Source organism: Maribacter corallii, assembly GCF_047345415.1.
Taxonomy (GTDB): Bacteria; Bacteroidota; Bacteroidia; order Flavobacteriales; family Flavobacteriaceae; genus Maribacter_C.
Window position 1 is genome coordinate 806,237 of record NZ_JBLFEP010000002.1, and the last position, 57,671, is coordinate 863,907.

Consider the following 57,671-nt stretch of genomic DNA (forward strand, 5'->3'; position numbering starts at 1 on the left):
CACCGATAAACTTCTTGTAGCTACGGTAAACACGACATTATGGTTATATTACGGGTAAAATAGAAATAAACACACTTGTGTGTTTATTGTATTGTTACCCAACATTTTGAATGAACATTTTTAATAGAAAGACAAAGCAGAAACATATTCAACAGTTTGAGTATAATATTGCCGAACTATTAAAGTCTGAATTACCCCAATTGAAAAAGGCACTAGATATGTCAAAAATTGAGGGAATTTATTTTGCGCATAAACCAAAAGGAATCTCCATTATACATAGTTATTCTGAAAAAGATTTTGCAGAAATCAATCGAAATGGTAAGTCAAGTTTTGTTTTAAATGGTATTTCCGTTTGGAATAAAGAATTAAAAAGTTTTGAAGCAATTTCATTAAGCTACCTAAACAATACTATTTCTTGGTTTGCAGTTCAGAACCCAGAACGTTTTCATAAAACATTCGATTTGAGCCAACTTAAAAAAGGGCAAATCAAACTGGAGCAAAAAGAAATCAAGAATTCCGATAAAGAAAAAGTTGAAAAACTTCTAAAGTCTTTATCTAAGGGACAACTTGGACTTCTGGAATTGGAACATACTTTTGAAATGGAGCTTGATGAAAAACCGTTTTATCCGATTTTGAATATGGAGGACGGAAACTATATTGCAGTGGACACCAAAGCAAAGATATATCGCCTAAACCACGACCATGAAGAGGAGGTTAGGTTAATAGCAAAAAACCCTACAGACTTCTTTGAAATATACAATGGACAGAAAAGTGAATTGGAAAAAATCATGTATGAGTAAAAAAATGTTTTAAAGCGGCCCATAAATGGACTATTCACTCAAATGCGGTTGTGTCGATGGACTTAGCAATATTTCGGAGAATTTAACTCGGCCGAAAAAAACGTTGGGTAACAAAACCTAAACGTAATGCGGACTTTTGGGCAAAACCGAAAGGTCTATGTATTTTTACTAAGTCGCTAAATCTTATGGATTTAGCTTTGGACAAGAAAAAATAAAACTAAACAATAAGCTTTAGCTTCGTGCTCAGACGGAAACGAATAGTTTCCTTACTTCCGCACTACGCTTAGCCGAACCGTTGTGCTTAATTTCAGAAAATGGGAAAAATTACCACAAGCAAATTAATGAGTTGAACTTTTGATAATAGAAATAGAGAAGATAATTATGAAAGAAATACTTGAAGAATATGCTTTGATTGCTGAAATCATATCAGCCCTTGCTGTTATCATTTCATTGATTTTTGTTGGATTACAAATAAGGAGTAATACAAAAGCAACACAAGCCTCAACTTTCCATGAGATTGCGGCCCTAGATATTCATATACTTCTAAGTTTAGGTGCTTCAAAAGAAGCATCAAGAATAGTTTCAACTTTCCGAATGAATCCGGATGTCTTAACCGAAGAAGAACATAATCATGGTTTTCACTTATTTGCTGCGGAAATAAGGCACGTTGAGAATCTATTTTTGCAGAACGAAAACAAAATGTTGAGTAAAAAAAATTGGGAATCGAGAAAATCATTAGTAGATGGAATGGTACTAACTCCTGGCTTTGGAGCACTTTTAGAAAGTCCGAATAAACAATTTTTTGACGGCTCTTTTATTCACTACGCAGAAAATTTAAGAAAAGAGCAGTTAAAAAAGGATGGCGATTTTGAAAATAAAAACTAAGCACAACAATGGCTATAAGTAATTGCTCGTTCTCGCCTACTTTGGAAATTCCTGCGAAATTTCCAACTTGGTGTGTACTTGCAAAGTTAAGTGATAAACCACGCAACTACTCATAGCCGAGACCGGTGGCAATAATTTAAATAGCATTTACAGAATAATGGGCATTTTAGACATATTTAAATCCGACAAGTCGAGTCCAAAAACCGCCCTGAAAAGAAAAAAGGAAACGGAAAAATTCCTAAAATCAATCAATGTTCCCATTATTGAACATCTTCCCATGATTGAAGAAGAACATGAAGTGCGCATTAGAAAAGCAAATGAAGTTGCAGAACGCATTCTGATATTAACATATTTGAATTATGTTTCAGAGGAACCCGAATCCAAAACCGAAGTAATTGACTTTATAAAAGATAGTGGACTTTGGGACAAAGTCTCTCCCGACGAAAAAAAACTTTTCGAAAGTGAAGAATTGACTAAGCAAGAACATATTAACATCTCTTGGCGGTCAGAAGCAATTTGGGTCTTACTTTGGGTAATAAACAAAGTGGATAAGATTAAACTTCCACTCGAAGAAGTGCAGATTATGGATATAGTTTCTAGACTTCCCGAGTTCATGTCGGACCCAATGGACTTCACAAATAATGCAATAAATAGAACCACATCGGAGATTCTGGACTTTTCGGACTTGACTTATCGAATACATTGGGCAACTCGAAATTCTGAATTGAATAACGAAAAATCCGTGGATTTTAATCCAAGTATTGTAATGGAAAGACACTATGCAATAAACTGGGTTACATATTATGCTGAGGAATGGGACGAAATAACAACAGACACATAAAAACTGGTGCCAACAAAGCCTACAATTCATTGCCTTCGGATTTCCTAAACGGAAATCACGCGCAAAAAGCTATCTTTAGGTTCGGCTGCCCCGATAGCTATCGGGGTTCGGACGAATCACAGCAACGAACCTTAGCCCAACCGTTGGCCATAATTATAGAATGCGACCTAGAAGTCTAAGAATATTTCAAAAAAGAAAAGGGATTTATATTTCACCAGAAAAATTGGTCGTCATTTTTTGGACAGGATTGGTATTTTTAATGGCTTATTTAAAGCAATCTCACGGATATGATTTTAATGGTTGGGACACTACTCTATTAATTCTATGGCTAGTTTATGTAATCGGACTTATGATTAGCACCTTCTTCCGTCATGAACGAGAAATAGGAAAATATTGTGGTAAATTGACCTTTTGGGAAGACAGAATACAAGTGGACGAGGAAAATTATAACCTATCTCAAATATCAAAATTGGACTTTAACCAAGCATATGATATTAGGGGAATGTTTGTTAATTCTATGCTGGAATTCACTCCACACCTGTCCAATGGATTAAACAACGTAGTGACTCTGGAACTGAAAAATGGACAAAAAATAAAGTGCAATTTTTTACAAACCGAATCAGAAAGGCTGAGCCATTTTAAAGAAGTACTGACTCACTATCATAAAAATGGAATTCTTGGATGGTTACCACTTATTGATATACTGGGAATTAAGGATTATAATAAAATTCAGGACTTTAAAAAAGAAATAACTATGGCCAACAATACCTATAGCAAATAGGGCATAAAGTGCTATGTTTAATGGCTTGGGCTCATCTACTAAGTCCGCCAAATCTTTTGGATTTACTCATGTGATTTCTATTTTTAATAAGGAATTCGTGATAACGCTGCGCTAAGTTGGCAATTAAAATGAAAAAAATAATTACAAAACAAAAAGCTCTGGCTAGCAGACCAGACGGAAACGAAAAGTTTCCTTGCCCCCGTACTACGGCTTAGCCCAACCGTTAGAGTTCATTATAAATTAAACAATGTTCGACAAGATTAGCCCTATTATCCATTCTGTTTCACCTGTTTCAAGTAATTCAATTGAAAAAATAAAGAATTTAGTCGAATACACTAACATAAAAAAAGGAGAGCCAATAACCACCGTTGGGCAAAAGAATAATCTGGAGTATTTTATGATTGATGGTGTCTGCAAAAGTTTTCTAAACACACCCGAAGGAGAAAGTGTGACGATTTCTATTTTCATGGCTAATTCGATAATATCACCAAGTACTACAAGAAATCAAAATGGTAAATCCGTAATTAATATACAAGCTTTAACAGATGTTGAGATCGCAGCTTTCAATGCTTCAGAGTTTGAAAAATTAATGATTGAAGATCTAGAAATTCGAGATTTTGGAAATTCTGTCTTAAGAATTGAACTTATGGCGAAGGTCCAGAAAGAAATAGCTTTAGCTTCACTTAAAGGAAAAGAACGGTTACTTCTATTAAGAAAGAATTACCCGAATATCGAAAACCTCATACCACATTCCGATATTGCTTCATATTTAGGAATAACTACTATTTCTTTAAGTAGATTAAGAACACAATCTTAACGCTTATCATTTGTTAATGGAATCGCCATATGAATTGGCAACCTTTGTTTTCTAATCAAAACAATAATTATGTCAATTCTAAATTCATTCCTTCTAAAAACCTCCTCAGTAAAGACATTATGTATCTCATTTGTAGCAAGTCACTTTGTCTTGCTGATTATGATGATATATACTTTTCCGGTAATCAATAATCAAATTGGGGCTAAGGCATTTGACCTCCTACCTTTTGGGTATTCGGTTTCTGAAGCAAAATCAATTGTGAGCAACTTGAATAATCCAAGTGCTGACCTTTACCTTTTTCCACAATTAACTTTGTTAGATCTACTCTACCCTTTTCTACTGGCTTTGTTCTTAAGTAGTCTATTATTTCGGCTTATTAAAATAACGGAGTCAAAAAGGAAATTCGCATCGATGTTCTTGATTATTCCATTTCTGGCGATGATATCCGATTATTCAGAAAACATATGTATTATATTAATGATCTCAAAATCAATTGAGATATCTGAAACGATCGTAATTTTATCGAGTACATTTACCGTTTTAAAAGGAGTCCTAACTTCAATTTCATGGGTAACCATCTTGGTATATGCTACGAAATGGTTTAGGTTGAAAATTCTATACAGAAATAAAAAACGAGCTCTAACAAAACCTAAACCGCATTAAAACGCAGTTTAGCCAAACCCTTGGCAACAATCTCGTCTTTACCAAAAAGGTTATATTTATATCATTATCAGTCCTTAGCAAATCATGGCAATTAATACTCCATATGACAAATTCTTAGTAGTAGCAATTGTATGTTGCTTTCTATCCGTTCTAACGACCCTTGGCATTCACTCCAATCTATTTGATTTAGGGGAGTTGAGTTTCGATGATCGGATAAGACTCTTTGAAAATTCAAAATACATTGCGAATAGATTCTGGATAATTATACACTGCTTATTTGTATTAATAGCCATGTTGGGTTTCTTATTGATACAGTTTAAAAAGAGTCGAGGATTTACAATTTTAGGTTTTGTATTCTTCGCTGTATTTTCATTTACTGAAATCTTTCGGCAGATGTTCGTTTTCTTCTACATGAACAATCTACGTAGATCCTACCTTGAAACTGATAGTGAAGCCATGCGCGAGATAATACAAGTTAGTATGGATCATGCAGGCTTAATTGGCTATGCTCTTTTTGGCTTGTTCATTGTGGCATTTGCATTGGGAAACATATGTTATGGAATCAGTCTACTTGGCAACAATAAGATTGATCGTATACTCGCTTACCTCTTGTTAATTTGGGGATTTGGTAACTTACTTGCCTTTGGAAACGAATTTTGGACATCTGAATCAGTAGGGCATTTTGTCGAATACTTTAGTATCATTTATCAACCGATAATGAGAGCATTAGTAGGTTTGTGGATGTTGCATAAATTTAAGCGAATTACTGTCAGCGATGGAGCAGGCAACAATACGTATAGCGCATAGTTCTACCGTTACCTGCAAGCTTAAAATACTTAGGCATGAAAAAACTACTTCTAACGCTAACCGTCTTTATTTTATTTCCAAAGGAAATTGTCGCTTGTGATTGTGTGTATAAAAGTCTTGTAGAATACCAAGAGCGCGAGATTAAAAAATCCGAATGTATATTCATTGGGAAAATTACTGAGATTAACGATGATTCTACTTATAAAATTACGGTTGTGGAATCACTTGACGGAGGGGATTTACAAGGGAATGTATATCTCGGACTAAATTTGAGATATTGTGAACCCTATGTAGATAAAGTCGGGACTTGGCTTGTCTATGGGAGAATGGAAGATGGATTTTTAAAAATGAACATTTGTGGTATCAGTAGGTCTTTTGAGAATCCATCTGCACCGCCATCTGGTTCTACGGAGTCTCTTGAATTCCAAAAGAAACTCGAATTGGAAAAGGAACCGAATCAAGAACCATTTTTAATATGGGGCAAACTCGCTAGATTGGATTTGGCAAATGAAATCTACGCTTTGAGAAAACGGCGTGACTTCAATGGGAAAGCCAGCAAATAACGCAACCTAGTAAACAACATGGGCTTCGAGCTTTCCTGCCCACCGGCAGGATTGAAAATTAACATATATGGACCCGTAACTGATGGTCATACGAGACCGTAGCGGTCAATTTGAAAAATGTACGGTCTACTAAAGCAAATATCAGAGAAAGCAATCAAATTAGCTGATTTTGAGTTTACTCAAGAACAGACTGAAAATAATTGGCTAGGAGGTATGCCAACTTCGGAGGCTGAAATAAAACTGACCGAAAAACGACTCGGAATTGACTTCCCAACTGATTTTAAAAAGTTCTTATCAATCGCTAATGGATTTTCTGCACCAAATGATATCGAACCGACTTTTGAGACCGTTGACAAGATTGACTATTTAAAGAATTTGGACAGTTTCATAATCGAGGCTTACAGTATTGACGGAATTGAAAATATTGGAAAAGAATTAGAAAAAAGCATCGTTGTTGGCGGAATACATGAAGAGCAATACTTTTTATTAATTCCATCGGAATTATCAAATGGAAAATGGAAATACTGGAAGTTTGCAAATTGGTACCCTGGAGAAGAAGAGCACGAAAGTTTAGAAAGTTACTTCAACAAAGTTTTGAGCTATTTAAATGAAACGATTGAATCGGAAAAAACTAACCACAATAATACCTCCTATGAAAAGCCCTAGTCCAGTTTCCTAAGGATCATACATCGGTGCTTTTTAAGATAGTACTTACACCAAATTCATATAGAAAAAAGAAAAACCCATTTTTGAATACCTTCAAAAATGGGTTTTTTATGAGAATCGATATGCAAACAGGTAACATACCTGTGCATATGGTCAACTTACATCATGCCTGGCATGCCGCCGCCACCCATTGGTGGGCCTGCCGCAGGAGCATCTTCTTTGATATCCGTTAGGGCACATTCCGTAGTCAAGATCATTCCTGCTACCGAAGCGGCATTTTCCAAAGCGACACGGGTCACTTTCTTAGGATCGATAATACCGGCCTTCAACATCTCAACGTATTTTTCCGATTTGGCATCATAACCGAAATCTCCTTTACCGTCCATGATTTTGGCGACTACTACAGATCCCTCACCTCCTGCATTGGAAACGATAGTGCGTAAAGGTGATTCAATAGCTCTGGCTACAATTTGAACTCCGGTTTCCTCATCGGCATTTTCAGCATCGACTTTAGAAAGAACCGATTTTGCTCTAACCAGGGCAACACCTCCACCGGCAACAATACCTTCTTCTACAGCAGCTCTAGTGGCATGAAGGGCATCATCGACTCGGTCTTTTTTCTCTTTCATTTCAACTTCGGAAGCAGCACCGACATAAAGTACGGCAACACCACCTGCCAATTTGGCCAAGCGTTCTTGAAGTTTTTCACGATCGTAATCCGATGTGGTCGTTTCAATCTGTGATTTGATTTGGCTTACACGGGCTTTGATGTGTTTTTGAACTCCTCCTCCGTTTACGATAGTAGTATTGTCTTTGTCGATGGAGATTTTCTCACAGGTACCCAACATGTCCAAGGAAGCATTTTCCAAAGAGAATCCTCTTTCCTCGGAGATGACCGTACCACCGGTCAAGATAGCGATATCTTCGAGCATCGCTTTTCTTCGGTCACCAAAACCGGGTGCCTTTACCGCAGCGATTTTCAATGAACCTCTCAGCTTGTTCACTACCAAAGTAGCCAAAGCCTCACCATCCACATCTTCCGCGATGATCAAAAGCGGCTTTCCTGACTGGGCTACAGGCTCCAATACAGGTAATAGGTCTTTCATGGCCGAAATCTTCTTGTCGAACAATAAGATGTACGGGCTCTCTAAGTCGGCGGTCATTTTTTCTGAATCCGTCACGAAATAAGGAGAAAGATATCCTCTATCGAACTGCATTCCTTCTACGACATCAACATAGGTATCGGTTCCTTTGGCTTCTTCAACGGTGATGACCCCTTCTTTGCCAACTTTTTCAAACGCCTGTGAGATCAATTCGCCGATAGCGTCATCGTTATTCGATGAAATTGAAGCGACTTGTTTGATTTTTTCAGAGGAGTCACCTACTTTCTTCGATTGTTTCGCCAAGTTCTCAACAATGGCATCTACCGCCTTGTCGATTCCTCTTTTGAGATCCATAGGATTGGCACCGGCTGCGACATTTTTCAATCCTTCTTTAACGATAGATTGGGCCAAAACCGTTGCGGTAGTCGTACCGTCACCGGCCAGGTCATTGGTTTTAGAAGCTACTTCTTTCACCATTTGGGCGCCCATATTTTCAAGGGCATCCGCCAATTCGATTTCCTTTGCCACGGTAACCCCATCTTTGGTTACTTGAGGAGCTCCGAATGATTTACTGATAATTACATTTCTACCCTTTGGACCTAGGGTTACTTTGACCGCATTGGCCAAGGCGTCAACACCTCTTCTTAGGCCATCGCGAGCATCGATGTCAAATTTTATATCTTTTGCCATAATGATTTTGTTTTAAAATTTTAAATCCCAACCGATTCAGCTTTTCTTTGAAGAAATCAAAACAAGAGCAGTGAATTTTTGGAATATTGATTTTGGTTTTTGGAATCTTATTTATTAGATAATCGCAAGGATATCACTTTCACGCATCATCAAATAGTCGGTACCCTCTAGTTTTAATTCGGTGCCCGCATATTTTCCATAAAGGACCGTGTTACCCACTTTTACGGTAACGGCGTCATCTTTGGTTCCGGGGCCGACGGCAACAACTTTGCCTTTTTGTGGTTTTTCCTTTGCAGTGTCTGGAATGTATATACCAGATGCGGTTTTAGTCTCAGCGGCCATGGGCTCGATAAGAACTCTATCTGCCAATGGTTTAATGCTAACTTTAGCCATAGTATTCAGTTTTAAATTGATTTAAATGTTTTCGACTCTTCTCAAGACAGAAATTATGCCATTATAGGCAAACTGACATTTTGTGAAAATAAAAATGCCAGCTTGTCATTTAAGCTGGCATTTTTAATATCATATTTACTTTTTCTTAAAGCGTATCGTTAGTAGCGCCATCATTTGCAGGCTCCGGTACTATTTCAGGGGTGGTTTCCGGAATGGCCTCAGGTACTACTTCCTCAACACCATCACTATCTAAAAGTTTCGAATCAGTGCCATTGAAATTGCCTTTTAACGCAATATTTGAAGCAAGGATCAGTACAACGAGCATGATTCCTAAGGTCCATGTGCTCTTATCCAAAAAGTCGCCAGTCTTTTTAACGCCTCCTACTACTTGGCTTCCGCCGCCTCCAAAGGAAGAAGAAAGTCCACCGCCTTTTGGATTTTGTACCATGATGACCAACATCAGTAAAAAACAGACGATGATAATCAAAATCAAGAATATCGTAAATGTGCTCATTGCTTTCTAGCTATTTTCCTGTTGTATTTTCTGTACCGCTTTAATTCGGTCTGCAAAGAAACCACTTTTTTCCGGATATTTCAAACTTAAAATCTTGTATGCCTGTATGGCCTTTTTGTACTTTTTCTGTTCTAAATAAACCTTTGCCAAAGTTTCCGTCATCAGCTCCTTTTTATCGATTTTGGCGGACTCCTGTATGCTTTTGGAAGTCTGGACCTTTTCACTGGGAACTATTTTAGGGTTGTTGGCAATGAATCTATCGATGAGGTCGAATTTCTTCTTTTTCAACACGTCTTTTTCAAACTCGAACTCTTGGTCTTCCAGCGCTAATTCTTGCTTTGGGATTTTGGCAGTCTTTTTTTCATGTTCTCCTCTATCGATTGTTTTTTTCGCTGTCAATTGAAGCCATTCACCAAAGGAAAATTTTTCATTTTTTGTAAAGGTGAGCGGTTCTCCCAATTCTAAGGTAGCCCGTTCTTTTTCGGCTTCAATATCTCGATCGATCTTTGGGTCTTTTGAAGTGAACAATTTCGGATTTAGTATGGCATCCGCATCCGTCACATTCTGTGGCAACGGTTTGTCTTCCGAAGTTTGAATAATCGTTTTATCCGCTTTAGGCGCGGTCACGATTTCTTCGGACATTACCTCGGTTTCCGTCACCGCCATTGATTTACCTGAAATGGTATCGGCAATCGAGTTTTGCAAAAAGTCTTCCGACGTAATGAACTCAAAGAGAATATCGCGGTCCGTAGTATAGGCAGCGGTAATTTTGAGGGCGTTATTGTACTTGAAACTGTTCAGATTCTTTAACCCTTTTAAGTGAATCGCTCTGGCCGCCTGAAAATAGGGGTATTCCGTCAAGACTTCTTCTAGCTGTTGTGTCTGCTGCGCAGAAACCACTTTCTTGGGTTCTTGTAAAAGATGTGTAAAATCTTGAACGTTCATGTGTTTTTTCAGTAATTCTGAATTCTGAATTTTGAATTCAGAATTTATATATTGTTTTTCACTTTGTTTTACCAATCCGCCAGTGAGGCATTAAAAATATCTTGGGTGATACGTTCAAAGATAATCTCGTGGGCCTCGGACTTGACGGCCGACAATTGTGAATTGGCCGGGTAGTCAAAAAAGAACGAGAAACGTTGATCGAAATCCTTTGAGCCATCTTCAATGGTGTTGTTGGTAAATCGGACTTTCACCGCGATGGAAAGCCTGTTTTGCGCGGCAGTTTGTTGTGCCGTCGCCGTCATCGGTGAAATGCGATACTCTACTATTTCGCCTTCATATACTAGGTCGCCACTGTTACTGATCAGATCAAGACTGCTCTGGTTCAATATTCTGTCTTGCAGTGCAAGGGTAAAATCACGGTCCATGCCCGGTTCAAATATAGAGCCTGGACTTTGAGACGCGTAGTTCTGAAAGTAATTCACTTGAAAGGTCGTAGCCGTTCCCGGATTTCCACCAGTAAAGTTGTATACCCCACACCCCTGAAATGTCAGTATGAATATAACACACAGAAAACTCTTAATTATAAATCTCATTTTTTAGTTTCTAACATCTAACATCTAACATCTAACATCTAACATCTAACATCTAACAACAACTATAAATCGTACTGTTTGATTTTTCGATACAGCGTTCGCTCGGAGATGCCCAATTCACTAGCTGCCGCTTTTCGTTTTCCTCTGTTGCGTTCTAGTGATTTCTTGATCAATTCGATCTCCTTCTCCTGTAAAGATAGGGTTTCTTCCTCTTCGATTTCTTCGGCAAAATGATATTTGTCTTCTTGAAAAGACTGGGTCACAGGCTGTTCTGCATGAGGTTCGGGAAGGTGCAATACCTCTACAGGTGCCCCATTATCTTCCGTGATGTCCTGATTCTCATTACCGTATATTTTTTGGATAAGGTTCTGGTTCTCCTCTTGAACCTTTTCGGTGTCGTTGTTTTTCAACAGTTCAAGGGTGAGTTTTTTCAGGTCGTGTAAATCCCCTTTCATATCAAACAAGACCTTGTACAAGATTTCCCGTTCCGTACTGAAATCCCCCTCTTTTTTAGGGGAACCGACCACTGCCGGTAAATTGGTATTGCCCGCATTGGGCAAATAGCCATGCAAGGTGGTCGCTGAAATCGTACGCCCTTCTTCGAGTACCGAAACCTGCTCGGCAATATTCCTCAATTGGCGTATGTTACCCGGCCATCGATATTTCAGTAGCATTTGAATGGCATCATCCATCAAGCGTATGGTGGGCATTTTATACTTCCGACCAAAATCGGAGGCGAATTTTCGGAAAAGCAGGTGAATGTCGTCTTTTCGTTCCCGCAAGGGAGGGATATTGATTTCCACGGTGCTCAGTCGATAATAAAGATCTTCGCGAAACTTCTCTTTTTTAATGGCTTCGAACATATTCACATTGGTTGCGGCAACAATGCGAACATCCGTTTTTTGTACTTGGGAAGACCCAACTTTCAAAAATTCCCCATTTTCAAGTACCCTAAGCAAACGTACCTGGGTGGTTAACGGAAGCTCTCCTACTTCATCCAAAAAAATGGTGCCGCCATCGGCAACCTCAAAATAACCGCTCCTTGTTTGGGTAGCTCCGGTAAACGCACCTTTTTCATGACCGAAAAGCTCACTATCAATGGTGCCTTCAGGAATAGCCCCACAGTTTACCGCGATGTATTTGGCATGTTTTCTATGGGAAAGGGAGTGAATGATTTTTGGAATGGATTCTTTACCGACACCACTTTCACCGGTTACCAAAACCGAAATATCGGTGGGGGCCACTTGAATCGCTTTTTCAATGGCCCTGTTGAGTTTCACATCGTTTCCGATGATTTCAAAGCGCTGTTTTATAGATTGTATATTCTCCATTTGATATCATTTTCTTCAATGACGGGTCAAATCACCCATCATATTGTCGTAGGGTGGTCTTAGTTTTCGCTATACCCTACCGCTTCGCCAATAAGTGTGGCCGAGGTACAACTGTCCATTCGTACCATAACGAAATCGCCCACTTTATAATCTTCCTTTGGAAAAACGGCCACGGTGTTCTGTGAATTACGTCCCATGAAATGGGCGTCCGATTTTTTGGAAAGTCCCTCGATCAAGACTTCCTGCACCTGCCCAAGGTGTTGTTCCGTTTTTTCTTGACAGTGTTGCCTTTGTAGAGCGATGATTTCCGAGAGGCGCCTTTTTTTCGTTTCCTGAGGTACATCGTCTTCCAATTTTCTTGCGGCCATAGTGCCTGGTCGTTCCGAATAGGCGAACATAAAACCATAATCGTACTTGACATATGTCATTAAGGACAAGGTGTCTTGGTGGTCTTCTTCGGTCTCGGTCGGAAAGCCGGTAATCATATCTTGACTGATGGCAATATCTGGAATGATTCTTTTGATATTGTCAATCAGTTCAAAGTATTCTTCACGGGTATGGAGACGATTCATTTCCTTAAGAATTCGATTGCTTCCACTTTGAACCGGAAGATGCACGTAGTTGCATATGTTGGTATACTTGGCCATGGTGTGAATAACATCGAGGGTCATGTCTTGCGGATTGGACGTAGAAAACCGTATACGCATCTTTGGCTGTGCCAACGCAACTTGCTCTAGTAAATTCGCAAAATTTACCGCCGTCGCTTTTTGCATGTCCGAGGCTTTGGTATAGTCTTTCTTCAATCCCCCGCCATACCACAGATAGCTATCCACGTTCTGTCCGAGCAGGGTAATCTCTCGGTAGCCTTTGGTCCATAGATCATTGACCTCTTCGATTATCGATTGTGGATCTCTACTTCGTTCACGGCCCCTGGTAAAAGGTACCACACAGAAGGTGCACATATTGTCGCAGCCACGGGTAATCGAAACAAAGGCAGTAACCCCGTTTGAATTCAACCGTACCGGGGCAACATCACCGTAGGTTTCTTCCTTGGATAAGATCACGTTTACGGCGTTCTTTCCCTCATCGATTTCCTGAACGAGATTGGGGAGGTCTTTATAGGCATCGGGTCCGACGACCATATCCACGATTTTTTCCTCTTCGAGCAATTTGCTTTTAAGCCGTTCGGCCATGCAGCCCAATACGCCGACTTTCATATGGGGGCGATTTTGTTTCACGGCATTGAATTTCTCGAGTCGTTTCCGTACCGTTAGCTCCGCTTTTTCGCGTATGGAACAGGTATTCACCAAAACCAAATCCGCTTCCTCAAGGTGTTGTGTCGTGTTAAAACCTTCCTTGGCCAATATGGAAGCGACGATTTCACTATCCGAAAAGTTCATCTGGCAACCATAACTCTCGATGTAGAGGTTACGCGTGTTCGTCTCTTTCTTTGCGACATGCACTGCGGTGCCTTGAAGTGTTTCATCAATTATTTTTTCCATAGAAAGGCCATCTTTATACCCCAAAAGGGTTTGCAAAGATAGGGCAAATTCCTATTTTATGACAAATTGACAGTAAAATTTAATACTATTTTATAGGTCGGTATCCCCCTGAAATGGGGTATTTTTGAGCTAAATTTAGTCTATGGAATTCAAAGAAGTAGAAGAGAAGATAGCAGAGCGCCCAGTTCTCGATTTCGGAAGCATTTTTAGCAACTCCCTTGAGCTTTTCAAAAAAGTTTGGGTACAGGGTTTTGTAATTCTCTTGTTGACCTTTGTTTGTATCATTCCTTTATATATACTCGTATATCTTCCTTTTGTGGCCATGGGTATTTGGAATCCGGAAATGTTCCAAGAGCAAGAGCCCAATGCCGTTATGGTGTTGACGTTTCTTTGCGTACTACCTGTTTTGCTAATCGGTATGGCGACCTTGACCCTAGGTTTAATGGCCGCTTTTTTACGCATTTGTAGGTCAAAGGATTTGAATTTGGAAGAGAGCGATGACTATTTCTACTTCTTCAAAAATGGAAGACTGCGCAAGTTAGTGGTGTTGGGCGCAATGTACTTGGGAATTTCGTTATTGGGCTTGCTCGTCTGTGGGGTTGGGATCCTATATCTCGTAGTGCCACTTTCGTTGGTGCCGGCTTTTGTAGCCTTCGATGAGGAATGTTCGCCAAAGGAGATCATGAAAGCCAGCTTTCAGTTGGGCAATAAGAATTGGTTGGTGATTTTCGGGTTGATTATTATCATGGGATTGTTGGCCGAACTTGGCTTTATTCTATGTTTTGTAGGCGTTTTTTTTACTGCGATGTTGGCGAAAATACCAATCTATTATATCTATAAGGACGGGGTCGGTTTTGAAAACGATGACGAACGATACCTTGAAAATTGATAGGACTTTAACGTATGATCACGCAACGTTTTGATCATACTACTATCTGTTGTACACAACCCAATTAATAAATAACAGATGAAAAAGCTAGTGCTACTGCTGATGGTCATCTCATTGGCCTCAGTCTCCTGCGAGAAAAACGATGAAAGCGAGTACGCCGACTATCTGGTGGCTACACCGGTTATGATGAACCTCACGGAATTCAGAAATAGCGTGGATGTTTTACCTCCCCGACCTATTGATGAATCAGGAAAGATTTATGCCTACAAGGATTACATTTTTGTAAACGACAAGTATCGGGGCGTACATGTTATAGATAATTCGGATCCCGAAAACCCGCAAAAAATTTCATTCATAGAAATCGCCGGTAATGTTGACATCTCCATTAAGGATGATATTCTATATGCGGATAGTATTATGGACCTGATGATTTTCGACATCTCTGACATCTCCAATATTACGATAGTAAAGCGCCTCGAAAATGTCTTACAGCAATACTTGAACTGGCCGGTCGAAGCTGATATTTTTGATTGGCAGGCAAGTAGTACAGGTGTTGATATGATTCAAGTAGGTTGGGATACCCGTACCGAACGCATGTTGATTTCCGAGTACGAGGAGAGGTTCGGAAACCCTATGGTCGATGTAGCTTTTGATATGGTGGCCACAGCGGAATCTGGAAATACAGGACAGGGAGGCTCATTAGCGCGATTCAAGATTGTCGGTGATTTTCTCTATGCGGTCGACAGCCATAACATCAACGTTTTTGAAATTTCCGATTTGCAAAATCCCTTGGATTTGGAAGACGTGTATGCCGGATTCGACATCGAAACGATTTTCAGTCGAGGTGAACACCTTTTTCTTGGCAGTATGCGGGGGATGTACATTTATGATATTTCCTCACCCGACAAGCCTCAGTTTGTCTCCGAATTTCAACATGGTACGGCCTGTGATCCGGTTGTGGTCGATGGAGATTATGCCTATGTCACACTTCGGGGCGGCAATGGTTGCGGAGCAACGGAAAGCGGTCTGTTCATCGTTGATATCTCTAACATTTCAAGCCCTGAATTAAAGATCTCCTATCCCATGGATGGACCCTATGGTTTGGGAATCAAAGGTGAAAAATTGTTCGTTTGCGATGGCACATCAGGATTAAAGGTATACGACAAAACCGATGTGGAAAATCTGGTTGCCTTGGATCATTTCAAGGACATTACTACTTTTGATGTCATTCCTTTGGAAGAAACCCTTTTAATGGTCGGTGATGAGACGCTATATCAATATGAATACCTTTCTGAGAATATTCGGTTGTTGAGTACGTTACAGTTGAATTGAGATACTAAAAATGCCAATGCTATGAAAAAGAATTCAGGGGTATTCAGTAGGTTGATTTTATGTCTTGTTCTAATTTCAACAGGATGTGATAGTGACATGGACTCTGCATTGAATCAAAGCGACCTTGACGGGATGCTCAATGAGATTGTTGCCTTATCCGTGAGTTTAAATTGTGAAAATGCCAGTGAATGGCATTTTACGGAAATAGGGGATAAGCCTTGCGGAGGTCCGGCCGGATATATTGCTTATTCAACGCAGATTGACACCGCGGCTTTTTTAGACAAGGTAGAAACCTATACCACGGCTCACGAGAAATACAATCGGGAAAATGGAATAATATCTGACTGCGCTATCGACCCAGGGGCTCTCGGAGTGAAATGTCAAGAAGGGAAACCGGTTCTAATTTATAATGCATGCGAATTGATTCCTGATTCGGGGCCCTGTGAGGCCGCCATGCCCAGATACTATTTTGACCAGGAGGAACAAAAATGCAAAGAGTTTCTTTGGGGTGGCTGTGAGGGCACAGTACCCTTTGATACGCTTGAGGCCTGTCAAGTGTGTGAACAATAAATCTGATTTTTGGACTAGAAACAAAAAAACACCCTTGACCATGAGCAAGGGTGTTTTTTTAGTATAGATTTTAAGGGAACTATTCCGTTGAAATCATCTTGATCTTATTTTCGGTAACCTCCCCGTTTATTTTGGAAATGTATTCCTTCATTAAACTGTTCAGAGCGTTCATTTCAACATCCAGCTCTTTTTTGATTTGTACAAAGAACTCCTTTGACTGATTCGTAGGGGGGTAGTCGCCGCGTTGCGAGTCTGCCAACAAAAAGGCCAATCGGTTATTGATCCGTATACCATAGTTCAATGGGTCTTGCCTGCTTTGGTTTTTGGTCATGTGAACGTTGTTCTCGATGACTTCCAATTTGGTTCTGAATTCGGTAATCAATTCTTGTAAGGAGCCGTTTTCCCCAGACTTTCCGCTGACATACTCCAAATCCTTTTTTACTGTTCTGATATCGGAGATGGCCTGATTGGCCCTGCTTACCTGGTCTCTTACCTCAATTAGAAAATCGAATTGGTTTTTGAAATCACCTTGGCTATTCGGTAATCTAGGGTCTTTCACCACGGTGAACTCCTGTTCTTGTGATGTGCCGTTATAGGTCAGGCGTACCTTGTACGCTCCGGGTACTGCTTTTGGTCCCATATTGGGAGAAGAATACAAGACCATACCATCGAAGGACGTGAACCCGGGGTAGCGCATATTCCAAACGAACCGATTGCCACCCGATTTCACTTGTAACTTTTTCGCTGTGCTAGGGTCGTTTTTACTTTTTTTGGCTGCAGTGGAATAGCGTTGTATAAGTGTACCGTCCGACTCCAAGATATCAAGGTGCACCGTATCGGTTTCCTTTTGCTGCGCAATGAAGTAATTGATGATCGCCCCATCCGGGTGATTGGTTCCCTCCAAATCAGGGTTGGCCTTGCCCCAGCCCGATTGTTGCATTCGATAAGCCTTGTCCGGTTTGTAGAGAAAGGCGTTCTTGGTTTTCAATTCCGATGACAACTGATGCAAGGGGGTAAGGTCATCGATGATCCAGAAACTTCTTCCGTGGGTCGCTGCGATGAGGTCATTGTCGCGAACTTCCAAATCGCGTATCGCCGTAATGGGCAGGTTCAGCTGAAAAGGTTGCCAATGGGCACCATCATCGAAGGAAACATACATGCCCCATTCGGTTCCGGCATACAAAAGACCTTCGCGTACCTTATCTGTTCGTACCACCCTGGTGTAGTGATTGCCCTTGATGCCTGTTGTGATCAAGGTCCATGTTTTACCATAATCGGTAGTCTTATATAAATAAGGAGTATAATCGCCGAACTTGTATGACGTTGCGGCTACGTAAGCCGTTCCCTTTTTGAAAGGGCTGGGATCGATGCTGTTGATCATATTCAACTTTGGTGACATGCTCGACGGAGGTGTGATGTTTTCCCAATTGGCGCCATTGTCCTTGCTGATCTGTATCAGTCCGTCATCGGTACCAATCCAAATCACACCTTTTTCCTGAGGGGATTCATTGATAACAAAAATGTTGGAATAGAATTCCGCCCCCGTATTGTCTTGGGTAATCGGTCCACCAGAAGACCTGATGGTTTCCGGTAGGGCTCGGGTCAAGTCGGGTGAAATGGTTTTCCAGCTTTGACCTTCGTTCGTGGTGACATGAAGAAAGTTTGACCCCGCATATAAGGTATTGGGGTCATGAATACTGAACTTCACCGGAAAGTTCCAGTTAAATCGATACTTCATAACTTCAACTCCTGATCCGGCGGGATTATCGGGCCAAACGTTTACCGATCGGGTTTGACCAACGGCATGGTCTTTTCGCATCATATATCCCTTGAAGGTTCCTCCGTAGACAACGTCATTATTTTTGGGGTCTGGTGCCAAATGCGCACTTTCGCCACCTGACGTATCTTCCCAATCACTTTCCGTAATCGATCTGCCTGAAGTTCGGTGATAGATACGCACGGTACTGTTGTCTTGTTGCGCTCCATAAATACGATAGGGAAATTCATTATCGGTTGAAACACGATAAAATTGTGCCGTGGGTTGATTGTGGTACGTCGTCCAATTATTTCCTCCGTCATTCGATACTTGAGCTCCTCCGTCATCTGCGATAACCATTCGGTTGTTGTTCTTCGGGTCGATCCAAAGATCATGATGGTCGCCATGGGGTGCGTTTTTTAAAGTGAAGGTTTTACCTCCATCAGTAGAAACCCCATAGCTCACGTTCATAACGTACACCTTATCCACATTTTGGGGGTCTGCGGTAATGCGACTGTAGTACCATGCCCTTTGACGAAGTGCCCGGTTCTCATTTATTTTCTCCCAGGTTTTCCCGGAATCATCCGAGCGATATACACCCCCCTCTTCCGCTTCTATAATCGTCCATATGCGGTTTGAGTTCACCGGTGATATCGCAATTCCGACGATGCCCCATGGACCATCGGGAAGCCCAGGTAAATCCGAGATATCCGTCCAGGTATCCCCTCCGTCGGTACTTTTAAAAAGTTTACTATCAGGTCCACCGCTATCCATTCGATACCCATTTCGTTTCATTTGCCAGGTCGCGGCATAAAGTATTCTGGGGTTATTGGGGTCTAAAATCAAATCACCTGCCCCGGCTTTATCGCTTTCGTATAGAATTTTTTCCCAAGTGCTGCCTCCATCCTTCGAACGGAATACCCCGCGAGTCTCATTGGGCTTCCATAAATTTCCGATCGCAGCGACATAAACAAGGTTGGGGTCTTTTGGATGTATTCTGATTCTAGAAATATGTTCTGAACCCTGCAGTCCGATGAACTTCCAAGTCTCACCGGCATCCGTGCTTTTCCAAACACCGTTGCCTGATGAAACATTACCGCGTAGGGTCTGTTCGCCCTCTCCCACGTAAATGACGTTGGGGTCTGATTCGGAAACCGCTACGGCCCCTATAGAACCACCAAAGTAACCATCCGAAATACATTTCCATGTTCCTCCGGCATCTTCGGTTTTCCAAACACCTCCGCCTGCGGTGCCCATATAATATAGGTTGGGGTCGTCAATGACCCCGGTAGCCGTTCCGGCACGACCACCCCTGAAAGGACCGACCAATCGCCATTCCATTCCATCATAAAGCGATTCGTCAAAAGTCAAGCCTTGTGCTTTCTTGTTTTTTCGCTGTGATTGAACGTGCTGAAGGGGGTATATGAACAATAGTATAAAGGGAAGTAGCCATTTCGTTTTCATGTAGAATCGTTTGTGTCTGGTTAAGAAAAAGGTAGGGTCGTTTATCAAACATACCTTCTGAGATGTACCTAAAAATAAGTAAAAAAAATAGAGAACGATGAAGAAGTAACGGCAATCTATTTTGGGTCGTTCGCTTTTGGTTTGTGACGTGTTCTAAGCGTACTATATAATAAGGTGTACTAGAAAATTAAAAAAATCGACTACTTTTGTTTCTTCAAAAACCAATTGATGGCTAAGAACCTAGTAATAGTAGAGTCGCCCGCAAAGGCTAAGACGATAGAGAAATTTTTAGGAAAGGATTACAAGGTGGAGTCTAGTTTTGGGCACATCGCGGATCTTCCCTCAAAGGAGTTAGGTGTCGATGTAGACAATGACTTCGCCCCCAAATATATTGTAGACGGTGATAAGAAAGCTTTGGTCAAGAAATTGAAAGACCTTGCCAAAAAGGCTGAAATGATATGGTTGGCCAGTGATGAAGACCGAGAGGGAGAAGCGATATCTTGGCACTTGGCCGAAACGCTCGGGTTGGAAAAAGATAAGACCAAGCGCATCGTTTTCAACTCCATTACAAAATCTGCCATTCAGAAGGCTATTGAAAACCCAAGGGAGATCAACTATAATCTAGTCAATGCGCAACAGGCTAGAAGGGTATTAGATCGACTGGTCGGATATCAATTATCACCTGTACTTTGGAAAAAGATCAAACCCGGACTTTCGGCCGGACGTGTGCAATCGGTCGCCGTGCGATTGATTGTTGAGCGCGAACGCGATATTGAAGCCTTCACACCACAGGCCTCCTTTAAGGTTTCGGCACAGTTCAAGACCGCAGAGGGAAGTGTGTTTACCGCTAAATTGAACAAGACCTTTCCGTCGAAGTCGGCGGCCCAAACCTTTTTGGACCAAAATATCGGGGCTGACTTTTCAGTAGGAAGTTTAGACAAGAAGCCAGCAAAAAAGTCGCCTTCAGCACCTTTTACGACCTCTACCTTACAACAAGAGGCATCGCGTAAATTGTACTTCTCTGTTGGGAGAACCATGCAAGTAGCCCAACGCTTGTATGAGGCAGGTTTGATTACTTATATGAGAACCGATAGCGTCAACTTGTCTTCCGAGGCAATAAATGCGGCAAAGGATGCAATTGTTTCGAACTATGGTGAGGCCTACAGCAACGTTCGAAATTTCAAGGGCAAATCAAAAGGAGCCCAAGAGGCGCACGAAGCGATACGCCCGACCGACATGACAAGACAATCGCCATCTTTGGAACGGGATCAGGCCAAGCTGTACGAGTTGATCTGGAAACGCACCATTGCTTCACAAATGAGTGATGCCCAATTGGAAAGGACCAACGTGAAGATCAATAGCAGTGGTCATGGGGAAGAGTTCACCGCTAACGGAGAGGTCATCAAATTCGATGGTTTTCTAAAGGTGTATATGGAAGGATTGGATGATGAGGATAAGGGGGAAGAGCAAGAAGGTGTGCTGCCCGCAATGAAGGTCGGTGATACTTTGCTGAACAATTTTATTACAGCTACAGAGCGATTCTCTCGACCACCCTATCGTTTTACGGAAGCCTCATTGGTGAAGAAATTAGAGGAACTTGGTATTGGAAGGCCATCTACCTACGCCCCTACAATATCGACCATATTAAATAGGGGGTATGTTGAAAAAGGAACCATTGAGGGTACTGAACGCAAGTATACCCAATTGGTTTTAGAAGGTGGTGCGGTAACGGTAAAAGACCTTTCCGAGATGGTAGGTTCGGATAAGGGAAAAATGGTACCTACTGATATTGGCATGATTGTCAATGACTTTTTGGTAAGTAATTTCGAGAACATACTCGACTATAATTTTACGGCCAAGGTCGAAGAGGATTTTGATGAAATCGCCGACGGCAACGAAGATTGGCAAAAGGTGATGAAAGACTTTTATAACGATTTTCACCCCACTGTTCTCGATGTGGAAGAGAATGCGGATCGTGCCAGTGGCGAACGAATTCTAGGCGAAGATCCAAAGACCGGAAAACGGGTATCCGTTCGATTGGGCAGATTTGGTCCAATGGTGCAAATCGGAACGGTCGATGATGAGGAAAAACCGGTTTTTGCTAGCTTGTTGCCTGACCAATCATTGAATACCATTACGTTCGAAGAGGCGATGGACCTATTTAAACTTCCCCGAAAATTGGGTGTTTATAAAGGTGAGGAAGTGTTGGCCAACGTCGGTAGATTTGGCCCGTACGTCAAGTTCGGAGCGAAATTCGTTTCAATGGATAAGGGGGAAAGCGCTATGGAAATCGAGATGGATCGTGCCATTGAATTGATTGATGCAAAAGAAAAGGCCGATGCACCTATAGCTCAGTACGAGGGTAAAGATGTGACCAAAGGAAAGGGTCGTTTTGGGCCTTTTATCAAATGGGACGGCATGTTCATCAACATTAATAAAAAGTACGATTTCGATAACCTGTCCAAATCCGATATTGAAGAATTAATCGAGACAAAAAAGCAAAAGGAAATCGACAAGTTGATTCAGGAATGGCCTGAAGAAGGCATACGAATCGAGAAGGCTCGATGGGGCAGGCATAACATTCTAAAGGGTAAAATAAAGGTGGAATTGGCCAAAACGGTCGATGCTACCAAGATTTCCCTGGAAGAAGCAAAATCCTTGATTGAAAAGAAGGCCCCAAAGAAAAAAGCAAAAGCGAAGGCAAAACCCAAAGCAAAAAAGAAGTAATCGGTACGATCTGAAAGCGGTAAATTACCCGGCACCGAATACGAACCCCTGAATAAAACGTACCGACCCAATGGCATTTGATTTTTTGGTCCCTGTGGAAGATAAAGTATTGGCGCATTGCGAATTGCTTCCCAATCAATCTTTAGGAAAAAATATCCATAAGCATACGGTAAGAGACGGGCTGCCGGTATTGGCCATCGCCTCCATAGCCATCATCGGGGTAAAGGAATCCAGAAACGCTTATGAGAAGAAGATGGAAAAACTCGATGTTTCGGGTATTCGTCTTCAACTGTATAAACTCTTGATGGGTAACTGGAACTCCACTATCGTTGATATGGGAGATATTGAAGAAGGTGATACCGTAGAAGATACCTACTTTATAGTCAAGGAGATTGTTGCAGGGCTCCTCGAAGAAAACATTATCCCTATTATATTGGGGGCGACCCAAGATATCACCTATCCGGCGTATCGCGCCTTTGATGGCATCAAAGATATGATCAATCTCGTGGCCATTGATAGTCGTTTTGACTTCGGTATGGATGACGAATTGATTTCTTCCAATTCGTATATGAGCAAGATCATAACCGACAAGCCGAATAATCTTTTTAATTTCTCCAATATCGGGTATCAGAGCTATTTCAATGCCCAAGAGGAAATCGATTTAATGGAGCGTCTCTTCTTCGATGCTTACAGACTTGGAGACCTGATAGGCGATATCAAGCTCGCCGAACCGGTTTTGCGAAATGCCCATATGGTCAGTCTTGACGCTCGATCGATCAAAGCCAGTGAGGTGGGGTATTCTGAAAGTTTTTCCCCAAACGGCTTCAGCGGTCGGGAAATCTGCGCGATAGCCCGCTATGCGGGTATAAGTGAGAATGTGCAAGTATTCGGACTCTATGAAATGGAGAATTCGGCACAAGCCAATCAACTTATGGCCCATATTGTATGGTACTTCATAGAAGGTACGAACTTTAGGACCAAAGAGTCTCCCTATCGCAATAGTGACGACTTTACCAAGTATACCGTTCCCTCGGAAACCGAACAATTGACCTTCTATAAAAGCCACTTCACTCATCGATGGTGGGTAGAGGTGCCATCTATTCTACATTCAAATACTAAATCGGAATCAACTTCGTTATTACCGTGCACTGAAAAGGACTATTTGGACGCATGCGATCAGAACATTCCCGAACGGTGGTTTAAAGCTTATAAAAAAGGCTTTAATTAATCAAAAGTATTTTTAAAGTATAATTGCTCTCGATACAATAATTTGCTCAAAACATAGTTTTAGAGTGTAGAATAAACAATTGAGTTTGCAGTTTATAACCATAATCGAAATTTAACCTAAAGTATGAAGAAGCTATTGTTATCATCTATAGCATTTGTTTTTTTGCTCACAAGTTGTGGATCGAAAACAAAAGGAGAGCTAGTCGGGGCCCAAGGAAAAAAGTGGTACCCTGAAAAGCCTTACGGTATGGAACTAATTCCCAGAGGTTCCTTTATCATGGGTAAGGCCGAAGAAGACCAGGCTAAAGTTCTCAACGCCCCTACAAAGACAGTTACCGTACGTTCCTTCTACATGGATGACACGGAAATTACCAATAGTGAATACCGTCAATTTGTCGAATGGGTACAAGATTCCATTGTAAGAACGCGTTTAGCCATTCTTGCGGATGAATTGGGATTAGGACCTGAAGATGGAGGAATTGGTGACTTCGCATTCCAAGATGCCGATACCACCAAAGCGTCGGTCTATGACAAATACATGTTGGATAATTATGCAGGGATGGGTGAGACCGGTTTCGAAGGTCGTGCACTGAACAAAGACGAAGACTTGGTTTGGGATACTTCAGAATATCCAGATGAGTACTATACGGAGGTTATGGATTCATTGTACATTCCTGAAGAGGAATCATACAACGGCCAACGTACCGTTGATGTAACAAAATTGAAATACAAGTATAGCTGGATGGATATCGAAGCTGCTGCCCGATCTAGAAACGGTAGAAGAAAAGATTTTATCCGTCAGGAAGAATTGGAAATCTATCCGGATACCACGGTTTGGATCCGAGATTTCGAATACTCGTACAACGAGCCTATGCACAACGATTATTTCTGGCATGATGCGTATAGCGATTACCCGGTTGTCGGAATCTCTTGGAAGCAAGCGCAGGCGTTTTGTAACTGGAGAACGAAATTTAAGAACGATGACCAAAAGAGTCGCGGAAGACAATTCGTAAATAAATTCAGATTGCCAACGGAAGCGGAATGGGAATATGCTGCGAGAGGTGGCATCGAAGGAGGAACTTACCCTTGGGGTGGCCCTTATGTGATCAGTGACACAGGATGTTTCATGGCCAACTTCAAACCGCAACGTGGAGACTATGCTGCCGATGCAGCCTTGTATACAGTGGAAGCGAAGTCTTATGAGCCGAACGATTTCAACTTGTACAACATGGCAGGTAATGTTTCGGAATGGACAAACTCAAGTTACGATCCAAGTTCATACGATTATGTATCTACCATGAACCCGAACGGGGGCGATGGTGCGAATTCCAGAAAAGTGATCCGAGGAGGGTCTTGGAAAGATGTCGCCTACTTCCTTCAAGTTAGTACACGAGACTATGAATACGCTGATTCGGCACGTAGTTATGTAGGTTTTAGAACCGTACAGGACTATATGGGCGAAGAAGATTCAACACAATAAAAAAAACAAAATAAAATACACCGAATTGGGTATTGCATTTCGTAGATGTTCTATCTAATTTTAGAAAGCTTAAATACATTCCCGAACATTCGGGGTCCAAATACAAAATCCAAATACATCCGGGTAACGACGGATCAAACGTTAAACCAAATACTTATTATTAACATTAAATTTTAAATTAACTTTTATTATGGCACAGTCAAAATCAACAAAGAAACTATTCAACATGGCCTACGGCCTTGGAGCATCGGTAGTAATTATTGGTGCATTATTTAAAATCCTTCACTGGGAGTTCGGACCACTAAATGGTGGTATTCTTCTTGCGATAGGTCTTATTACGGAAGCGCTTATTTTCGCTATTAGTGCATTTGAACCGGTAGATGACGAATACGATTGGTCTTTGGTATACCCAGAGCTTTCCGGAGGTGCATCTCAAGGTAGAAGCAATGAACTTGCGGAGATCAAAGAAACTGAAGCTTCCTTATCTGCTAAATTAGACGACCTACTTAAAGAAGCCGGTGTTGACGCAAGTCTTATGGAAAGCTTGGGTGACAGTATCAGAAACTTTGAAGGTGCTGCTAAAGGTATCGCCCCTACAGTTGATGCTATGGAATCTACTAAGAAGTATTCTGATGAAATGGTTCAGGCTGCCGCTCAAATGGAGTCTTTGAACAGCTTATATAAAGTACAGTTAGAGAGTGCTAGCAAACAAGCTTCTGTCAATGAAGAAGTTGTTCAGAATGCAAGTGCTTTGAAAGACCAAATGGAGTCTTTGGCTACCAACCTTTCTTCATTGAACGGTGTATACGGTGGTATGTTAACTGCAATGAATAGAAACTAATTAGAACTTTAGTTAAATAACCCCAAATCAAATATTAATTAAAATCTAATTAGAAAACATGGCAGGAGGAAAAGCAACACCACGTCAGAAGATGATCAACCTTATGTATTTGATCTTCATCGCGATGTTGGCCTTAAATATGAGTAAAGAAGTTCTAGCTGCATTCGGTTTGATGAATGTTAAGATGGAAACTTCTAACGCAAAGACTACCGCAAGCAACGATTTGTTTTTGGAAAGTCTTGGAACCAAAGCTTCTGAAGATGCAGCCAAGTACGATAAACTGTACAAAGATGCACAGCAGATAAAAGCAATGTCTCAAGAGTACTATGACTACCTACAGTCACTTAAAGATGGTATGCTTGAAGGCGTTGAAGACCCTACGGATTATACAGTAATGGATAAATCGGATTTTTTGGATGGAAAGTTCTTCCAAGGAGACAATTTGACTCCTGAAGGTGAGGATTTCTTGAAGAGAATCAACGATTACCGTGACGGTGTAATCGCAATTTTACCAGCTTCCATGAAGGAAGTAAAAGAGAATGTGCAAGCACGTTTTCAAACGGGAGATGAGAACGGTAAGGAAACAAACCGTAGCGGTGAAAAAGTTGATTGGATCAACTATCACTATGAGCGTTTTCCATTAGTAGCTTCTTTGACAAAATTGACCGCCTTACAGGCCGATATCAAGTCTACTGAAGAAGATGCTTTGAAATCGATGTTGGCCGGTGAATTGACCGAGCAGGTTTCTTTGAAGAACTTTGCGACATCACTTTCAGCTTCTAAATCCGCTTTCTATAGTGGAGAGAAGTATGATGGAAAGATCATCATCAGTAAAACCGATAACTCTTCTACTCCTGTAAGAGCTGAATTGACTCTTGATGGTAGAAAGATGACCGCAGGTAAAGATTATAAACTTGAAGCCGGTGGTATCAAGTTATTGATCGGTGCAGGTGCACCTGGTGACCATGAAGTTGCTGGTAACATGTACTTCAAGCAAGACGGTGAGGAAATCGAAGTTCCTGTGAAGAATTCCTTCGCGACAATTTCGAAGCCGAATGCCGCTTTGATCGCTGCTGATAAAATGAATGTAGTGTATCGTGGTGTTTCTAACCCGATGTCTATTTCTATCCCTGGTATTCCTAATAACAAGGTTAGCGCTTCAGCTACTGGTTTGAAGAAAAGACAGGGTAGTAACTATATTATGAACCCAGGTAAAGGTAGAACGGTTACGATTACCGCTTCAGGTACTTTGCCAGATGGTCAGCGCGTATCTTCTAAATCTGAATTCAGAATTAAGGATATTCCAAGACCTTCAGGTTCTATCAGTAAGCAAACAGGTAGTTTGAAATTACCTCGTAAAAATGTTGAGATCGCCACAGTTGGCGCTATGTTGGAAGACTTTGATTTTGACTTGAATCTGAAAGTTGGTGGATTCAAATTTAAAGTGCCAGGTCAACCTACAGTTAGCGTTAACGGCAATAAATTGAACGGTCAAGCAAAATCAGCTTTGAAAAGAGCGAAGCGCGGTGATGCAGTTCAGATCTTCGATATCAATGCGTATATCACGAATAACAAAAGCTACAAATTGAAAAAGGTATCTCCGGTTGTTGTGGAGATAACAAATTAATAACTATAAAATTTCCGGGTTGGCTTGCAAAGTCGGCCCGGTTACTTTTAAATGATTGGAAAAATGAATTGGAAGAATGTTTTAATAATCGGAGCGGTTAGTTTACTACCTGCTTCTATGTTGGCTCAAGCGAACATTTTAAATGCCAAAAAGCCAGAAGAGATCGGTGTGAAAACCGAAGCTCAGAAGGCGTTGGATAACGATGCTCCCCTAGAGTATGGTTATGTCGATGATCGTGATATCTTATGGTCAAAGACCGTTTGGGAAGTGGTTGACCTTGATGAACGTGTAAACTTTCCATTGTACTATCCTACCGATACTATTGATATAGGTTCTGATAGAAGATCATTGTACGATGTTTTGATTAAGAACATCAGAAATGGCAAGCTAGAAGACGTTTATGTTGATTCGTACTTTACGGAAAAGAGAAAGTTTGCAGACTTAAGTTCGACACTGCGCAAAGTGGATACCTTGGAATATGGGTATGAACAAATCAATGCAGGTGAAGCATTGTCTCCTGAATATGTGATGGAGCGAGAGCTTTCCGCAGCGGATATCGAGGAGTACCGCATCAAAGGTATCTGGTACTTTGACAAGCGCCAGGGTGAGCTGAAGTACAGACTTCTGGGTATTGCACCTGTCGCCCCTGATGTGAACTTCATCGATGATGAGTCAATGGACCCGGCTGATGCCAAAGTTGAGCTTTTCTGGGTTTGGTACCCTAGTGCGCGACAGATGTTGCACGACGCGAAGGTATTTAATCAACGCAATTCCGCTCAACCGATCTCTTTTGACATGCTGTTGAACGCGAGACGTTTTAATGGTGTTATCTACAGAGAAGACAATGTTCACGGTGACCGAAAGGTAAACGATTACATTGCCGATAATGCCTTGTTTCAATTATTGGAGGCCAAGAGAATAAAAGAGGTTATCCGAGATAGGGAACAAGATATGTGGGCCTATTAAGCCTTAACGATTAACATTCCAATTCAAGATATTGAGCCGCATCATAAGATGCGGCTCTTTCTATTATACGTGGTTTTATGAACCGTAGGTCCTCTATCAAAAAGGGCGCTGTATTGAATATTACCCTAGTGTTCTTCTCAAGTCGTACGAACGAAGTAGTACCTTTGTGCTATGGTAGACTACCTCGTAATCGGTCTTGGCCTTGCCGGAATATCCTTTTGTGAACAACTCGAAGATCACGGCAAGACCTTTCACGTGATCTCGGATGATTCGCAAACTTCCTCTTCGGTCGCTGGTGGATTATACAATCCTGTTATTCTTAAGAGGTTCACCTTGGCGTGGAAAGCAAATGAACAACTTGAACTGGCGTTGCCATTTTACGCAAAGCTAGAAAGGAAACTTGGAATCTCGCTGGATCATCGTCTTGAAGTAGTTCGGAGATTCGGTTCTGCCGAAGAACAGAACCTGTGGTTCGAGGCGATGGATAAACCCTTTTTGGGCACGTTCTTATCGCCCGAGGTCCATTCGAATACAAATGTTCATATTGAGGCGCCCCACGGCTTCGGTACCGTGTTTAAGACCGGTAGAATAGCAACGGACCAATTGCTTCTAAGTTATTCGCAGTACCTAAAGGAAAAAGAAAAATTGACCTCCGAGTCGTTCAACTACGATCTTTTGCAGATCAAGAACGAGTCGATTTCCTATAAATCGATAACAGCGCGAAATATCGTTTTTGCCGAAGGTTTTGGTTTAAAAGGAAACCCCTATTTCAACTACCTGCCTTTACACGGAAATAAGGGCGAGTATGTCATTATCAAGGCGCCCGAATTGAAGGAGCGAAAGGCGATTAAATCGAGTATTTTCTGTATTCCGTTGGGAAATGACTTGTATAAGGTCGGCGCGAATTATGATCGCAATGATCTTACCAACAGCCCCACTGAACAAACCAAAGAAGCGCTTTTGAAAAAGCTGGAGCGATTCATTACCTGTGACTACAAAGTAATAGATCAAGTCGCGGGGGTGCGGCCTACCGTAGTAGATAGAAGACCCCTTGTAGGAAGACACCCCACTGAGCCTAATCTGTACGTGCTGAATGGTTTTGGTTCACGGGGCATATTGATTGCCCCATACGTAGCACCGCAATTGTATCGAAATATCGAACATCAAATTCCCTTGGAAGCCGAAATCGATTGTGCTCGCTTTGAAAGAAAATGGTTTAAGAGGTAGTTCCGGCCGCTTCCTTATCGTAACTGAAAAAGAAGTTGATCCAGATATTTCGCGATAGACGAATGATGACCGGCATGAATACGATCATAGTGGTTACAATGGCTATAAAGGTCGTAATCAAACTAGAACCTAGTAAAAGTCTTGCAATGACAAAGGCAGCTACCGCAAACGCAATTCCAACCGCATAGCTGACATACATCGCACCGTAGAAAAAAGAAGGTTCTATTTTATATTTAGTGTCACAGTTCGAGCAACGTTCGTTCATTTTGAAAAGATGGCCTGGCTTATATGGGTTGTTGGCCACATACATAGACTCTTGATGGCATTTGGGGCAACTTCCTGTTAAAATACTGTAGAGTTTGTTTCCTTTTTTTAACATTTGCAAAGCTTTGTTCAAAAGTACTGATTCAAGCCGTTTTTTAATGTAACAATCGTCACAAAGAATGCTAAATATCCATAATCTTTCCGTCTCATTTGGTGGGGAATATCTGTTTGAGGAAATATCGTTTCGATTGAACGGTGGAGACCGTGTGGGTCTCATTGGAAAAAATGGAGCGGGCAAATCGACCCTCCTAAAATTGCTTTCAAAAGATATGCCACTGGATTCGGGAACCATTGCCATAGAGAAGGATGTGAAAATCGGCTTTCTTCGTCAAGATATTGATTTTGAACAGGGGAGAACGGTCTTGGAAGAAGCATACCAAGCCTTTGTGGAAATCAAGGCACTTGAATTGCAACTTGATGAAATCAACACCCAATTGGCCGAACGTACCGATTACGAAAGTGAAGGGTATAATCAATTGATGATAGACCTCAGTGATGTGACGCACCACTATGAAATTTTGGGCGGATATAATTATCAAGGGGAGACCGAAAAGATTCTTCAGGGCCTTGGATTTAGGAGAAACGACTTTGAGAAAAAGACCGATACTTTTTCCGGTGGTTGGAGAATGCGTATTGAATTGGCGAAGCTACTGTTGCAAAATAACGATGTACTGCTGTTGGATGAACCGACCAATCACTTGGATATTGAATCGATTATTTGGCTTGAGCAATTTCTTCGTAATTATTCCGGGGCGGTGGTCATTGTTTCGCATGATAAAATGTTCTTGGACAATGTGACCAATCGTACCATTGAAATATCCCTAGGGCGTATTTATGATTACAACAAGCCGTATTCGAAATATTTGGTTTTGCGAAACGAGATCAAGCAGCAACAATTGAACGCCCAAAAGAATCAAGAAAAAGAAATACAACAAGCGGAACGGTTGATCGAGAAGTTCAGGGCAAAGTCGACCAAGGCATCTATGGCGCAGTCACTCATCAAGAAGTTGGATCGAATCGAGCGCATTGAAGTCGATCAAGACGATACGAGCGTGATGAGTGTTCGGTTTCCTATTTCCGTTACGCCGGGTAAGGTCATCGCGGAAATCGAAGGACTATCAAAGAATTATGGGGATAATCATGTTTTGAACAACATCAACCTCCTGATTGAACGGGATAGCAAAACAGCCTTTGTGGGGCAAAATGGACAAGGCAAATCCACACTGGCCAAGATTTTAGTAAAAGAGCTGGATTATGAAGGGCATTTTAAATTGGGGCATAATGTACAACTGGGGTATTTCGCTCAGAATCAAGCGGAATATCTAGAGGGTTCAAAAACGGTATTGGATACGATGATCGATGCGGCCAACGAAAAGAACAGAAGCAAGGTTCGGGATATTTTGGGTTCTTTTCTATTTCGGGGAGATGAAGTAGATAAGTACGTCAAAGTACTTTCAGGGGGTGAACGTAACCGCTTGGCACTGGCGAAGATGTTGTTGCAACCCTTTAACGTGTTGGTTATGGATGAGCCTACGAACCACTTGGATATAAAATCAAAGCACGTTTTGAAACAGGCCCTTCAAAATTTTGAGGGAACCCTGATTCTTGTTTCCCATGATAGGGACTTTCTTCAAGGCCTTACCAACAAGGTGTATGAATTCAAGGACCGAAAGATAAAAGAATATCTTGGTGATATTGATTTCTACCTGGATCAGCGAAAGGCTGAAGACTTTAGGGGAATTGAAAAAAAGACCGAATCCAAGGCCATCAATGAAAAGGCTGAAAAGAAACCCAATAGTTTTGAGGAGCAGAAGAAACAGAAGTCTTTGAAAAACAAATTGGGAACAATTGAAGGCGATATCGCATCCTTGGAAAAGGAAATCGCTGAAATTGACCACCAGCTTCTCATGGATTATGATGCGACTATTGCAGCGCCAGACTTTTTCGATACGTATCAGAAAAAGAAAAAGAAATTGGAGGAACAAATGAAAAAATGGGAGCAATTGAGTATTGAACTGGATAATATTCAATAATAATCGCCACGATGTAGATTATTTTTTACAACACTTTTCCTGTATTTCACAACAAATCAAGCCCAATTTGGCATAATTCATCGATACTATTTGCAATATATACTAAAAAACTCGTTTATTTGTAAGGTAATTCTTATAAAATAATGAATTAGTACATAAATAGATGAACAAACTGGTGTACATAGGCATAGTGTTGACAGCGTTGAATATTGTCTCTGGAAAAGTACCGGCAATAGAAAAGCAGGCGCTCATCGACTTATATCACAATACGCAGGGCGAATACTGGAAGACTACCTGGGATTTATCGAAAAACGTTTCCGACTGGAGCGGTATTGAATTGGAAAACGAGAGGGTAGTCACTATAAGTTTAATGAACAATAACCTCTCTGGTGAAATCCCTAGTTCGATAGGAAATTTGAAAAATCTGAGAGTTCTCAATCTCGCTTTCAATGCTATTGGTGGAACTTTACCAGAAGCCATTGTCGAATTGAAAGGCTTGATGGTATTGCGACTTGCTAAGAATAGGTTGGTCGGCAGCATTCCCGAAAACATAGGACTTTTACAAAACCTCGTCGTCTTTGACCTTTTTAGCAATGGCATTAGCGGCGAAATTCCAGAAGAGATAAGCGATTTACGGAAATTAAAGGTGATATCCCTTTCGAACAATAAAATTACAGGAGTGATACCTGATGCTTTAGGTACCCTTAAATCCCTTGAACGCATAGAATTGGGAGATAATAGGATTACCGGAGCTGTACCTAAAGCGCTGGGTAAACTATCGAAACTGAACATGCTCGTATTGTCGCACAATGAGTTAACGGGCAGGTTTCCCATGGAAGTATTCACAATAGCGAGCTTACGAGTGGTACAGCTGCAGAACAATAACTTTGATAAAAACCATTTAAGAAAGAATATCCCGGCTAAAATGGATCTCGCACTGTTCGAATTTGACGATATCCGTGACGGAATCGATAAAAAAGGGCTGTACGGACCCTATTCGGATCGAAAGGTTCGTATGGCCGATACCAAATTCGCTGAAGACCATAATTAATAGTAGGGATATGAAAGTTGAAGAAATGAAAAAATAAAACTGGTGTTGGCCAAAGATTAGCCAAATGGGGCATTTAAGGCTGAGTTTGGCCAATTAACCAGATTTTGAAAAGATCCTAAACTTAAGGTGTCGCTTTTCATTTGTTTTGATCAGCTTCAACAAGTAAGGTGAACGACCCTTGGTCTCATCGAAAGCAATACCAAGAAATGTTGATGATTAATTCAGAAAGTGTTTAACGTAAAGGAAGTAGTAATTCTTTTTTCTAGTTAGTAGTTTGGTTTTGGGGGGTGCGAGAGTGCCCCTCATTGGGTTTTAGGAAGTTGAAGTAAATTTCTTCAAAATTTTATCAGAAAAGGGGAAATTGTTCGTTAGAAGAATACAATTTCTATGAGAAGAACCCAAACCAAGGGGCAAAAGTTGAGATTTTATAATGATTAAAAACCGACCGATCTTATAGACAAATGCCATTAGCATGAATCGTATATCCCGTAATCTCGCGATTTCTATTGCCTTTCTCCTCGTTATGAAGGTTGAAGCCCAAATCAGTAAAAAAGAAAGATCGGCCCTAGTAGATCTATTTGAGGCTACCAATGGAGCGGAATGGACCAATTCTTGGAATCTAGATGCGCCAGTTAAGGAATGGTACGGCGTGTATGTCGAAAATAACCAAGTAGTTCACCTTAAACTTTCTAAAAATAATTTACAGGGAGATTTGCCCTTCACATTAAAAAAATTACAACATTTAGAAGTGCTCGATCTTTCGTTTAATAAAATTACGGGCTTGTTGCCAAGAACGCTTGCCGAATTAGGGGACTTGCGGATCTTAAAATTGGAAATGAATACGATTAAAGGTGACCTCTCTTGGGACTTTTCGAACTGGTCGAAACTCGAGGAATTGAATCTTTTCAATAATTTTCTAGATGGATCGATACCCCAAACCGTTGGCTTGGCAAAAAATCTTCGCATTTTGAACCTTTCAAGTAATAATTTGAGCGGTACATTACCCAAATCAATTGAAAAGCTTACCCAGCTTGAAATCTTAGGCCTTATGGGAAATCGGTTCGAAGGGGAAATTAATATCGATTTTTCGAACATGGACGGCTTGTTTGAGTTGGTACTTTCGCATAACGCATTCGAGGGTCCATTGCCCAATAGTATACAAGGGTTGTTGAAACTGAAATTTGTTCAACTACAGGGTAATAAATTTGAAACCTTCAGGGGGCTCGAAAACATCCGTAGCAAAGAATTAATTGCCTTTGATAGCGACAATGATCTTTTGGATCGTAAGTATTCGAATACGTCGTTGAGCAGATCTCGAATGGCGGACACCAAATTCGAAGAAGAAAAGCACTGATGGCTTTTTGATTTTACCGTGCAAAAAGAAGTCTCCCCAGGCTTAGTCCATCACCTTTATTTTCCCGCCAAAGATTTTGTCTCGTTTTAAGTCTTTCGGATTGCCATAAACATAAATCGAGCCACCCGCCCTTACCTTGGCTTCCATTTTGTCAGTAGCATGAACTCTTGCGGTTCCTCCGGCATTTACCGTAACCTTCGTTTCCGTCGTACTTAAGTCCTCATTCCACACTTTTCCTCCGGCATTGGCCACTACTTCTTGTTTTCTCACTTTTCCGGTCAGCGTGATTGCCGCTCCCGAGGTTGATTTTACATAGAGGTCCTCTATGTCTACTTTGAGCGTTATTTTGCCCCCTTCCTGCGCTGCCAACTTGACCTCTGTTCCTAAAATCGTATCGTCTGAGGTGATTTCCGCATTTTCGTTGGCATCGATAAGTGTGAATGGTTCGGTATGATACACTGTAGCGGTTACGTCACCTCCGTCCATCTGGTTTTCAAAATCCATCTTGATTTTTAGAAGCCCACTTTTGACCGAAACGTTGACATCATCTTGGTCATCTCCGGTAATGACCACTTTATTTTCATTGCTCTTGATCAAAACGGTACGAATGCGATCAAAGGCCTTGATTTCCGTAAAAGATTTCAATTCCACCACAATTTCTCGCTGCGCGTGGCCGACGTAGTTCATTAGGATTAAAGCGAATAAGGAAAAATAGATTTTCATGACGTTCTCCAATTTTGGTTTTCTGCGATTTACAATGAAGTATTTCAAATTTAGGATAATTTGTGATAAGTTTCTACTGTAACGAATTCCTTTGAATATCAAGGGACATCGTTGATGAATTATTTAATACATTTAAGGAAAATCTACTCCGATGTACATCGATTACGCAAAAATATTTCGGTCAACGTTTCTTTTAATGGCCCCATTGTTTTTTTTTCAGAGCTGTAAATCGACAGTCAAAGTTTCTGAAAAAAAGGAGATGAGTAAAGATGGGGAGGTCGATGCGCAAGTCTCTTCGGATGCCGGAAAAAGTGAAGTGTATGTTCAAACCGTTCCGGGAACGGAATTGACCTTTGAAATGATATCCTTACCAGAGGGTACTTTTCTAATGGGCAGCCCAACTTCGGAATCGAACAGAAAGGAAGATGAAGGCCCACAACGTGAAGTTGAACTAGACGCTTTCTATATGGCCAAATACGAACTTACCTGGGAGTTGTTCGAATTATTTTTTAAACAGAACAAGGAGCTCTTCGTAAAATTGGACGATGAAAAGGTGGTGAAGATAGATGCAATTACAAGGCCTAGTCCTCCATACGAAGACCCTTCCTATGGTATGGGGAAAGACGGTTACCCTGCTGTGAGTATGTCAACCTATTCGGCCCTTGTTTTCTGTAAGTGGCTCAGTACGGTTACCGGAAAATTCTATCGACTGCCAACGGAAGCGGAATGGGAATATGCGGCAAGAGCCGGAAGTACGGCAAGTTATAGTTTTGGTGAAGACGCAAGCCTGTTGGACGACTATGCGGTCTATCGTAAAAACTCCAACAATGCCTATGCCCAGGTCGGTACTAAAAAACCGAATGCCTGGGGATTATACGACATGCACGGTAATGCAGCGGAATGGACTATGGATGAATATAAAGAAGACGCCTACGAAACCCTGGGGAGCGAAAATCCGTGGGCTACACCCATGGTCATCCATCCTAGAGTTTATAGAGGAGGTTCTTGGGATGATGAAGCCGATAAACTACGTTCTGCCGCAAGAACCGGTTCGACCACGAAGCTCCAAAAAAGAGATCCACAGATACCGAAGAGTTTTTGGTGGTTTACCGATTCCAACTACGTAGGTTTTCGTTTGGTGAGTCCTGCAGAGCAACCGTCACCCGAAGCACAAAAAAAATTCTGGCAAACCGTGTTGGATGAATAGGATAGCTACCGTAAATGTCTATAGATGAAAGAGAATAAGAGAAGGACTTTTATTAAAAACTCTTCAAAGACTTTGGCGGCAAGCGTGGTCTTTGGTCACCTGCCTTCTTTGTCAAGTACCGATAATCTAGGTCAAAGAAGCCTTAAATTGGGTCTGGTGGGCTGTGGAGGACGTGGCTCGGGTGCGGCTTTTCAGGCGTTGACAGCATCAAAGGCTGTTCAATTAGTGGCTATGGGTGATGTTTTCAAGCATGAGCTGGATAAGAGCTTGCAGCTGATCTCAAAAGAGTTTTCGAACCAAGTAGATGTTCCGGGGAATCGGCAATTTCTAGGATTGGAAGCGTACAAGAATGTGATCGATGCTTGTGATGCCGTAATTCTTGCAACGCCACCAGGGTTTCGACCTGAACATTTCGAGTATGCCATTGCGGCAGGAACACATGTCTTTATGGAAAAGCCTCTGGCAGTTGATGTGCCAGGGTATAGAAAGGTGATTAAAGTTGGCAAAAATGCTACGGAGAAAAAGTTGAATGTGGTCGTGGGTCTTCAGTCCCGATTTGAAATCGGACTTAATGAGATGGTCAATAAGATCCATGCAGGTGAAATCGGGGATATTCTTTCTATGGATGTATATTATAATGTTGGGAAGGCGACCGTTCACCCAAGACGACCCGATCAAACTGAACTGGAATATCAGATCAGTAACTGGCATTATTTCAATTGGTTGTGGGGCGGTCAATTGGCAGGTCAGGCGATACATCAGATCGATGTGATAAATTGGATAAAAGAAGACTTCCCCATCAGTGCAAGTGGAATGGGGGGAAGAGCAATGCTTAATGGACCCGATAATGGTGAGATTTTTGACCATCATTATGTCGAATATAGGTATGCAGATGGCACAAAGTTACATGTGCAATGCCGTCAAATGGACAACTGTGACAATCGGTTGGGTTTTAATGTTCAAGGGAGTAAGGCCAGGGCCGACGAGCGACTTCAGATTATCGACAATAATGGCGAGGTTCTATGGCGCTACCGCGATGAGGACGACCCCTCATCATCGCAAATTGAACAAGATGTTTTTTTAGGCGCAATTTTAGGAAAAAGACCATACGTCAATAATACGGAGTACGGAGCGGAAAGCACCATGACGACCATACTCGGTAGAATGGCCATTGAATCTGGACAAGTCATCGATTTGAAAAAGGCGAAAGCCTCTAATCTTCGAATAGTGCCCAAGGAATTCGCTTGGAACATGAAAATGCCAAACGCGCCCCTTGAAGATGGCAATTATCGAATTCCAAGGCCCGGAATACCGGTTTTATAAAACCTATCAAATCTATTGAAATGATAAAAATACTAGTCACCTTATTAATGACCTTCTCAGTGGTCACTGGGTTCACCCAAGATACTTACGTACTGAGCGAGAAGAGCAAACTTACTATAAATGGTACCTCGACAGTTCATGATTGGACGGTCACTGCCCATACGATGTCGGGAATGGTTGCGGTGGAGGAAAACGCTCCAAGAGAACTTACCTTAGAAGTTGCCGTGGGCGCTATCAAAAGTGAACGCGGCGCTACCATGGATAAGAAGATGCATGCGGCTTTACAGAAAGACGCACACCCGAAAGTCGGTTTTAGTTTAAAAGAGGCCAAAGAGGAAGGCTTGCTATCAGGTACGTTAGCTATCGCTGGTCATGAGCAAGATGTGGAAATCGCCACGACAACCAATTTTTCTGATGATTCCGTTACGATGATTGGCGAACATCGTATCGCTCTCAAGGACTTTCAAATTGAACCGCCAACAGCGATGTTCGGTCAGGTAGTCGTGGGTAATGAGGTAACGGTCAAGTTCGATCTGGTTTTTAAAAAAGAGTAGTTCTTTCACCTTCCTTTGGTCTTCTCTAATCAATGCACCTGATAGCTGTGAAAAAAGAAGTAAATTTAGGAGATAAGCGAGTTCCCACACATATAGGATCAATGAAACAAACAATTTATATCGTAATCATACTTGCCGCCTTGATAGGCTTGCTTTACGCATCAACATCCGGTTTGTTTAACCGTAGCACGGATGCCTATACCAGTATGTCTCTGCCCGAGACCGTAGATTACAATTTTCATATTAAACCGATCCTGTCCGATAATTGCTATACCTGTCACGGACCGGATGCCAATAAACGAAAAGGAAACTTGCGTCTCGATATCGCAGAAACGGCTTTGGAGGAATTGAAGGAAAGTCCGGGTCAATATGCTTTCGTTGCGGGAAATCCCAAAAAGAGCAAGGCGTATACGCACATGATTACGGACGACCCGAATGAATTGATGCCCCCAATCGATTCTAAGCTAAGCTTGAACTCCTATGAAAAGCGATTGATCAAAAAGTGGATCGAGCAAGGAGCGAAATTTGAAAAGCACTGGGCCTATCTTTCCCCAAAGAAAAAGGAAGTCGCTAAAATCGAAGGATCGGACTGGGGTCAAAACCAAATCGATGGTTTTATACTTCGCAAACTAAGGGAAAACGCGATAGAACCTTCCGAAAAAGCATCCAAGGAAACCTTGATTCGCAGAATTAGCCTTGACCTTACCGGTCTTCCGCCTCAAATTGACCAGACGAAGGAGCTAATGGCCCTTCCTGCCGAAGAAATCATTCCAAAGGCCATAGATCGATTTCTTTCTACCCCGGCCTACGGCGAGCGTATGACGCAATCTTGGCTCGATGTAGCCCGATATGCCGACTCCCACGGATATCAAGATGATAGCTACCGAACCATGTGGCCCTGGCGCGATTGGGTCATACATGCATTCAATAAGAACTTGCCCTATGATGAGTTTTTGACTTGGCAATTGGCTGGAGATCTGCTACCCAACACCACCAAAGAGCAGCTTTTGGCAACGGCCTTTAATCGCAATCATCCCATTACCCAAGAGGGTGGGGTGATACAAGAAGAATATCGCATCAATTACGTGTTGGATCGCACCAATACTTTAGGGAAGGGAATATTAGGATTGACCTTGGAATGTGCACGTTGTCACGACCATAAGTACGATGCTATTTCCCAAAAAAACTATTTTGAACTGTTCGCATTTTTCAATCAAGTAGACGAGAAAGGGTTGCAAATGGATGCCGTTCAGGCCAAGAACGAAAAATTCTTTGCAGACCCACCTTATATTACCCTGACATCGGAGGAGACTGAAGGAGTACTCGATTTCGTGAATATGGATTCCGATCAGCGTATCAATGTTATGATCATGAACGACTCGGCGCCCAAAACAACCTTCATTTTGAACCGTGGAGAGTACGATCAGCCAACCGATTCGGTGTTCGCCGACGCTCCGGACATTATTTTTCCATTTGGTGATGAACTACCAAGAAATCGCTTAGGGCTCGCAAAATGGCTGTTCGATAAAAACAATCCGTTGACCGCCCGCGTTTTCGTGAACCGTATTTGGGCAATGCTCTTCGGCCGGGGATTGGTAGAAACTGTTGAGGATTTTGGCGTACAGGGAAGTTTACCCACGCATCCTGAACTTTTGGATTGGTTGGCAGTCGATTTCATGGAACACGATTGGGATATACAATACCTCCTGAAAAAAATCATGTTATCCGCTACCTACCAACAAAAATCGGAATTGCGGCCAGAACTCAAAAAAGCGGATCCCGAGAACAGACTTCTTGCACGAGCGCCGCGGTTTAGAATGAGCGGTGAGATGATCCGAGATTACATATTGGCATCGAGCGGCCTCTTGAATGCCGAGGTAGGCGGCCCTAGCGTGAGGCCATACCAGCCTAAGGGCCTATGGGCGGAAACCAACGCCGGGGAGAATAGGGGGGTACTCACAAAATATGTACAAGATAGTGGTGAAGACCTATATAGACGTTCGTTGTATACCTTATGGAAGCGTACCCTACCCCCGCCGACAATGACCATATTCGATGCGCCAACAAGGGATTTCTGTGAAGTTAGAAGACAAAAAACGAATACTCCTTTGCAGGCCTTGGCCCTTCAGAATGACGTTCAGGTTTTAGAAGCGGCCAGGGTCTTGGCCCAGCGGCTCGTAGCAGCGGAAAATGACAGTGCCGAGATAGTGCAAGAACTATTTCAACGTATTTTGGTGCGATCGCCAAAAAAAGAAGAGTTCATGACTTTGAACAATTACTATCATGATGCCGTTGCCCTATATCAAGACGATATGGAAGATGCCAAAAAACTGATTGCCGTCGGAGAATACGAACAGTTGAATGTCGACCCCGCAAAAACGGCAGCTTTGATGTTAACTGCACAGGTAATCTATAACCTTGACGAAACCATTACAAAAGAATAGGCACATGGACGAAGAAAAAAAGGCATCGGAAAATCCACTTAAAGTCAATCGTAGGCATTTCTTTTCACAACTTAGTGTAGGTATTGGTTCGTTGGCACTCGGATCATTATTGATTCCTGATCTGTTTAAGAAAGGTGCGCAACAATTGGCATTGGAACAACCCTTGGGCGTTGCGCATTTTGCGCCAAAAGCGAAGCGCATCATCTATTTGTTTCAGGCCGGAGCGCCCTCGCAATTGGAAACCTTTGATTACAAACCCATCCTACGAAAACGAATGGGGGAAGATTTGCCGGAGAGCATTCGCAAGGGGCAGCGGTTGACAAATATGACGGCCAATCAAGATAAGTTTCCGTTGATGCCCCCTAAAATAAGGTTTCAGCAACACGGGGAAAGTAGAACTTGGGTCAGCGATTTTTTCCCCCATATTGCAAAAATAGCCGATGAGATTACGGTAGTGCGAAGCATGCATACCGAGGCGATCAATCACGATCCCGCCATCACCTTTTTTCAAACAGGGAGCCAAATTTCGGGGAGACCCAGCATGGGTTCTTGGTTGAGTTATGGACTCGGCAGCGAAAACAAAAACCTTCCTTCTTTTGTGGTCTTGACCTCACGAGGTAAAGGAAACAGTCAAGGCCTCTACTCTAAATTATGGTCTAGTGGGTTTTTAGACTCCAAACATCAAGGCGTATTGTTGCGTTCGGGAAAAGACCCGGTACTCTATCTCAATGACCCCGAAGGAATTTCAAGAGCGGACAAACGTCATCTTTTGGATCACGTTTCATCCTTGAACAAATTACACCATGTCGAAACCGGTGATGATGAAATCGAATCGCGCATCGCCCAATATGAAATGGCATACCGTATGCAAATGTCGGTACCTGATGTGATGGATATTTCCAAGGAACCACAATCGATTATCGACCTTTACGGAGAAGACTGCCAGGTTCCGGGTACTTATGCCGCCAATGCCTTGCAGGCCCGAAGATTGGCCGAAAACGGGGTGCGTTTCATACAATTGTACCATCAAGGTTGGGACCAACATGGAAACCTACACAATGAAATGGCCGGTCAGGCCAAGGATGTCGACCAGGCCTCTGCCGCACTCGTGCTTGATTTAAAACAACGAGGAATGTTAGACGATACCTTAGTCGTCTGGGGAGGAGAGTTCGGAAGGGGAAACTACGCCCAAGGCAAGTTCGACCCTGAGAACTATGGTCGCGACCATCACCCCAAAGCTTTTAGCATTTGGATGGCTGGGGGTGGAATCAAACCCGGTCTCAATTATGGCAAGACCGATGAATTCGGATATAATGTCATCGAGAACCCGGTTCATATCAATGATTTTCATGCAACCTTGATGCATGCGATGGGTCTGGACCATGAACAACTCACCTATAAATACCAAGGCCGTCGTTTTCGCCTGACCGATGTAGCAGGTAATGTCATTAAAGACCTTTTGGCATAGTATGACCAACACCTCGCAATACAAATGGGTTGATTACGTCGTCTTTGGACTTTCGTTGTTTCTTGTGTTTTGCTTTATTTTCGAGTCCTTCATCGAGCTGCCGATATGGGTAGCGTGGATCGGGCGATGGCATCCTTTGATACTCCACTTTCCGATTGTGCTTTTACTGATCTGTGCATTTCTAGGGCTTACCGGACGAATGATTCCCAAAGTATTGCTCTCCTCTGCCGTTGTATTGACCCTGGTAACGACCATTTCAGGTTTTTTTCTCGGGAAGGAGATGGGGGAGAAGGGCGACCTCTTATTTTGGCATCAATGGTTAGGTGGCGCTTTAGGAATTTTGGCCGCACTTTGGTACGGTATGCAACGGACGAATTTGAACGGATCTATGGTATTCAAAGTACTTCAGGCAGTAGTGGTCGGCCTTGTTTTTGCTACGGGCCACTATGGGGGGATGGTAACGCACGGAGAGGATTTCCTAGCCCTTCCGGTGAAGAAAAGAGCGGAGAAGATTCCTGAGAATCCCTTTATTTATAAGGATGTCGTAGGTCGCATTCTAGATGACAAATGTGTCTCATGTCATAATCCGAATAAAAAGAAAGGAGAATTGCTGATGACCTCCCTACAAGGCTTGCTAGCAGGTGGTGAGGTGGGTAATACCCTAATTCCGGGGCATCCTGAGGAAAGTGAATTGATACGCAGAATACATTTACCGCTCGAGGATGAAGAGCACATGCCTCCGGAAGGGAAACGTGCCCTGGATACCGATGAAATCCAGATTCTTGAACGATGGATTGCCCTGGGAGCATCCGATACCTTGCGTTTAGAACACCTTCAACCTTCAGAGCCCCTAGCGGAATACATAGAACAACTGATACAACCAGACCCCATGGAGCGCTGGACAGCACTACCCGTGGTGGCCGATAGTACCTTGCTTGGATTGAGCTCCGATTATGTGACTATCCGTCGTATTGCCGGGGGAATCAATGCCTTAAGTATCAACGTGTACAAGTCTCCGATTTATGATACAAAACAATTGACAGATCTGGGCCCGATAGCCAAGAACATAATTCAAATGGATGTCAGTGGTTTGCCCCTCGCCCAAGAGGAGGTAAATCTGATTGCCTCCTGTTCTAATTTAGAATGGCTTGAGATCGACCAGACGCCGTTAACGGATGTTGAGGTGGATACCCTAAAGGTACTTTCAAGGCTGCGTACACTTAAAATTTACAGCACGGCAATTAGTGATGAGAGCATTCCCGTTTTTGAGCGAATGGGCGAACTTCAGAAATTGTACCTATGGCATACGGAGGTGTCGTCTGAAAAACTCCTCGATTTTCAAAAGAGAAACCCGAACCTTCAAATTGAAACAGGGATTGATCCTGAAGTGCAAGCTTCATTTCAAACATCCGATTCCATTCCAAAAAACTGAACTATATTTAGATACCAAATAAGAGAACCCAATGAAATTCGATTTAACAGGCAAGACAGCTATTGTCACCGGGGGTGGCAGTGGAATAGGAAAGGCGATAGCCAAGGCGCTGGCCGGCAATGGTGCCGTGGTCCATATTTTTGATCTAAAGGAAGAAGAGGCCCAGGAGGTAGTCACTGAGATAAAGGAGGTGGGAGACGATGCCCATGCCCATGCCTGCAATGTGGCTAATGAAGATCAGGTAATGGAAACGGTCAATTCGATTGGACAAAAAAGTGCGATCGATATTTTGGTGAACAATGCTGGAATAGCCCATATCGGAAATGTGGAAAACACCTCGGGAGCCGATATGGATAAGGTCTATCAGGTCAATGTGAAAGGGGTGTACCACTGTATCAAAGCAGTTATTCCCTATATGAAAGAAAAAGGAGGGTCGATTGTCAATATGGCTTCCATCGGAGCGACCGTCGGTATACGGGATCGATTTGCTTATTGTATGTCAAAAGGAGCTGTCTTGACCATGACCTATTCGGTCGCAAAAGATTATTTGGGAGATAACATTCGCTGCAATAGCATTTCACCCGGAAGGGTACATACCCCTTTTGTAGATGGCTACTTGAAGAACAACTTTCCCGGAGAGGAAGAAAAAATGTTTGAAAAGCTCTCTAAGACGCAGCCTATTGGGCGTATGGGTACCCCTGGGGAAATTGCCGATCTGGCCTTATATCTTTGTTCCGACGAGGCGTCTTTCGCGACGGGAACGGATTATCCAATTGATGGCGGCTTCATCAAACTAAATGGAAATTAACAGGCATAACGATAAACGAAGGATATGAAACTAATACGATTTGGAACAAAAGGAAATGAACGACCTGGGGTGCAATTGGCAGACGGTACACGATTGGATGTATCCGCTTTCGATCAGGATTATGATGAAGCTTTTTTTGGTGGTGATGGCCTTTCAAGGTTGACCACTTGGCTGGCTGCAAATGGGGAGAACTGCCCAAAGGTCTCTGCGGATACCCGTTTGGGCGCGCCGCTGTGCCGACCTTCAAAGATTGTCTGTATCGGACTGAACTATGCAAAACACGCCCAAGAGGCGGGAATGCAAATTCCGAAAGAGCCAGTGCTTTTTTTTAAGGCAACCTCGGCCATAGTAGGTCCGAATGACGATGTGATCATTCCCAAAGGAAGTGAAAAAACCGATTGGGAAGTAGAACTTGCTGTGGTGATTGGCAAAAAGGCATCCTATGTGTCGGAAGAGGAAGCTATGGGTCATGTTGCGGGGTACGTACTCCATAATGATTATAGTGAACGAGCTTGGCAAATTGAGCGCGAAGGACAGTGGTGTAAAGGAAAAGGCTGTGATACGTATGCACCCTTAGGTCCTTTTATCGCAACGGCCGACGAAATCGAGGATCCACATGATCTAAATCTTTGGCTAAACGTCAACGGGGAGCAGTTGCAAAACAGCAATACCTCCGATTTTGTATTCAATATTCCCGAATCGATCAGCTATATCAGTCAATTTATGACACTTTTACCCGGGGACGTTATTTCGACCGGAACACCATTCGGTGTCGGTTTGGGCTTCGATCCGCCACGGTATTTAAAGGCCGGGGACGTGGTTGAATTAGGGATTGACGGTTTGGGTAGTTCGCGTCAAGTAGCGAAGGCCTACCGATGAGATGTAAGGGTAAGCTATTTTTGAACGATTTTACACAGACAAAATCTATATTTTTAGTAACTTCGCCGCTCATTTGAAACAAAATGTTTTGAATTGGTCGCGTAGCTCAGCTGGATAGAGCATCTGCCTTCTAAGCAGACGGTCACAGGTTCGAATCCTGTCGCGATCACTTAAAGCAGAAAGACCATCCACCCTTCCGTGGATGGTTTTTATTTTATGGAAGGATGCAAGGCATCGAGCCTTGCACTCCTGGAGTAAATTAAAAATAAACGCGTGAGCGATGGTACTTTCTATTTTCAGGCGGGAGGGCGAAGGAAAACCGAAGTGAATCCTGTCGCGATCACAGTTAAATAAGGTCTCAGAAGACTTCAACCTCTGAGGCTTTTTTATTTGAAAGCACCTGAAAACGTTTCATGTTTTGACATGGACTGATGCAATGGAAGTCCATTTCCATTGAATTATTCTGCCGATTTGTACGAGTAGTTGTATTTTTAATAGCTAACGATTCCGGACAAAATGATCGCAAATCATAAATACTATCATTGGTACTATTCAATAAAGAATAACCACCTTCTGTTTAACCTAGGAACCGCGGCGTTTGTTTGGAGCTTTTTATTCATTGCCAAGCCTTTTGGAATAGGCGATACCAATCTGTCATTGGCCTTATGGTGTGGCTATCTTTTAGTATTTGCCCTGACATGGGTCTTCATAAGCTATTCAACGGATTTCTTCACTCGGATCTTTGCGGATACCAAGGCAGAAAAGAAAGAAAAAATTAGTCTGTTTGGTTTTGTTATCAAAAATTTTCTCTTGGTACATTCCATTTTGATCATACGACTTGCGTTTTGCAACTGGTCTTGTATTGATCTACTGGAATACTTGGAAATTTGGCTTGCTACCATTGTTCTTATTGGATTGAGTTATTTCATCTATACGTTTCATGCCAAATACTGCTACTTTAAAACTATGGTCGGCAAAAATTTTGACGAGGAATTGGTAGTACTAAACCCAACGGGGAAATATCCATTTAAACAGTATCCGGAGAAAATCGTTTATTTTAAGTCTGAAGACAATTACGTAAGGATAGTGTACTTGGACGAAAAGGAATGTTTAAAGTCAGCGTTAATACGATTAACCTTAGTGTCGGTTGAAGGCCAATTAGGGTCTTTTAGTCAATTTACTCGTATTCATCGATCTTATATTGTGAACTTAAATTTTTTAAAACACAACATCGTAAACGAGTTCGTGGAAGTGCTAACCGGTTCGGACTCTTTACAATTACCTGTTTCCAGAACGTATAAAAAAGCCTTGGTTGAGAAAATAGCCTAGGTCGTTCGCCACTAATAAGGCCCCACTTACCACAATTTGCTTTTCCCGATTCGTTCAGTGTTTTATATGATGTAGTATTGAAAAGTGGAATTTGATTTTCCTCACATTTTCAATAAAATACTGTGAAGACATGCGAACTTCAAACCGAAATTATACTATCGAATATAGTGGTGCGATTGCTGGGATCCTATCTATTGTGCTCTATATTGCTTCAGCGGCCTTTTCATTCTTGCCCGATGCAGTAAGCAGGCTATTTGCATTTGCATTCCCATTGCTATGGATCATCTCTTTTATGGGCCTTTATAGGTTTCTGTCTGAAGACTATTTGGGTGCCTCCTTGCAAACTGCTTTTTTGTTCGGAGTCATAGGTGGTGCTATAGCATGCACATTTTTAGTGATTCAACAAGGCAATTTGGTGTGGTATGAACAAGTAATGCAGGGTACTTTATCCGAAGAGGCAAAGCAGTTGAATAAAGCCATACTATTAGGGGTTGACAAAGTTCAGACGTATATGGATATCGTATTTGATATATTTATCAGCATCGCTTGGATTTTATTCGGTCTAAATATTGCCCGGAGTCCAAGCTTTAGTCCTATTCTCGGATATCTTGGAAGCCTAATTGCTTTAGGGCTGCTGGTATTTAATCTGTATACGTTTCCGTTTCCGCCGGCAGATTCCGGTCTATTGGATCTTGGCCCTTTCTTAGGCTTATGGGCATTGGTATTTTACGTGTTATTTTTTCTCAAAGTAAAAGCGAAGCGGCAGCATCAATAATTAGCTGTATTAATGACGTTTCTAAAATAACTAAACCTATCCTTCAACTTTAGACCAAGTTCAGTTCACTATTAATTGAAGCGTTACACAAGGGATAGAACGGTTTAATGAAAAGACTTCATTAAGCTCTACCAAACATGGCGCCGAACGAGATTTTGAATCAAATATGGAAAATCTAGCTTTTCCAAATCAGAAAATAAACTAAATTGTACAAAACTTACCATAGCTAATTCCATTTCAGGGGTACTTACAAATTGCGGGTATGCGAATGTTAATAGTAACTATTCTTTTGATGATGCAATCAGAAATCAATATGTATATAGGAAAAAATATTGATTCAATTGATGGAACTGTATTGGTAAATGAAGTGGATATTCCCAATAGCAAAACATATCAATGGGATGCCAAGAAAGAATTTCTTGGCATCCCATTGGATTTTGTAGTTATACGAACGGACAGTTCTAATATTATTACAAATATCATATTTAGTTTTGAAGAAGGATTTGATCAGAATCTTTATCAGTTGATGGTCGCAAAATATGGTGATCCAACTACAATGTTTAAAATGGAAATTATAGAAGCTGGCAAACCCATAGAGCACGAGCATTTTTTAAGTACCAGAAAAAGAGGAATAGCCAAGCCCTGTAGTTTTGGAGAAAACCCTCTGTACATAGGTTGGGACAAAACCAGCTACAAAATTGAAGTGGAAATTGGGGTCGACAGTAATCGGACTCGAACTCGAATCGTTTTTGGTAGTCAAAACTATATTTTAAAACAGTTGTGACATTTTATCTATATAATATTTACCCGAAGGGTCAAAACACTTTAACGGAACCGTATTTGCTGGGGTTGACAAAGTTCAGATTTATATGGATATCGTCTTTGATATATTTATCAGCATCGCTTGGATTTTATTCGGTCTAAATATTGCGCGGAGTCCGAGCTTTAGTCGTATTCTTGGATATCTTGGAAGCCTAATTGCTTTAGGGCTGCTGGTATTTAATCTGTATACGTTTCCGTTTCCACCGTCAGATTCCGGTCTATTGGATCTTGGCCCTTTCTTAGGCTTATGGGCATTGGTATTTTACGTGTTATTTTTTTTCAAAGTAAAAGCGAAGCGGCAGCATCAATAATTAGCTGCTTTAAAGACCTTTCTAAAATAACTAAACCTATCCTTCAACTTTAGACCAAGTTCAGTTCACTATTAATTGAAGCGTTACACGAAACTGATTTGGAAAGTTTAAGACAAGATTTAGGTCGAGGACTTTGATTTACCTGCAAAAAGACAGGCTTTGGTAAACTCAGAGGCTTGTGGCATGAAGCTTCATTTCGTTCGCTTTTGTTTTATACGATAAATTTATGGTAAGCAAACCTGTCCCGTAATAGGTTTATTAACGAAACTTCTAAAAAAGGCCAAGAAAGGTACGCTCTTAGCTATGGTCCGCTGATCTGGAAAAAGGGGGCCGTAAAACGGCGGTTTTATAAGACAGCACTTTTCTTCGAAAAGTTAACAACTAATTTTCCTCTTTGGTATTTGTAATAGCCTTGACAAATTCATTTTTCTTCAATCATGTCAAATATTTTTGGTGTGCGAGGCAGCGTATTTATATGGAAATGCATTATAGTATATAGTGAGATGAAAATTAGTCAAAATAGAAATCAAAAAAATTAAAGATGAAAAAGAAAGCACAATGCTTAGTATTGTTTTTAGCCCTATTTCTTATTCCCCTATTTGGAATTAGCAATGGCCCTATCAACCCTCCTAAGAATGAAAGTGCGGTTGTTCATGTGTATCGACCGTCTAAATTCGCTGGCTTTGGTTGGGTATTCAATCTTCGAGCCAACGGTGAAAAAGTAGCAAGGGTGAAAAATGGGAAACACTTAACCCTAAATTTTGATCCAGGAATGACCAAATTCAGTATTAAAAACCGTACAGTTGAGCTGAATCTAGAAGCAGGTAAAAGCTATTACTTAAGAACTTACCTTATACGGGATGGTTTCGTCGGAAATGTTGAGCTGATAGAGGTTACTGAATCTTTCGCAAAAACCGAACTGAAACTAGAATAGGTAGTATTCGACAGTGTTTATTCCTTTAATAATTGATCATAATCTGAGTTCTTTTGATTAGCGAAAAGATTGTATTAGCATGTAGGAGCGGTAATAGAAGTGCACAAAAAACACTCTATAAAACCCTTGCGCAAAAAATGTTCATGCATTGTTATCGCTATGTTAAGCAGAAAGAGGATGCCGAAGAGATCCTATCCGAAGGTTTCATTAAAGTCTTTGCAAACCTCTCAACAGTTGAATACCGTGACGCAAAAAACTTTGAAGGGTGGGTAAAACGAATTATGGTTAATGAAAGCTTAATGTTTTTACGAAAACAAAAAGTCCAGTTTTCCGATCAAGAGCGTACTTCTCAAATTGAAATTGTTCAGTCTTGGGATGATGATTTGATAGTAGAAGACATTTATAGATTGATTCGATCTTTACCAATTGGTTATAGAACAGTTTTTAATTTGAGTGTTATAGAAGGATATTCTCATAAGGAGATTGCCCAGAAATTGAGTATCACGGAAAGTACTTCAAGATCTCAATTGAGTAAGGCTAGAAAAAAGTTGCAGGAATTTATGGCAAAAAGGAAATGATGGAAGAGGAATTTGACCATTTGCTAAAAAGTAAACTAGACACATTGAATGTGGTACCGGAAGTCATATTCGATGAGGAAGCTCTATGGAAAAGAATCGAGCCTAAAATCAAAAGAGGTTCGGGTAACAATTGGCATCTAAGTATAGGCTTATTGATATTGGTTGCAATAGGTTTGTTCTACTACTTTGATAATGCTAAACTCAATCAAACAGGGGAACCGATTGAGCGTATTGCCATCCCCGTACCAGTCGATACCACGGAAAGTAATATGGAACCGATTGACTCTACGACTATTGAAAAAATGGAATCCCCTATACCCAAGCAAAAAACGATTAAAAAAGATTTACCAGTACTTCGGAGTAAATTTAAGGATACCATGAAAGTGGCAGCGAAGCTAAAACCCATAATTGTTGAATCAAAACCTCGATCAAGAACTAAATTAGGCTCATTAAATGAAAATCGAAATACGTATTTCAAGTACGTGGAAGAAGCGGTTGCCTATGTGCATATATACAGACCTAAAAAATTTATTGGATTTGGTTGGGTCTTTAATCTAAAGGGAAATGGAAAAACCATTACAAAGGTAAAGAATGGAGGATACGAAGTGTTAAAATTGAAACCTGGTAAGACTCAATTCAGTATTAAGCAAAAAACGGTAGACATTAACTTGGAAGCAGGAAAAACGTATTATTTGCGAGCATCGATAATCAATGGCATTCCCATTGGGAAACCTCATTTGGAAGAGGTTTCCAAAGCTTATGTAAAAGAAGAGTTCTTAAAAGATTAGCGCTCTTCGTATATAATAAAGCGACCATTTTTCAACTAGTCTTATAAAACCAACATATTATGGGACTCTACCTATTTTGTAAAACCACTTCTTCTATCGGCAGTTTTATGGAAACTGATTATCAAGAGATTCAAGGTCATCAAAAAACTTGATTTCTCTTTGCTCATTTTTAAGTTCAACATCGTCTACCATACCCATTCCATTAAAGAAATAGCTGATTTCCATAATATCACCAATTGAAGCTTGATACGAAGTAGAAAACACTTCTGTTCCATTCAATATTAATTGAACATTCTTATTTGAAGTATGGATTTCCAATTCATTCCATTGGTATATATTGGTTGTGAGTTGGGTTAGGTCCTGTATTTTCCCGTTATGTAAAGTATCTCCAATCCGAATGTAAACCTCACTTCCACAGCCTTTATTTCCGATCATAATCCAATAATAACCCTTTGTGCCCTGAAGGTGGAAGTTTGCCATGGGGCAATCCACACTTTCGAGGGGTTCCATAGCAAATGAAGTTTTATATGATAGGTTGTCACCATCAACCCCAAAATCTTTGACATAGTAGTAGGCTAGTTGGAATTCTTTATTGACATCAATACCTTTAGTGCCGAGTGTTTTAGTAGCGATACCTAAATAGTCTTTTCTTAACCAAAGATTTTTGTCGAATGTCACAATATTGGACATTGGCTGTCTTGCCGCCATGAACCAATCTTCATAAATTACGTGAACGGGCATTTCCTTGACAATTTTATCATCAGCAAAGAGCTTTGCAGTAAAATACCCAGGAATATAGTAGATATCAGTACGTTCTTTCGCACCTTTAAAGATCTGTACCCTTCTTGAAGCATCCCAACTCTGTTGTAAAAAAAAACTATCCGCTTTGATTGCATCAATGTTATAGGAGAAGACTACCGTATTCGGCAATTTGTTCTCGATGGTCTTTCTGTGGCTAAAGGCCACATTCGCTATTTCATACTTGACGTTCCGTATTTTTCGAAGTTCCTTCGTGCCTGCTATAAGGATAAGAATGATTGGTATGACGACGACCAAACCCATTGCTAGTTTTCTCAATCTCTTTTTAGGTTCTTTAAGAGTGCGCTTCGATTTACCACCCTTTATCTTAACTCGATTTGATATGGAAGCGGATTTAAGGGTCTGCCAGTTTTTGTCAAATGCCGTTTTGGACAGGGCATCTAAAGTCGATATGTGAGGTAGGCGCTGATAGTTGTTGGACCAGATTCTTTTTAAAGTAGATACACTTAACCGACAACCGGTTTTCTCCTCAATGAAAAAGGAAAGAAAGTCAAAGTCTTTTTGAGACCATTCCTTGGAGTTATTGAGATTGGCCTGCTCAGCGATCTTTCGTTTAATATCTTCTAAAAGTGTCCAATCGGATTGTATCATTTTATTGGTTTTCAGTGTATTGCTTTAATGAGTCAAAAATGAATGAAAAATGGTTTGAAAATGATCTTGTCCTAAATCAAAGTATCGATAGCTTAGGTTGGATATTTAAAAAGACAATCAAAATGAAGATCCGTTACACTAATTTTCTATGTATTGCTGCGTTGTCAATTACGTTTGCAAATGCCCAGCAATCAATTTTTAAAACCGGGGAATACACGATATATTCTGAAGATAACGAAAAAATGGCAGTTCAAGATACGGTATTCAAAGGAAAGCCGGCCTTAAGGCTAGATGGTATGAGCCGTTCCATTGCTCTATTGGATAATATAAACACAAAAAATTTTCGGGTGGAAATGGATATTGCCGGACAGGTAATGTCGGGATTGGGATTTCATGCCAAGGACGGAATGAACTATCAATTCATCTATTTTAGACCCGGTATGGGCGGTACAAGAGAGGCCATCCAGTACATTCCCATATATAATGGAGCGCTGAGCTGGGTCTTCTATAATTATCCGGAATATGAGACAACGACGGATATACAGTCTTTAGAGTGGTTTCATGCCGCTTTTGAAGTGAGGGGCACAAACTTGAAAGTTTTCGTCAATAATGAGCGTGAGCCAAAAATGGACATTTCCATTTTGGATAACCCTGACACTGGCGGGAAGCTTTTACTGCGAAGTTTGTTCGGACCATCATACTTCGCAAACATTACCTACCGACCTTTGACGGCCACTGGTGTAGAAGAAAAGCCTTTGCCCAAAACGGATTTTTTAACAACATGGGAAATATCAAAACAGTTTCCTCGAGATACTACAGCGTATTACTTTGATGATATTCTAAACCAGGCTCGTGTCTTAGATGATTGGAAAGCTATCCACACGGCCGAAGATGCCTATGTGAATTTTTCTAGATATGTTGAACATCCTAACGGTGTTGTTGTTGCCAAGACTACTGTAGATGCCCAAAGCGCATCTAACAAAAACCTTCATTTTGATTTTGTAGGGCGAATCAAAGTAGTCTTGAATGGTAACAACCTCTTTGAGAACAGAAAAATAAAATTTGAACGGGTTTTTGACGGTACCTATTCCATTGGGTTGCCCTTGAAAAAAGGAAACAATGAACTGGTGATCATCGCAGAAGGGGATGCCGCTTTCTTTGGAAAAGGTTTTAGATATCTAGGGAGGAACCAACATACCAACTGGGGCTTTATTGCTAAAATTGAGTAAATAGAAATTAGAAAAATATTCTTGACATGGTTTCCTTTGAAAAACTGCGCCAAATGTTTCACAAGAACAAAATAAGGTGCGGAATGTTCTCTCGTCTCGAAAAATCAAAACTAGTACTCAATTAATGTACAAAAATTTCTCCTCGGTTTTATGCTGTTGGGTTTGCAGACCATCAATGCTGACAGCGGGTCCGTTGCCTTGGCGTATCCATTGACGGATATTACTAATGATGGGCAGTTTTTGGATTGGTCCGAAAATGCGATTCGCTATCCTTTGTCACGGTACAACGGTAATTTTTACAGTGAAGGACCTTTGGATCTGAGCGGTAATTTTCGTATGGGCTACAACAAGGCCAAGCAAGCACTTTATGGGGCCATCGAAGTGACTGATGACCTTTCCCGTATATACGAGAATTTGGATGTGGGATTTGTAATTTTTACCAATTCAAATACCGGCAACTTTCTTGCAGACGATCTGGCCTTGTTCTTGGTAGAAGGCAAAAAAGAATGATTCTTCAAATAAAATTAGATAACCTATGAAAAACTTCATCTTAAACTATGCATTTGTGGCGGTATTTATACTTCTAACATCCTGTTCAGGGAAACCCGAAAAACAAGGGCAAAAGACCATTTTTGAAAACCAAGATAAAACCCATGCCATGAAGAGCTGGTTTTTGTCTACGGGTAATTGGGAAACCGACCCGCAGATATATGTAAGGGAATTTGGTACGGGCAATGATACCATTGTGATGCTTCACGGAGGATGGGGTGCCGAACATAGCGGTATGATAGATATGGTATCAGGACTAGAAAAAGAATATAAATTCTTCGTTCACGAACAACGTGGGTCTTTGCGTTCGCCTTTTCCCGATTCCCTGATAACTTATAGCCGTCACATAGCGGATGTTGAACTTCTAAGAAAAGAATTGGGTGTCCGAAAACTCACATTACTGGGGCACTCCATGGGTGCCGTATTGGCAAGTGCTTATGCCGAAAGATATCCAAAACATGTAGAAAAACTTATATTGGTAAGTCCCGCTTTTTTGAAAAATCCTTTTCCTGATAAGGATATGGAACTGCTACGAAGTTCACAAAAGGCCTACGAGGATTTTAGTGAACGCCCGGAAGTGGCAAGAGAATTGCAGCGCCTAAATTTGTTGCGAAATAGTCCAAAACTATCCTCAAAAGAGGAAACGATAAAAAACCGTATTGGTTTTGCGAATATGATGTTATTCGATATTGGCAAATGGCATAAACTCAATAACGGGAAAGCATTGTACAAGGGCAATGTGTATGGACTGACCGAAAACACCTACCCGAAAGAAGGTTGGAATTTTATTGAAGAATTTAAGGAACAATCCTATCCTATTGCCGTTGTCGTAGGCGACCACGATCGATTTGATATGGGCAATCACATAATCCATAAATGGATTACCGAAGTTCCTAGGGCCAACTTTACAAGTATAAACGATGCAGGTCATCTACTCTGGATCGATCAACCTGAAAATCTTTTAAAAACACTTAAAAAAAGCCTATAGTCATCGAACATGCTCGTCTGTCTATTTATAGAATGATTGTTTTTTGGAGCTTCATTAAAAAGTCTCAGAAAACCACCAGTTTTTAAGACGCTCTAGATTTTCTAAACAGGATTTATTGAATGGCCGTTTTAAAGGAAAAGGAAAAGGAAAAGGAAAAGGACCAGGACAAACAAAAAGCCGTAATCTTGACCAAAAGATTACGGCCTTTCAAATCAAACTAACTCAACTTAAACCTAAAAACTATTCTTGTAGTTTCACTAACTGTGTTGCAATTCCTCCAGCGGAAACGTTGAAAATATTAAAACTGGTATTGGTCGTGGGATCATGCTCATAATAACCGTTGATACCTTCTTCTTGATTGAACGTCTGAAAATACATTTTACCATCGTATTGATAACCGAAAGGATATCCGAACCCTGCGGTAAATGGAATGTCCTCAATAACAGTTGCGGTCTGGGCGTTCAAGTCCAGTTTTGCCCAGCGAGAGTTCGCACCATTGATAACCAAGTTCCGCAGTTCGTTGAATTCCGCTTCCGTAGCCGTTCCGGCTCCTACTAACTGCAAAAGTTCTAAAACCCTAGGGTCATCAGCTTTGGCAGAAATCGCTGCGTATGCAATGCCATTGGCCCCATAGGTCGTTCCGGTCACGAATTGAGCTACTACGAAGTTCAGTCCTAAGAAATCAACTGGGTTGAAACTATAATCAGAGTCAAACTCAGTACTGCCTGCAGGAATCTTCAATATCTGGGGCCTTGAGCTTGGAGCGGCTGTTGGACCTGCCTGGCCATCTAAACTGTATTGTCCTTGACAAGTGACGTAGATATTACCCTGTTCATCTACCACACTGTTTTCCATTCCACGAGTAATGGGATAAGTGGCATCAGTATATGTCGCCGTCGACTCCCATGTCATGCTATCCATATTGATTACTTCAACATAAATTCCAATTGTATCATAAAATGGACCCGTCGAAGGGATATCGGTAATCAAAGGAAGAAATACCTTGTTATCCTGTTCGCGATAAATAATTTGAAAATAAGAATTCCGTTGGTCTTCGCCTTCCGTAAAACTAACGGCCTGTGACAGGTCGATTTCTTGAATGAATTCCATGGTAGTCGGATTGAACACAAAGAGCTTTTGGGTGTCGAAAACTGTGTAAACAGCCATGTCATCATTTAATATTTTGATATTGGAAACCTGAGCAGTCGTAGGGATGGTGCCCGCCGCAACTACCTGACTGGTTTCGTTGTCCACGGCATAACGGTTCAGTTCAAAGTTCTGGTTGTCCAACGGACCGCCATAAGCAAAGTTCTTATATACCACTTCCGGATAATAACCGGAAAAGGAATTGTACTGGGTCAAGTCTAAATTACCAACAGGTTTGGTATCCAAGTATCCGGCAAAAGTGGCGTTCCCGCCTGTGGACGAAGCGAACGAAGAAACGATAAATCCTTCCGTTTTATAGGGTTGTGTTTCGGGCTCCTCTTCTCCGTTCCCCTGACCTGCCCCTTGGGTAACCGTAACTTCCTTAACGACTTCATCAGCTTCACATGACGCCAATAAAAGTGTAAAAGCTAAAATTCCCATTCTTGTTATGGTATTCAATCGTTTCATTTTCTCAAAAATTTGATAATTCATAAATTAATTTAAAGTTGAAGTTGCGCCCCGGTCTGGGAATACTAAAATTGTCGAACAGATTTTCGTTCGTCATGTTGACTATGTTAAAAGCTGTAGTTATCTTTTTATCCAGAAATTGGAGAGAAATACCGGCATCGAATCGGTTTTGCTCCTGAATAAAGGATTCTGGAGAGGTTTCAGCAGTATCTTGGGAACCAACAAACGTAAAGTTGAAAGCATCTACATGATTGTATAGGCCATAGACCCTTACATCGATTTTTGAATCGAAAATATTATTTTTCGTCCAAGCCAATTCCGTGTTAAAGAAAAAGCTAGGAGTATTAGGAAAAGGACTGCCCACCAAGAATTCATTTTGGACTCCGGAATCAACAAAGGAGGCAAAGGTCTTATCGATATAACTAAGGTTGCTAGTCCAATTAAAATCTTTTAGAAAAGTTAATTTCACTTCTCCTTCCACACCTTTGGAATCCACATCTTCGGCATTAATATAGCGTAAAGGCGTTCGGTTGATATCCAAGAAAATAATGTTACGCTGATTTCTTAGGAAAGCATTCGCGGTAACACGTAGAGCATATTTGTCATTGAACCCCTTTGAAAACTGAAAGCCAAGATTATAATTGTCACTTTCCTCGGCATCGATATCCCCATTGGCCACAATCCCAGTGGCGTTACCTGCGAATTGAAATATTTCGGGAATCAGAAAACCACGCTCATAGGAAC

General features: G+C 41.4%; 51 protein-coding genes and 1 tRNA gene (1 of these 52 cut by a window edge). 39 read left to right on the forward strand and 13 right to left on the reverse strand.

All coding sequences use genetic code 11. From position 1 onward, the window contains the following. Positions 1–110 precede the first annotated feature (110 nt). The 8 genes from ACKWCA_RS08820 (at position 111) to ACKWCA_RS08855 (ending at position 6,823) form a co-directional block, all read left to right on the forward strand. A complete protein-coding gene (locus ACKWCA_RS08820; RefSeq protein WP_413977812.1) occupies positions 111–800 on the forward strand; it encodes a hypothetical protein in 690 nt (229 codons plus the stop codon). Positions 801–1,181: 381 nt separating this feature from the next. Next, positions 1,182–1,685, forward strand: a complete 504-nt coding sequence (locus ACKWCA_RS08825) for a hypothetical protein (RefSeq protein WP_413977813.1) — start codon at positions 1,182–1,184, stop codon at positions 1,683–1,685. A gap of 157 nt (positions 1,686–1,842) precedes the next feature. Beyond that, positions 1,843–2,526 (forward strand): DUF4272 domain-containing protein, encoded by a 684-nt coding sequence (locus ACKWCA_RS08830; RefSeq protein ID WP_413977814.1) that lies wholly within the window; start codon positions 1,843–1,845, stop codon positions 2,524–2,526. Positions 2,527–2,686: 160 nt separating this feature from the next. Beyond that, positions 2,687–3,307 (forward strand): hypothetical protein, encoded by a 621-nt coding sequence (locus tag ACKWCA_RS08835; RefSeq protein ID WP_413977815.1) that lies wholly within the window; start codon positions 2,687–2,689, stop codon positions 3,305–3,307. A 247-nt stretch (positions 3,308–3,554) separates the two neighbouring features. Next, complete coding sequence (locus tag ACKWCA_RS08840; protein WP_413977816.1) at positions 3,555–4,124, forward strand: Crp/Fnr family transcriptional regulator; 570 nt, start codon at positions 3,555–3,557, stop codon at positions 4,122–4,124. A gap of 747 nt (positions 4,125–4,871) precedes the next feature. Next, on the forward strand, positions 4,872–5,594 hold the full coding sequence (locus tag ACKWCA_RS08845) for a hypothetical protein (RefSeq protein ID WP_413977817.1): 723 nt from the start codon (positions 4,872–4,874) through the stop codon (positions 5,592–5,594). A gap of 35 nt (positions 5,595–5,629) precedes the next feature. Continuing rightward, complete coding sequence (locus ACKWCA_RS08850; protein ID WP_413977818.1) at positions 5,630–6,157, forward strand: hypothetical protein; 528 nt, start codon at positions 5,630–5,632, stop codon at positions 6,155–6,157. 117 nt (positions 6,158–6,274) lie between these two features. Continuing rightward, a complete protein-coding gene (locus tag ACKWCA_RS08855; RefSeq protein WP_413977819.1) occupies positions 6,275–6,823 on the forward strand; it encodes an SMI1/KNR4 family protein in 549 nt (182 codons plus the stop codon). 158 nt (positions 6,824–6,981) lie between these two features. On the opposite strand, the gene groL is transcribed toward ACKWCA_RS08855, so the two are convergent. The 7 genes from groL to miaB all read right to left on the reverse strand — a co-directional run bounded on the left by groL (position 6,982) and on the right by miaB (position 13,894). After that, positions 6,982–8,616: a chaperonin GroEL gene (gene groL / locus ACKWCA_RS08860; protein WP_413977820.1), complete on the reverse strand. Its 1,635-nt coding sequence runs from the start codon at positions 8,614–8,616 to the stop codon at positions 6,982–6,984. Positions 8,617–8,730: 114 nt separating this feature from the next. Continuing rightward, the gene (locus tag ACKWCA_RS08865; RefSeq protein ID WP_413977821.1) at positions 8,731–9,009 is read right to left on the reverse strand and encodes a co-chaperone GroES; all 279 of its coding nucleotides are present in this window, start codon (positions 9,007–9,009) and stop codon (positions 8,731–8,733) included. 145 nt (positions 9,010–9,154) lie between these two features. Next, positions 9,155–9,523 carry a preprotein translocase subunit SecG gene (gene secG, locus ACKWCA_RS08870; RefSeq protein WP_413977822.1) on the reverse strand — a complete coding sequence of 123 codons (369 nt, stop codon included), beginning with the start codon at positions 9,521–9,523 and terminating at the stop codon, positions 9,155–9,157. Positions 9,524–9,529: 6 nt separating this feature from the next. After that, positions 9,530–10,468, reverse strand: a complete 939-nt coding sequence (locus tag ACKWCA_RS08875) for a hypothetical protein (protein ID WP_413977823.1) — start codon at positions 10,466–10,468, stop codon at positions 9,530–9,532. Positions 10,469–10,536: 68 nt separating this feature from the next. After that, positions 10,537–11,061: an LptE family protein gene (locus ACKWCA_RS08880; RefSeq protein ID WP_413977824.1), complete on the reverse strand. Its 525-nt coding sequence runs from the start codon at positions 11,059–11,061 to the stop codon at positions 10,537–10,539. Between the two features lie 62 nt (positions 11,062–11,123). After that, entirely contained in the window at positions 11,124–12,392 is a 1,269-nt protein-coding gene (locus ACKWCA_RS08885) for a sigma-54 interaction domain-containing protein (protein WP_413977825.1), read from the reverse strand. 59 nt (positions 12,393–12,451) lie between these two features. Continuing rightward, positions 12,452–13,894, reverse strand: a complete 1,443-nt coding sequence (gene miaB, locus ACKWCA_RS08890) for a tRNA (N6-isopentenyl adenosine(37)-C2)-methylthiotransferase MiaB (protein WP_413977826.1) — start codon at positions 13,892–13,894, stop codon at positions 12,452–12,454. Between the two features lie 142 nt (positions 13,895–14,036). Here miaB and ACKWCA_RS08895 point away from each other — a divergent pair, with 142 nt between their 5' ends. The 3 genes from ACKWCA_RS08895 to ACKWCA_RS08905 all read left to right on the forward strand — a co-directional run bounded on the left by ACKWCA_RS08895 (position 14,037) and on the right by ACKWCA_RS08905 (position 16,685). Then, positions 14,037–14,783: a hypothetical protein gene (locus tag ACKWCA_RS08895; protein WP_413977827.1), complete on the forward strand. Its 747-nt coding sequence runs from the start codon at positions 14,037–14,039 to the stop codon at positions 14,781–14,783. 78 nt (positions 14,784–14,861) lie between these two features. Next, the gene (locus ACKWCA_RS08900; protein ID WP_413977828.1) at positions 14,862–16,115 is read left to right on the forward strand and encodes an LVIVD repeat-containing protein; all 1,254 of its coding nucleotides are present in this window, start codon (positions 14,862–14,864) and stop codon (positions 16,113–16,115) included. A 21-nt stretch (positions 16,116–16,136) separates the two neighbouring features. Continuing rightward, positions 16,137–16,685 carry a BPTI/Kunitz domain-containing protein gene (locus ACKWCA_RS08905; protein ID WP_413977829.1) on the forward strand — a complete coding sequence of 183 codons (549 nt, stop codon included), beginning with the start codon at positions 16,137–16,139 and terminating at the stop codon, positions 16,683–16,685. Between the two features lie 79 nt (positions 16,686–16,764). Here the strand turns inward: ACKWCA_RS08905 and ACKWCA_RS08910 are convergent, their stop codons facing one another. Next, on the reverse strand, positions 16,765–19,905 hold the full coding sequence (locus ACKWCA_RS08910) for a WD40/YVTN/BNR-like repeat-containing protein (protein WP_413977830.1): 3,141 nt from the start codon (positions 19,903–19,905) through the stop codon (positions 16,765–16,767). Positions 19,906–20,133: 228 nt separating this feature from the next. Between ACKWCA_RS08910 and topA the strand changes: the two genes are divergently transcribed. From topA to ACKWCA_RS08945, 7 genes are all read left to right on the forward strand, one after another. Beyond that, positions 20,134–22,632: a type I DNA topoisomerase gene (gene topA / locus ACKWCA_RS08915; RefSeq protein ID WP_413977831.1), complete on the forward strand. Its 2,499-nt coding sequence runs from the start codon at positions 20,134–20,136 to the stop codon at positions 22,630–22,632. Between the two features lie 70 nt (positions 22,633–22,702). Further along, complete coding sequence (locus ACKWCA_RS08920) at positions 22,703–23,860, forward strand: formimidoylglutamase (protein WP_413977832.1); 1,158 nt, start codon at positions 22,703–22,705, stop codon at positions 23,858–23,860. A gap of 123 nt (positions 23,861–23,983) precedes the next feature. Further along, on the forward strand, positions 23,984–25,339 hold the full coding sequence (porK, locus tag ACKWCA_RS08925; protein WP_413977833.1) for a T9SS ring complex lipoprotein PorK/GldK: 1,356 nt from the start codon (positions 23,984–23,986) through the stop codon (positions 25,337–25,339). A gap of 190 nt (positions 25,340–25,529) precedes the next feature. Beyond that, positions 25,530–26,180 (forward strand): type IX secretion system motor protein PorL/GldL, encoded by a 651-nt coding sequence (gene porL, locus ACKWCA_RS08930; RefSeq protein WP_413977834.1) that lies wholly within the window; start codon positions 25,530–25,532, stop codon positions 26,178–26,180. A 58-nt stretch (positions 26,181–26,238) separates the two neighbouring features. Next, complete coding sequence (gene porM, locus ACKWCA_RS08935) at positions 26,239–27,807, forward strand: type IX secretion system motor protein PorM/GldM (RefSeq protein ID WP_413977835.1); 1,569 nt, start codon at positions 26,239–26,241, stop codon at positions 27,805–27,807. Positions 27,808–27,870: 63 nt separating this feature from the next. Further along, entirely contained in the window at positions 27,871–28,773 is a 903-nt protein-coding gene (gene porN / locus ACKWCA_RS08940) for a type IX secretion system ring subunit PorN/GldN (RefSeq protein WP_413977836.1), read from the forward strand. A gap of 171 nt (positions 28,774–28,944) precedes the next feature. Then, positions 28,945–30,000 carry an NAD(P)/FAD-dependent oxidoreductase gene (locus tag ACKWCA_RS08945; RefSeq protein WP_413977837.1) on the forward strand — a complete coding sequence of 352 codons (1,056 nt, stop codon included), beginning with the start codon at positions 28,945–28,947 and terminating at the stop codon, positions 29,998–30,000. Here the strand turns inward: ACKWCA_RS08945 and ACKWCA_RS08950 are convergent. Further along, positions 29,990–30,379, reverse strand: coding sequence for a DUF983 domain-containing protein (locus ACKWCA_RS08950; RefSeq protein WP_413977838.1), 390 nt, complete (start codon positions 30,377–30,379; stop codon positions 29,990–29,992). The genes ACKWCA_RS08945 and ACKWCA_RS08950 overlap by 11 nt on opposite strands. Before the next feature lie 64 nt (positions 30,380–30,443). Between ACKWCA_RS08950 and ACKWCA_RS08955 the strand changes: the two genes are divergently transcribed. The 3 genes from ACKWCA_RS08955 to ACKWCA_RS08965 all read left to right on the forward strand — a co-directional run bounded on the left by ACKWCA_RS08955 (position 30,444) and on the right by ACKWCA_RS08965 (position 34,762). Next, positions 30,444–32,357 (forward strand): ABC-F family ATP-binding cassette domain-containing protein, encoded by a 1,914-nt coding sequence (locus ACKWCA_RS08955; protein WP_413977839.1) that lies wholly within the window; start codon positions 30,444–30,446, stop codon positions 32,355–32,357. 163 nt (positions 32,358–32,520) lie between these two features. Then, the gene (locus ACKWCA_RS08960) at positions 32,521–33,408 is read left to right on the forward strand and encodes a leucine-rich repeat domain-containing protein (RefSeq protein WP_413977840.1); all 888 of its coding nucleotides are present in this window, start codon (positions 32,521–32,523) and stop codon (positions 33,406–33,408) included. Positions 33,409–33,880: 472 nt separating this feature from the next. Beyond that, a complete protein-coding gene (locus tag ACKWCA_RS08965) occupies positions 33,881–34,762 on the forward strand; it encodes a leucine-rich repeat domain-containing protein (protein ID WP_413977841.1) in 882 nt (293 codons plus the stop codon). 42 nt (positions 34,763–34,804) lie between these two features. Here the strand turns inward: ACKWCA_RS08965 and ACKWCA_RS08970 are convergent, their stop codons facing one another. Next, positions 34,805–35,485 carry a head GIN domain-containing protein gene (locus ACKWCA_RS08970; RefSeq protein WP_413977842.1) on the reverse strand — a complete coding sequence of 227 codons (681 nt, stop codon included), beginning with the start codon at positions 35,483–35,485 and terminating at the stop codon, positions 34,805–34,807. 259 nt (positions 35,486–35,744) lie between these two features. Between ACKWCA_RS08970 and ACKWCA_RS08975 the strand changes: the two genes are divergently transcribed. The 15 genes from ACKWCA_RS08975 to ACKWCA_RS09045 all read left to right on the forward strand — a co-directional run bounded on the left by ACKWCA_RS08975 (position 35,745) and on the right by ACKWCA_RS09045 (position 51,137). After that, positions 35,745–36,692, forward strand: a complete 948-nt coding sequence (locus ACKWCA_RS08975) for a formylglycine-generating enzyme family protein (protein WP_413977843.1) — start codon at positions 35,745–35,747, stop codon at positions 36,690–36,692. A 24-nt stretch (positions 36,693–36,716) separates the two neighbouring features. Further along, positions 36,717–38,015, forward strand: coding sequence for a Gfo/Idh/MocA family protein (locus tag ACKWCA_RS08980; RefSeq protein WP_413977844.1), 1,299 nt, complete (start codon positions 36,717–36,719; stop codon positions 38,013–38,015). 20 nt (positions 38,016–38,035) lie between these two features. Further along, positions 38,036–38,569, forward strand: coding sequence for a YceI family protein (locus tag ACKWCA_RS08985; protein WP_413977845.1), 534 nt, complete (start codon positions 38,036–38,038; stop codon positions 38,567–38,569). A 101-nt stretch (positions 38,570–38,670) separates the two neighbouring features. Beyond that, positions 38,671–41,013 (forward strand): PSD1 and planctomycete cytochrome C domain-containing protein, encoded by a 2,343-nt coding sequence (locus ACKWCA_RS08990; RefSeq protein WP_413977846.1) that lies wholly within the window; start codon positions 38,671–38,673, stop codon positions 41,011–41,013. Between the two features lie 4 nt (positions 41,014–41,017). Beyond that, the gene (locus ACKWCA_RS08995) at positions 41,018–42,481 is read left to right on the forward strand and encodes a DUF1501 domain-containing protein (RefSeq protein WP_413977847.1); all 1,464 of its coding nucleotides are present in this window, start codon (positions 41,018–41,020) and stop codon (positions 42,479–42,481) included. Beyond that, entirely contained in the window at positions 42,456–43,913 is a 1,458-nt protein-coding gene (locus ACKWCA_RS09000; protein ID WP_413977848.1) for a c-type cytochrome domain-containing protein, read from the forward strand. Before ACKWCA_RS08995 ends, ACKWCA_RS09000 begins: the two co-directional genes overlap by 26 nt. A 31-nt stretch (positions 43,914–43,944) precedes the next feature. Next, positions 43,945–44,721 carry an SDR family NAD(P)-dependent oxidoreductase gene (locus tag ACKWCA_RS09005; RefSeq protein WP_413977849.1) on the forward strand — a complete coding sequence of 259 codons (777 nt, stop codon included), beginning with the start codon at positions 43,945–43,947 and terminating at the stop codon, positions 44,719–44,721. A gap of 24 nt (positions 44,722–44,745) precedes the next feature. Further along, on the forward strand, positions 44,746–45,600 hold the full coding sequence (locus ACKWCA_RS09010) for a fumarylacetoacetate hydrolase family protein (RefSeq protein WP_413977850.1): 855 nt from the start codon (positions 44,746–44,748) through the stop codon (positions 45,598–45,600). A 95-nt stretch (positions 45,601–45,695) separates the two neighbouring features. Continuing rightward, positions 45,696–45,769: transfer RNA gene (locus ACKWCA_RS09015), tRNA-Arg, on the forward strand. Positions 45,770–46,116: 347 nt separating this feature from the next. Further along, positions 46,117–46,929 (forward strand): LytR/AlgR family response regulator transcription factor, encoded by an 813-nt coding sequence (locus ACKWCA_RS09020; RefSeq protein WP_413977851.1) that lies wholly within the window; start codon positions 46,117–46,119, stop codon positions 46,927–46,929. A 130-nt stretch (positions 46,930–47,059) separates the two neighbouring features. After that, positions 47,060–47,704, forward strand: a complete 645-nt coding sequence (locus ACKWCA_RS09025; RefSeq protein ID WP_413977852.1) for a hypothetical protein — start codon at positions 47,060–47,062, stop codon at positions 47,702–47,704. Between the two features lie 292 nt (positions 47,705–47,996). Then, a complete protein-coding gene (locus ACKWCA_RS09030) occupies positions 47,997–48,488 on the forward strand; it encodes a hypothetical protein (RefSeq protein ID WP_413977853.1) in 492 nt (163 codons plus the stop codon). 890 nt (positions 48,489–49,378) lie between these two features. Further along, positions 49,379–49,771, forward strand: a complete 393-nt coding sequence (locus ACKWCA_RS09035; protein ID WP_413977854.1) for a DUF2846 domain-containing protein — start codon at positions 49,379–49,381, stop codon at positions 49,769–49,771. A gap of 53 nt (positions 49,772–49,824) precedes the next feature. Continuing rightward, on the forward strand, positions 49,825–50,349 hold the full coding sequence (locus ACKWCA_RS09040) for an RNA polymerase sigma factor (RefSeq protein ID WP_413977855.1): 525 nt from the start codon (positions 49,825–49,827) through the stop codon (positions 50,347–50,349). Further along, positions 50,349–51,137 (forward strand): DUF2846 domain-containing protein, encoded by a 789-nt coding sequence (locus tag ACKWCA_RS09045; protein WP_413977856.1) that lies wholly within the window; start codon positions 50,349–50,351, stop codon positions 51,135–51,137. The genes ACKWCA_RS09040 and ACKWCA_RS09045 overlap by 1 nt, the downstream gene beginning before the upstream one ends. A gap of 105 nt (positions 51,138–51,242) precedes the next feature. On the opposite strand, the gene ACKWCA_RS09050 is transcribed toward ACKWCA_RS09045, so the two are convergent. After that, on the reverse strand, positions 51,243–52,547 hold the full coding sequence (locus ACKWCA_RS09050) for a hypothetical protein (RefSeq protein WP_413977857.1): 1,305 nt from the start codon (positions 52,545–52,547) through the stop codon (positions 51,243–51,245). Positions 52,548–52,669: 122 nt separating this feature from the next. Here ACKWCA_RS09050 and ACKWCA_RS09055 point away from each other — a divergent pair, with 122 nt between their 5' ends. The 3 genes from ACKWCA_RS09055 to ACKWCA_RS09065 all read left to right on the forward strand — a co-directional run bounded on the left by ACKWCA_RS09055 (position 52,670) and on the right by ACKWCA_RS09065 (position 55,313). Further along, positions 52,670–53,776 carry a hypothetical protein gene (locus tag ACKWCA_RS09055; protein WP_413977858.1) on the forward strand — a complete coding sequence of 369 codons (1,107 nt, stop codon included), beginning with the start codon at positions 52,670–52,672 and terminating at the stop codon, positions 53,774–53,776. Between the two features lie 150 nt (positions 53,777–53,926). After that, a complete protein-coding gene (locus ACKWCA_RS09060) occupies positions 53,927–54,286 on the forward strand; it encodes a hypothetical protein (RefSeq protein ID WP_413977859.1) in 360 nt (119 codons plus the stop codon). 25 nt (positions 54,287–54,311) lie between these two features. Continuing rightward, the gene (locus ACKWCA_RS09065) at positions 54,312–55,313 is read left to right on the forward strand and encodes an alpha/beta fold hydrolase (RefSeq protein WP_413977860.1); all 1,002 of its coding nucleotides are present in this window, start codon (positions 54,312–54,314) and stop codon (positions 55,311–55,313) included. A gap of 240 nt (positions 55,314–55,553) precedes the next feature. Here the strand turns inward: ACKWCA_RS09065 and ACKWCA_RS09070 are convergent, their stop codons facing one another. Both ACKWCA_RS09070 and ACKWCA_RS09075 read right to left on the reverse strand, forming a co-directional pair. Then, the gene (locus ACKWCA_RS09070) at positions 55,554–56,951 is read right to left on the reverse strand and encodes a hypothetical protein (RefSeq protein ID WP_413977861.1); all 1,398 of its coding nucleotides are present in this window, start codon (positions 56,949–56,951) and stop codon (positions 55,554–55,556) included. Next, positions 56,932–57,671: the final stretch of a TonB-dependent receptor gene (locus ACKWCA_RS09075; RefSeq protein WP_413977862.1), read on the reverse strand. 1,633 nt of this gene lie beyond the right edge of the window; only the last 740 of its 2,373 coding nucleotides appear in the window; its start codon lies off the right edge, out of view; the stop codon is at positions 56,932–56,934. The genes ACKWCA_RS09070 and ACKWCA_RS09075 overlap by 20 nt, the downstream gene beginning before the upstream one ends.

Bases quoted from the DNA above. Each gene is read 5' to 3' on its own strand.
- ACKWCA_RS08840 (WP_413977816.1), top strand. From the start codon at position 3,555: ATGTTCGACAAGATTAGCCCTATTATCCATTCTGTTTCACCTGTTTCA.
- groL (WP_413977820.1), bottom strand. From the start codon at position 8,616: ATGGCAAAAGATATAAAATTTGACATCGATGCTCGCGATGGCCTAAGA.
- ACKWCA_RS08920 (WP_413977832.1), top strand. From the start codon at position 22,703: ATGGCATTTGATTTTTTGGTCCCTGTGGAAGATAAAGTATTGGCGCAT.
- ACKWCA_RS08905 (WP_413977829.1), top strand. From the start codon at position 16,137: ATGAAAAAGAATTCAGGGGTATTCAGTAGGTTGATTTTATGTCTTGTT.
- secG (WP_413977822.1), bottom strand. From the start codon at position 9,523: ATGAGCACATTTACGATATTCTTGATTTTGATTATCATCGTCTGTTTT.
- ACKWCA_RS08975 (WP_413977843.1), top strand. From the start codon at position 35,745: ATGAGTAAAGATGGGGAGGTCGATGCGCAAGTCTCTTCGGATGCCGGA.
- ACKWCA_RS09050 (WP_413977857.1), bottom strand. From the start codon at position 52,547: ATGATACAATCCGATTGGACACTTTTAGAAGATATTAAACGAAAGATC.
- ACKWCA_RS09065 (WP_413977860.1), top strand. From the start codon at position 54,312: ATGAAAAACTTCATCTTAAACTATGCATTTGTGGCGGTATTTATACTT.
- porM (WP_413977835.1), top strand. From the start codon at position 26,239: ATGGCAGGAGGAAAAGCAACACCACGTCAGAAGATGATCAACCTTATG.
- porL (WP_413977834.1), top strand. From the start codon at position 25,530: ATGGCACAGTCAAAATCAACAAAGAAACTATTCAACATGGCCTACGGC.
- ACKWCA_RS08900 (WP_413977828.1), top strand. From the start codon at position 14,862: ATGAAAAAGCTAGTGCTACTGCTGATGGTCATCTCATTGGCCTCAGTC.
- miaB (WP_413977826.1), bottom strand. From the start codon at position 13,894: ATGGAAAAAATAATTGATGAAACACTTCAAGGCACCGCAGTGCATGTC.
- ACKWCA_RS08820 (WP_413977812.1), top strand. From the start codon at position 111: ATGAACATTTTTAATAGAAAGACAAAGCAGAAACATATTCAACAGTTT.
- ACKWCA_RS09070 (WP_413977861.1), bottom strand. From the start codon at position 56,951: ATGAATTATCAAATTTTTGAGAAAATGAAACGATTGAATACCATAACA.
- ACKWCA_RS09020 (WP_413977851.1), top strand. From the start codon at position 46,117: ATGATCGCAAATCATAAATACTATCATTGGTACTATTCAATAAAGAAT.
- ACKWCA_RS08845 (WP_413977817.1), top strand. From the start codon at position 4,872: ATGGCAATTAATACTCCATATGACAAATTCTTAGTAGTAGCAATTGTA.
- ACKWCA_RS09010 (WP_413977850.1), top strand. From the start codon at position 44,746: ATGAAACTAATACGATTTGGAACAAAAGGAAATGAACGACCTGGGGTG.
- topA (WP_413977831.1), top strand. From the start codon at position 20,134: ATGGCTAAGAACCTAGTAATAGTAGAGTCGCCCGCAAAGGCTAAGACG.
- ACKWCA_RS09035 (WP_413977854.1), top strand. From the start codon at position 49,379: ATGAAAAAGAAAGCACAATGCTTAGTATTGTTTTTAGCCCTATTTCTT.
- ACKWCA_RS09060 (WP_413977859.1), top strand. From the start codon at position 53,927: ATGCTGTTGGGTTTGCAGACCATCAATGCTGACAGCGGGTCCGTTGCC.
- ACKWCA_RS08830 (WP_413977814.1), top strand. From the start codon at position 1,843: ATGGGCATTTTAGACATATTTAAATCCGACAAGTCGAGTCCAAAAACC.
- ACKWCA_RS09055 (WP_413977858.1), top strand. From the start codon at position 52,670: ATGAAGATCCGTTACACTAATTTTCTATGTATTGCTGCGTTGTCAATT.
- ACKWCA_RS08980 (WP_413977844.1), top strand. From the start codon at position 36,717: ATGAAAGAGAATAAGAGAAGGACTTTTATTAAAAACTCTTCAAAGACT.
- ACKWCA_RS09005 (WP_413977849.1), top strand. From the start codon at position 43,945: ATGAAATTCGATTTAACAGGCAAGACAGCTATTGTCACCGGGGGTGGC.
- ACKWCA_RS08965 (WP_413977841.1), top strand. From the start codon at position 33,881: ATGAATCGTATATCCCGTAATCTCGCGATTTCTATTGCCTTTCTCCTC.
- ACKWCA_RS08865 (WP_413977821.1), bottom strand. From the start codon at position 9,009: ATGGCTAAAGTTAGCATTAAACCATTGGCAGATAGAGTTCTTATCGAG.
- ACKWCA_RS09030 (WP_413977853.1), top strand. From the start codon at position 47,997: ATGATGCAATCAGAAATCAATATGTATATAGGAAAAAATATTGATTCA.
- ACKWCA_RS08880 (WP_413977824.1), bottom strand. From the start codon at position 11,061: ATGAGATTTATAATTAAGAGTTTTCTGTGTGTTATATTCATACTGACA.
- ACKWCA_RS08950 (WP_413977838.1), bottom strand. From the start codon at position 30,379: ATGTTAAAAAAAGGAAACAAACTCTACAGTATTTTAACAGGAAGTTGC.
- ACKWCA_RS08855 (WP_413977819.1), top strand. From the start codon at position 6,275: ATGTACGGTCTACTAAAGCAAATATCAGAGAAAGCAATCAAATTAGCT.
- ACKWCA_RS08960 (WP_413977840.1), top strand. From the start codon at position 32,521: ATGAACAAACTGGTGTACATAGGCATAGTGTTGACAGCGTTGAATATT.
- ACKWCA_RS08895 (WP_413977827.1), top strand. From the start codon at position 14,037: ATGGAATTCAAAGAAGTAGAAGAGAAGATAGCAGAGCGCCCAGTTCTC.
- ACKWCA_RS08835 (WP_413977815.1), top strand. From the start codon at position 2,687: ATGCGACCTAGAAGTCTAAGAATATTTCAAAAAAGAAAAGGGATTTAT.
- ACKWCA_RS09025 (WP_413977852.1), top strand. From the start codon at position 47,060: ATGCGAACTTCAAACCGAAATTATACTATCGAATATAGTGGTGCGATT.
- ACKWCA_RS08970 (WP_413977842.1), bottom strand. From the start codon at position 35,485: ATGAAAATCTATTTTTCCTTATTCGCTTTAATCCTAATGAACTACGTC.
- ACKWCA_RS09045 (WP_413977856.1), top strand. From the start codon at position 50,349: ATGGAAGAGGAATTTGACCATTTGCTAAAAAGTAAACTAGACACATTG.
- ACKWCA_RS08875 (WP_413977823.1), bottom strand. From the start codon at position 10,468: ATGAACGTTCAAGATTTTACACATCTTTTACAAGAACCCAAGAAAGTG.
- ACKWCA_RS08910 (WP_413977830.1), bottom strand. From the start codon at position 19,905: ATGAAAACGAAATGGCTACTTCCCTTTATACTATTGTTCATATACCCC.
- ACKWCA_RS08955 (WP_413977839.1), top strand. From the start codon at position 30,444: ATGCTAAATATCCATAATCTTTCCGTCTCATTTGGTGGGGAATATCTG.
- ACKWCA_RS08990 (WP_413977846.1), top strand. From the start codon at position 38,671: ATGAAACAAACAATTTATATCGTAATCATACTTGCCGCCTTGATAGGC.
- porN (WP_413977836.1), top strand. From the start codon at position 27,871: ATGAATTGGAAGAATGTTTTAATAATCGGAGCGGTTAGTTTACTACCT.
- ACKWCA_RS09000 (WP_413977848.1), top strand. From the start codon at position 42,456: ATGTCATTAAAGACCTTTTGGCATAGTATGACCAACACCTCGCAATAC.
- ACKWCA_RS08945 (WP_413977837.1), top strand. From the start codon at position 28,945: ATGGTAGACTACCTCGTAATCGGTCTTGGCCTTGCCGGAATATCCTTT.
- porK (WP_413977833.1), top strand. From the start codon at position 23,984: ATGAAGAAGCTATTGTTATCATCTATAGCATTTGTTTTTTTGCTCACA.
- ACKWCA_RS08825 (WP_413977813.1), top strand. From the start codon at position 1,182: ATGAAAGAAATACTTGAAGAATATGCTTTGATTGCTGAAATCATATCA.
- ACKWCA_RS08850 (WP_413977818.1), top strand. From the start codon at position 5,630: ATGAAAAAACTACTTCTAACGCTAACCGTCTTTATTTTATTTCCAAAG.
- ACKWCA_RS08985 (WP_413977845.1), top strand. From the start codon at position 38,036: ATGATAAAAATACTAGTCACCTTATTAATGACCTTCTCAGTGGTCACT.
- ACKWCA_RS08995 (WP_413977847.1), top strand. From the start codon at position 41,018: ATGGACGAAGAAAAAAAGGCATCGGAAAATCCACTTAAAGTCAATCGT.
- ACKWCA_RS08885 (WP_413977825.1), bottom strand. From the start codon at position 12,392: ATGGAGAATATACAATCTATAAAACAGCGCTTTGAAATCATCGGAAAC.